The organism is bacterium (assembly GCA_019695305.1).
Lineage (GTDB): Bacteria > UBA10199 > UBA10199 > UBA10199 > JAIBAG01 > JAIBAG01.
This window is the reverse complement of record JAIBAG010000003.1, coordinates 57672-115342: the sequence shown is the minus strand read 5'-3', so window position 1 is coordinate 115342 and position 57671 is coordinate 57672. Positions and strand designations below refer to the sequence as shown.

At 40.2% G+C, this 57671-nt stretch carries 61 protein-coding genes and 2 tRNA genes (2 of these 63 cut by a window edge); 23 read left to right on the top strand and 40 right to left on the bottom strand.

Features of this window, described 5'->3' with window-relative positions:
• The 3 genes from K1X76_02865 to ettA form a co-directional block, all read right to left on the bottom strand.
• Positions 1-608, bottom strand: the beginning of a protein-coding gene (locus K1X76_02865) for a DUF115 domain-containing protein (GenBank protein ID MBX7148002.1). The gene continues 1240 nt to the left of window position 1, outside the view; 608 of the gene's 1848 nt are visible here — the first part of the coding sequence; the start codon lies at positions 606-608; its stop codon lies beyond the left edge, outside the window.
• 11 nt (positions 609-619) lie between these two features.
• Positions 620-1939: a 4-hydroxybutyrate CoA-transferase gene (locus tag K1X76_02860; protein MBX7148001.1), complete on the bottom strand. Its 1320-nt coding sequence runs from the start codon at positions 1937-1939 to the stop codon at positions 620-622.
• An 85-nt stretch (positions 1940-2024) separates the two neighbouring features.
• Positions 2025-3713 (bottom strand): energy-dependent translational throttle protein EttA, encoded by a 1689-nt coding sequence (ettA, locus tag K1X76_02855; GenBank protein MBX7148000.1) that lies wholly within the window; start codon positions 3711-3713, stop codon positions 2025-2027.
• Positions 3714-3808: 95 nt separating this feature from the next.
• On the opposite strand from ettA, the gene K1X76_02850 reads away from it, so the two are divergent.
• Complete coding sequence (locus tag K1X76_02850) at positions 3809-4660, top strand: 1-acyl-sn-glycerol-3-phosphate acyltransferase (GenBank protein MBX7147999.1); 852 nt, start codon at positions 3809-3811, stop codon at positions 4658-4660.
• A gap of 182 nt (positions 4661-4842) precedes the next feature.
• On the opposite strand, the gene K1X76_02845 is transcribed toward K1X76_02850, so the two are convergent.
• Positions 4843-4916: transfer RNA gene (locus K1X76_02845), tRNA-Pro, on the bottom strand.
• Between the two features lie 134 nt (positions 4917-5050).
• Here K1X76_02845 and K1X76_02840 point away from each other — a divergent pair.
• Both K1X76_02840 and K1X76_02835 read left to right on the top strand, forming a co-directional pair.
• Positions 5051-5335, top strand: coding sequence for a hypothetical protein (locus K1X76_02840; protein MBX7147998.1), 285 nt, complete (start codon positions 5051-5053; stop codon positions 5333-5335).
• Position 5336: 1 nt separating this feature from the next.
• Positions 5337-6713: a patatin-like phospholipase family protein gene (locus K1X76_02835; protein MBX7147997.1), complete on the top strand. Its 1377-nt coding sequence runs from the start codon at positions 5337-5339 to the stop codon at positions 6711-6713.
• Here the strand turns inward: K1X76_02835 and K1X76_02830 are convergent, their stop codons facing one another.
• The 5 genes from K1X76_02830 to K1X76_02810 form a co-directional block, all read right to left on the bottom strand.
• Positions 6714-7151, bottom strand: coding sequence for a type II toxin-antitoxin system VapC family toxin (locus K1X76_02830; GenBank protein ID MBX7147996.1), 438 nt, complete (start codon positions 7149-7151; stop codon positions 6714-6716). It lies immediately after the preceding gene.
• Positions 7148-7405, bottom strand: coding sequence for a hypothetical protein (locus K1X76_02825; GenBank protein MBX7147995.1), 258 nt, complete (start codon positions 7403-7405; stop codon positions 7148-7150). Before K1X76_02825 ends, K1X76_02830 begins: the two co-directional genes overlap by 4 nt.
• A gap of 134 nt (positions 7406-7539) precedes the next feature.
• A complete protein-coding gene (locus K1X76_02820) occupies positions 7540-7881 on the bottom strand; it encodes a helix-hairpin-helix domain-containing protein (protein ID MBX7147994.1) in 342 nt (113 codons plus the stop codon).
• On the bottom strand, positions 7878-8084 hold the full coding sequence (locus K1X76_02815; protein ID MBX7147993.1) for a hypothetical protein: 207 nt from the start codon (positions 8082-8084) through the stop codon (positions 7878-7880). Before K1X76_02815 ends, K1X76_02820 begins: the two co-directional genes overlap by 4 nt.
• Positions 8085-8290: 206 nt before the next feature.
• Positions 8291-9265 carry a polyprenyl synthetase family protein gene (locus tag K1X76_02810; GenBank protein MBX7147992.1) on the bottom strand — a complete coding sequence of 325 codons (975 nt, stop codon included), beginning with the start codon at positions 9263-9265 and terminating at the stop codon, positions 8291-8293.
• A gap of 95 nt (positions 9266-9360) precedes the next feature.
• On the opposite strand from K1X76_02810, the gene K1X76_02805 reads away from it, so the two are divergent.
• Entirely contained in the window at positions 9361-10128 is a 768-nt protein-coding gene (locus K1X76_02805) for an alpha/beta fold hydrolase (GenBank protein MBX7147991.1), read from the top strand.
• Between the two features lie 36 nt (positions 10129-10164).
• Positions 10165-11643 carry a glycerol kinase GlpK gene (gene glpK, locus K1X76_02800; protein ID MBX7147990.1) on the top strand — a complete coding sequence of 493 codons (1479 nt, stop codon included), beginning with the start codon at positions 10165-10167 and terminating at the stop codon, positions 11641-11643.
• Positions 11644-11778: 135 nt separating this feature from the next.
• Here glpK and K1X76_02795 read toward each other — a convergent pair whose 3' ends face one another.
• From K1X76_02795 to K1X76_02780, 4 genes are all read right to left on the bottom strand, one after another.
• A complete protein-coding gene (locus tag K1X76_02795; GenBank protein ID MBX7147989.1) occupies positions 11779-12189 on the bottom strand; it encodes a PIN domain-containing protein in 411 nt (136 codons plus the stop codon).
• Positions 12173-12397 carry a ribbon-helix-helix domain-containing protein gene (locus tag K1X76_02790; protein MBX7147988.1) on the bottom strand — a complete coding sequence of 75 codons (225 nt, stop codon included), beginning with the start codon at positions 12395-12397 and terminating at the stop codon, positions 12173-12175. Before K1X76_02790 ends, K1X76_02795 begins: the two co-directional genes overlap by 17 nt.
• An 18-nt stretch (positions 12398-12415) precedes the next feature.
• Positions 12416-13018 (bottom strand): thiamine phosphate synthase, encoded by a 603-nt coding sequence (gene thiE / locus K1X76_02785; GenBank protein ID MBX7147987.1) that lies wholly within the window; start codon positions 13016-13018, stop codon positions 12416-12418.
• A 125-nt stretch (positions 13019-13143) separates the two neighbouring features.
• Positions 13144-13216 (bottom strand) — tRNA-Ala (locus K1X76_02780).
• A 92-nt stretch (positions 13217-13308) separates the two neighbouring features.
• Between K1X76_02780 and K1X76_02775 the strand changes: the two genes are divergently transcribed.
• The 4 genes from K1X76_02775 (at position 13309) to K1X76_02760 (ending at position 16202) form a co-directional block, all read left to right on the top strand.
• The gene (locus K1X76_02775) at positions 13309-14001 is read left to right on the top strand and encodes a ubiquinone/menaquinone biosynthesis methyltransferase (GenBank protein ID MBX7147986.1); all 693 of its coding nucleotides are present in this window, start codon (positions 13309-13311) and stop codon (positions 13999-14001) included.
• Entirely contained in the window at positions 13998-14546 is a 549-nt protein-coding gene (locus tag K1X76_02770; protein MBX7147985.1) for a UbiX family flavin prenyltransferase, read from the top strand. Before K1X76_02775 ends, K1X76_02770 begins: the two co-directional genes overlap by 4 nt.
• Complete coding sequence (gene ubiA / locus K1X76_02765; protein MBX7147984.1) at positions 14534-15403, top strand: putative 4-hydroxybenzoate polyprenyltransferase; 870 nt, start codon at positions 14534-14536, stop codon at positions 15401-15403. The genes K1X76_02770 and ubiA overlap by 13 nt, the downstream gene beginning before the upstream one ends.
• A 79-nt stretch (positions 15404-15482) precedes the next feature.
• Positions 15483-16202 (top strand): hypothetical protein, encoded by a 720-nt coding sequence (locus K1X76_02760; protein MBX7147983.1) that lies wholly within the window; start codon positions 15483-15485, stop codon positions 16200-16202.
• On the opposite strand, the gene K1X76_02755 is transcribed toward K1X76_02760, so the two are convergent.
• From K1X76_02755 to K1X76_02730, 6 genes are all read right to left on the bottom strand, one after another.
• The gene (locus K1X76_02755; GenBank protein MBX7147982.1) at positions 16203-17468 is read right to left on the bottom strand and encodes a GAF domain-containing protein; all 1266 of its coding nucleotides are present in this window, start codon (positions 17466-17468) and stop codon (positions 16203-16205) included.
• Between the two features lie 76 nt (positions 17469-17544).
• Positions 17545-18906 carry a class I SAM-dependent methyltransferase gene (locus K1X76_02750; GenBank protein MBX7147981.1) on the bottom strand — a complete coding sequence of 454 codons (1362 nt, stop codon included), beginning with the start codon at positions 18904-18906 and terminating at the stop codon, positions 17545-17547.
• A 2-nt stretch (positions 18907-18908) separates the two neighbouring features.
• Entirely contained in the window at positions 18909-20465 is a 1557-nt protein-coding gene (locus K1X76_02745; protein MBX7147980.1) for a sulfatase-like hydrolase/transferase, read from the bottom strand.
• Complete coding sequence (locus tag K1X76_02740; protein MBX7147979.1) at positions 20462-20662, bottom strand: hypothetical protein; 201 nt, start codon at positions 20660-20662, stop codon at positions 20462-20464. The genes K1X76_02745 and K1X76_02740 overlap by 4 nt, the downstream gene beginning before the upstream one ends.
• A 51-nt stretch (positions 20663-20713) precedes the next feature.
• The gene (galE, locus tag K1X76_02735; GenBank protein MBX7147978.1) at positions 20714-21688 is read right to left on the bottom strand and encodes a UDP-glucose 4-epimerase GalE; all 975 of its coding nucleotides are present in this window, start codon (positions 21686-21688) and stop codon (positions 20714-20716) included.
• Between the two features lies 1 nt (position 21689).
• Positions 21690-22814 (bottom strand): glycosyltransferase family 4 protein, encoded by a 1125-nt coding sequence (locus K1X76_02730; protein MBX7147977.1) that lies wholly within the window; start codon positions 22812-22814, stop codon positions 21690-21692.
• 111 nt (positions 22815-22925) lie between these two features.
• Between K1X76_02730 and K1X76_02725 the strand changes: the two genes are divergently transcribed.
• Entirely contained in the window at positions 22926-23603 is a 678-nt protein-coding gene (locus tag K1X76_02725; protein ID MBX7147976.1) for a phosphatase PAP2 family protein, read from the top strand.
• On the opposite strand, the gene K1X76_02720 is transcribed toward K1X76_02725, so the two are convergent.
• Together K1X76_02720 and K1X76_02715 are read right to left on the bottom strand one after the other, a co-directional pair.
• Complete coding sequence (locus K1X76_02720) at positions 23528-24559, bottom strand: Gfo/Idh/MocA family oxidoreductase (protein MBX7147975.1); 1032 nt, start codon at positions 24557-24559, stop codon at positions 23528-23530. The genes K1X76_02725 and K1X76_02720 overlap by 76 nt on opposite strands.
• Positions 24556-26004: a GMC family oxidoreductase gene (locus tag K1X76_02715; GenBank protein MBX7147974.1), complete on the bottom strand. Its 1449-nt coding sequence runs from the start codon at positions 26002-26004 to the stop codon at positions 24556-24558. The genes K1X76_02720 and K1X76_02715 overlap by 4 nt, the downstream gene beginning before the upstream one ends.
• A gap of 83 nt (positions 26005-26087) precedes the next feature.
• On the opposite strand from K1X76_02715, the gene K1X76_02710 reads away from it, so the two are divergent.
• Entirely contained in the window at positions 26088-26780 is a 693-nt protein-coding gene (locus K1X76_02710; protein MBX7147973.1) for a PIG-L family deacetylase, read from the top strand.
• Here the strand turns inward: K1X76_02710 and K1X76_02705 are convergent.
• Genes K1X76_02705 through K1X76_02695 form a run of 3 tightly spaced genes read right to left on the bottom strand, consistent with a single transcriptional unit; the run spans position 26777 to position 29398 of the window.
• Positions 26777-27772, bottom strand: a complete 996-nt coding sequence (locus K1X76_02705) for an OmpA family protein (GenBank protein ID MBX7147972.1) — start codon at positions 27770-27772, stop codon at positions 26777-26779. The two genes, K1X76_02710 and K1X76_02705, sit on opposite strands and share 4 nt — an antisense overlap.
• A 3-nt stretch (positions 27773-27775) precedes the next feature.
• Positions 27776-28615 carry an OmpA family protein gene (locus K1X76_02700; protein MBX7147971.1) on the bottom strand — a complete coding sequence of 280 codons (840 nt, stop codon included), beginning with the start codon at positions 28613-28615 and terminating at the stop codon, positions 27776-27778.
• A 9-nt stretch (positions 28616-28624) separates the two neighbouring features.
• Positions 28625-29398 (bottom strand): flagellar motor protein, encoded by a 774-nt coding sequence (locus tag K1X76_02695; protein MBX7147970.1) that lies wholly within the window; start codon positions 29396-29398, stop codon positions 28625-28627.
• Positions 29399-29592: 194 nt separating this feature from the next.
• Between K1X76_02695 and K1X76_02690 the strand changes: the two genes are divergently transcribed.
• Positions 29593-30882, top strand: a complete 1290-nt coding sequence (locus tag K1X76_02690) for a hypothetical protein (protein ID MBX7147969.1) — start codon at positions 29593-29595, stop codon at positions 30880-30882.
• 3 nt (positions 30883-30885) lie between these two features.
• Here the strand turns inward: K1X76_02690 and flgL are convergent, their stop codons facing one another.
• The 10 genes from flgL to K1X76_02640 all read right to left on the bottom strand — a co-directional run bounded on the left by flgL (position 30886) and on the right by K1X76_02640 (position 39600).
• Positions 30886-32163 carry a flagellar hook-associated protein FlgL gene (gene flgL / locus K1X76_02685; protein ID MBX7147968.1) on the bottom strand — a complete coding sequence of 426 codons (1278 nt, stop codon included), beginning with the start codon at positions 32161-32163 and terminating at the stop codon, positions 30886-30888.
• 15 nt (positions 32164-32178) lie between these two features.
• Entirely contained in the window at positions 32179-33963 is a 1785-nt protein-coding gene (gene flgK / locus K1X76_02680; protein ID MBX7147967.1) for a flagellar hook-associated protein FlgK, read from the bottom strand.
• A 9-nt stretch (positions 33964-33972) separates the two neighbouring features.
• Positions 33973-34482 carry a flagellar protein FlgN gene (locus K1X76_02675; protein MBX7147966.1) on the bottom strand — a complete coding sequence of 170 codons (510 nt, stop codon included), beginning with the start codon at positions 34480-34482 and terminating at the stop codon, positions 33973-33975.
• A gap of 12 nt (positions 34483-34494) precedes the next feature.
• Positions 34495-34800 (bottom strand): flagellar biosynthesis anti-sigma factor FlgM, encoded by a 306-nt coding sequence (gene flgM / locus K1X76_02670; GenBank protein ID MBX7147965.1) that lies wholly within the window; start codon positions 34798-34800, stop codon positions 34495-34497.
• A gap of 71 nt (positions 34801-34871) precedes the next feature.
• Positions 34872-35240, bottom strand: a complete 369-nt coding sequence (locus K1X76_02665) for a rod-binding protein (GenBank protein ID MBX7147964.1) — start codon at positions 35238-35240, stop codon at positions 34872-34874.
• Entirely contained in the window at positions 35237-36340 is a 1104-nt protein-coding gene (locus K1X76_02660; protein MBX7147963.1) for a flagellar basal body P-ring protein FlgI, read from the bottom strand. The genes K1X76_02665 and K1X76_02660 overlap by 4 nt, the downstream gene beginning before the upstream one ends.
• A 37-nt stretch (positions 36341-36377) precedes the next feature.
• Positions 36378-37115 (bottom strand): flagellar basal body L-ring protein FlgH, encoded by a 738-nt coding sequence (locus K1X76_02655; protein ID MBX7147962.1) that lies wholly within the window; start codon positions 37113-37115, stop codon positions 36378-36380.
• Between the two features lie 2 nt (positions 37116-37117).
• The gene (locus K1X76_02650; GenBank protein ID MBX7147961.1) at positions 37118-38068 is read right to left on the bottom strand and encodes a flagella basal body P-ring formation protein FlgA; all 951 of its coding nucleotides are present in this window, start codon (positions 38066-38068) and stop codon (positions 37118-37120) included.
• A gap of 7 nt (positions 38069-38075) precedes the next feature.
• Positions 38076-38864, bottom strand: a complete 789-nt coding sequence (gene flgG / locus K1X76_02645; protein ID MBX7147960.1) for a flagellar basal-body rod protein FlgG — start codon at positions 38862-38864, stop codon at positions 38076-38078.
• Between the two features lie 16 nt (positions 38865-38880).
• The gene (locus K1X76_02640) at positions 38881-39600 is read right to left on the bottom strand and encodes a flagellar hook basal-body protein (GenBank protein ID MBX7147959.1); all 720 of its coding nucleotides are present in this window, start codon (positions 39598-39600) and stop codon (positions 38881-38883) included.
• 223 nt (positions 39601-39823) lie between these two features.
• Here K1X76_02640 and K1X76_02635 point away from each other — a divergent pair, with 223 nt between their 5' ends.
• Positions 39824-40153, top strand: a complete 330-nt coding sequence (locus K1X76_02635; GenBank protein MBX7147958.1) for an iron-sulfur cluster assembly accessory protein — start codon at positions 39824-39826, stop codon at positions 40151-40153.
• On the opposite strand, the gene K1X76_02630 is transcribed toward K1X76_02635, so the two are convergent.
• Together K1X76_02630 and K1X76_02625 are read right to left on the bottom strand one after the other, a co-directional pair.
• Positions 40154-40525 (bottom strand): flagellar protein FlaG, encoded by a 372-nt coding sequence (locus tag K1X76_02630; GenBank protein ID MBX7147957.1) that lies wholly within the window; start codon positions 40523-40525, stop codon positions 40154-40156. It lies immediately after the preceding gene.
• 83 nt (positions 40526-40608) lie between these two features.
• On the bottom strand, positions 40609-42105 hold the full coding sequence (locus tag K1X76_02625) for a hypothetical protein (protein MBX7147956.1): 1497 nt from the start codon (positions 42103-42105) through the stop codon (positions 40609-40611).
• A 297-nt stretch (positions 42106-42402) separates the two neighbouring features.
• Between K1X76_02625 and fliD the strand changes: the two genes are divergently transcribed.
• The 4 genes from fliD to K1X76_02605 are packed head-to-tail and all read left to right on the top strand — an operon-like array spanning position 42403 to position 45140.
• Positions 42403-43812, top strand: a complete 1410-nt coding sequence (gene fliD, locus K1X76_02620; GenBank protein ID MBX7147955.1) for a flagellar filament capping protein FliD — start codon at positions 42403-42405, stop codon at positions 43810-43812.
• 9 nt (positions 43813-43821) lie between these two features.
• Complete coding sequence (locus tag K1X76_02615; GenBank protein ID MBX7147954.1) at positions 43822-44217, top strand: flagellar protein FliS; 396 nt, start codon at positions 43822-43824, stop codon at positions 44215-44217.
• Positions 44201-44581, top strand: a complete 381-nt coding sequence (locus K1X76_02610; protein ID MBX7147953.1) for a hypothetical protein — start codon at positions 44201-44203, stop codon at positions 44579-44581. Before K1X76_02615 ends, K1X76_02610 begins: the two co-directional genes overlap by 17 nt.
• 7 nt (positions 44582-44588) lie before the next feature.
• The gene (locus tag K1X76_02605) at positions 44589-45140 is read left to right on the top strand and encodes a hypothetical protein (GenBank protein ID MBX7147952.1); all 552 of its coding nucleotides are present in this window, start codon (positions 44589-44591) and stop codon (positions 45138-45140) included.
• Here the strand turns inward: K1X76_02605 and K1X76_02600 are convergent.
• From K1X76_02600 to hflX, 4 genes are all read right to left on the bottom strand, one after another.
• On the bottom strand, positions 45135-46532 hold the full coding sequence (locus tag K1X76_02600) for a sigma-54 dependent transcriptional regulator (protein ID MBX7147951.1): 1398 nt from the start codon (positions 46530-46532) through the stop codon (positions 45135-45137). The two genes, K1X76_02605 and K1X76_02600, sit on opposite strands and share 6 nt — an antisense overlap.
• 43 nt (positions 46533-46575) lie before the next feature.
• Positions 46576-48858, bottom strand: a complete 2283-nt coding sequence (locus K1X76_02595) for a hypothetical protein (protein ID MBX7147950.1) — start codon at positions 48856-48858, stop codon at positions 46576-46578.
• Positions 48859-48861: 3 nt separating this feature from the next.
• Positions 48862-49599 carry a lytic transglycosylase domain-containing protein gene (locus K1X76_02590; protein ID MBX7147949.1) on the bottom strand — a complete coding sequence of 246 codons (738 nt, stop codon included), beginning with the start codon at positions 49597-49599 and terminating at the stop codon, positions 48862-48864.
• 147 nt (positions 49600-49746) lie between these two features.
• On the bottom strand, positions 49747-50985 hold the full coding sequence (hflX, locus tag K1X76_02585; GenBank protein ID MBX7147948.1) for a GTPase HflX: 1239 nt from the start codon (positions 50983-50985) through the stop codon (positions 49747-49749).
• A 272-nt stretch (positions 50986-51257) separates the two neighbouring features.
• On the opposite strand from hflX, the gene K1X76_02580 reads away from it, so the two are divergent.
• The 6 genes from K1X76_02580 to cheB all read left to right on the top strand — a co-directional run.
• Positions 51258-51959 carry a LuxR C-terminal-related transcriptional regulator gene (locus K1X76_02580; protein MBX7147947.1) on the top strand — a complete coding sequence of 234 codons (702 nt, stop codon included), beginning with the start codon at positions 51258-51260 and terminating at the stop codon, positions 51957-51959.
• Between the two features lie 79 nt (positions 51960-52038).
• Complete coding sequence (locus K1X76_02575) at positions 52039-54618, top strand: hybrid sensor histidine kinase/response regulator (protein ID MBX7147946.1); 2580 nt, start codon at positions 52039-52041, stop codon at positions 54616-54618.
• 95 nt (positions 54619-54713) lie between these two features.
• The gene (locus K1X76_02570) at positions 54714-55184 is read left to right on the top strand and encodes a chemotaxis protein CheW (protein MBX7147945.1); all 471 of its coding nucleotides are present in this window, start codon (positions 54714-54716) and stop codon (positions 55182-55184) included.
• Between the two features lie 38 nt (positions 55185-55222).
• Entirely contained in the window at positions 55223-56821 is a 1599-nt protein-coding gene (locus K1X76_02565; protein MBX7147944.1) for a PAS domain S-box protein, read from the top strand.
• 36 nt (positions 56822-56857) lie between these two features.
• A complete protein-coding gene (locus K1X76_02560; protein ID MBX7147943.1) occupies positions 56858-57211 on the top strand; it encodes a hypothetical protein in 354 nt (117 codons plus the stop codon).
• Between the two features lie 2 nt (positions 57212-57213).
• On the top strand, positions 57214-57671 hold the 5' portion of the coding sequence (cheB, locus tag K1X76_02555) for a chemotaxis-specific protein-glutamate methyltransferase CheB (GenBank protein ID MBX7147942.1). 568 nt of this gene lie beyond the right edge of the window; the window shows 458 of its 1026 coding nt (coding positions 1-458); it begins with the start codon at positions 57214-57216; its stop codon lies off the right edge, out of view.

Genomic DNA, 57671 nt, shown 5'->3' with positions numbered 1-57671 from the left:
TTTAAATTAGCAATGCTATTAAGAAAACCATAGTAAGTATCTTCGGGGGGCACATTAAGATAATAACTGCTACGTTTAACCTCCAAATAAAAAGACTGAGCTACTCTTTCGTAATATTCTTCGTCTTCAGTAGTTAAAACCGGATCAAGTACCACGGCCATCGATTTTAAATAAACACTTTCAGACGAGCGTACTAATGGAATAAAAAAATCAACAAAATCAAGATTCTCGTTGGCCCCCACTAAAAAACGGATGCGCTTATCCTTAAAAATTTTTTCATAATTTATTAGCGCTAAAGAAGCGCAAAAACGAGAGAGTGATTTTTCGATTACTAAAATATGGCGCGTTTCACCTTCTATTTTTTTTAATAATTCTGTTAAACAAACGCCAAGGCCGCTCCCATACAAAAGAATAATTTTAGGTCTTTTGATATTCGCTTCTTTTATAGACTGTTGGGCACAAGCTTTAAGGTTGGGCTGATATAATTCTTTATAATCAGATAAGAGAGAAAAAAGATCATCACGATTAATCTCTTCTATTATTCTTTTAAAAAGTTGAGGGTAATAGCGCGCTAAAAGCTTTTTATTTTTTTCGAATAGTTTGGTCATAATGGGAAAAACTAGTTTTTATAATACTGAATTTTTATTTTTTCCCATTTTGCCCTTAAGCTTTCTTTAAACCCTGGGTGAGCAATTGCAATCAATTTTTCAGCCCGTTTTTCATCCGATACCCCATACAAATTAGCAACCCCATATTCGGTGACAATATATTGGGTGTAATGCCGGGGAGTAGATATGAGGCTTCCTTGTGGCAACGTGGGATAAATATTGGAAATGAGTTTTCCATCCAGATTAGCCGTAGATTTAAGACAAATAATACTTTTGCCATGGCGCGCCTGATTAGCCCCTTGAACAAACGAGAGCTGTCCACCTACGCCGCTGTATTGTTTTAGCCCAATCGCCTCACTGCACACCTGCCCTGCAAAATCAATCATGAGGCCCGAATTAATGCTCACCATATGCTGGTTTTGGGCCATGAGATAGGGTTCATTCACAACCGATACCGGCAAACAAACAGATGAGCGTTTATTGTGGCCGTTCCGCTCATCTAAAAAATCGTAAAGTTCTTGTGAACCAAAAGCAAAAGCAAAAACACTACGATTAGGAAAAATACCTTTTGAATGATTTGTAATTTTACCGGCCTTACATAATTTTAAAAAACCATCCGATACAAGTTCGGAATGAATACCAAAATTACCTTTTGACGACTGCGCTAACTTTTCGGCAATTAAATTGGGGATAGCACCAATACCAAATTGGAGAGTATCACCCTCCTCAACAAGTTTAACAACATGCTCGGCAATAGCCTCATCTTCGGGCGATACACTAAAAGTGCTCATTTGCGGCTGCGGATAATTTACTTCGTAAGAATATTTAAGTTTGGATATATGAACTTTATTGTCACCATGAAGAGAATCACCGTAAACAACAGGCATGGTGGCATTGATTTCGGCAATGGCTATGCGCTTGGGATCGTCCAGAGCTTCTATAAAAGGACGATACACCGCCGCCCCATGCGTTCCAAACGTGCAAAAGCCTTCCGAATCGGGCTGCGATAAAACCGCCGCTACAACACGCGGCTTTGTTTTAATGGCATAGTCCTCAATGCCCGTAAATGACAGAGGGATATATTCCATATGCATCCCCTGCGCATTCATCAAACGTTCAATAGGGCCGTAAAACCCGCTTTTAATAAATACTTTGGGATTTAAAAGGATGGGATGAGGATTGAGTAAAAGTCCGCAAAAAATTTCAAGATGCTCCCAGTCACTTCTCTCGGCAAGCGCTTCTAAAAGAGCTAACGGCTGACCACTAGCCAGCGGCACCGCCAGGGTGTCGGTTGGTTTAAAGAGAGAAAGGATTTCTTTGAGAGAAAACATAGTGGATAGTGGATGGTTAATGGTGGATGGAAAGACAAAAAGATCTTCTACTATTCACCATCCACTATCCACCATTCACTTTTTCTTATTCCTTCTTAAACTTCTTATACTTAATACGCGTGAGCTTATCGGCATCGTCACCCAAACGCCGACGCTTATCAGCTTCGTAGTCCGAAAAATTGCCGTCAAACCACACCACCTGACTATCGCCTTCAAAAGCCAACATGTGCGTGGCAATGCGATCCAAAAACCAGCGATCATGCGAAATAACAACGGCGCAACCGGCAAAATTTTCGAGGGCGGTTTCCAAAGCCTGGAGTGTGTTCACGTCCAAATCGTTGGTCGGTTCATCCAAAAGCAAAACGTTACCACCTTCTTTTAGAGTAATAGCCAAATGCACACGGTTACGTTCACCACCGGAGAGAACGTTAATAGGTTTTTGTTGATCAGTACCCGAAAAATTAAAACGCGACACGTAAGCACGTGAATTAAGCTCGCGTGAGCCTAACTTTATATTTTCATGCCCACCACTGATGACGTCATACACCGTGCGTTTATCCGAAAGATCAAAACGGTTCTGATCGGCATAAGCCAGTTTTACCGTATCACCCACGGTAAATGTACCCTTATCCGGTTTTTCCAAACCCATAATCATCTTAAAGAGGGTTGTTTTACCGGCACCGTTAGGGCCAATAATACCCACAATACCGCCCTGAGGGAGTGCAAAATTTAGATTTTCAAATAGGAGTTTATCGCCATAGGCTTTACTAACGCCTTTGGCTTCGATCACTTGCTGACCCAAGCGAGGTCCTGGTGGGATATAAATTTCCAATTCATCATCCCGCTTTTGACTATCTTCTTTGAGCATCTGCTCATAATTGGCAATACGCGCCTTGCTTTTAGAACGACGGGCCTCAGGGCTTTTATTAATCCACTCCAGTTCGCGAGCCAAAGTTTTTTGGCGCTTACTTTCCATCTTTTCTTCTTGTTTAAGACGGGTTTCTTTTTGCTCTAACCAGGAGGAGTAATTACCTTTCCAGGGTATTCCATGCCCGCGATCGAGTTCTAAAATCCAGCCCGCCACATTATCTAAAAAGTAGCGATCGTGGGTTACGGCAATAACAGTACCCTTATATTGTTGGAGATGACGTTCGAGGAAAAAAACAGATTCGGCATCCAAATGGTTGGTTGGTTCATCCAGCAAAAGAACATCCGGTTCTTGTAACAAAAGCCGACACAGCGCCACGCGGCGCTTTTCACCACCCGATAAATTTTTAATAAGTGCATCATCCGGGGGGCAACGGAGGGCATCCATGGCCAAATTAAGCTTGGTGTCCAGTTCCCAACCCCCAGAAGCTTCCAGTTTTTCCTGCACAGCGGCTTGGCGCTCGAGAAGTTTAGTCATCGCATCGTCATCCATGGGCTCAGCAAATTTAGCATTAATGGCTTCAAATTCTTTGAGAAGGCCCACTACTTCGCCGCAACCTTCTTCTACAATTTGACGAACCGTTTTGGTGGGATCGAGCTGGGGTTCTTGTTCGAGTAAACCGATGGAGAATCCTTTGGAAAAAGTCACTTCGCCGGTAATATCTTTATCGAGCCCGGCAATCACTTTGAGGAGGCTCGATTTACCAGAACCGTTTAAACCTAATACGCCAATTTTGGCGCCGTAAAAAAATGACAAATAAATATCTTTTAAAACCTGCTTTTTGGGTGGATAGGTTTTAGATACCCCCACCATGGAAAATATAATTTTTTGATTTTCTTCAGCCATAGAGTCTCCACATGTTTATTGCTTTATATAGAATACTTGTATTAAAAGACACAGGCATGAAAGTAAATGGGTTTTTCAAAAAAATAGGGAATAATATGCGCGGCACCATAGCCTCCCTCGTACTCTTTCCCACCTTGATGCTGGCCAATATTTTTCAAATGGCAAGTATTGTAGTAAAACCTTTTTCGCAACCGGTGTTTAGAAAAATTAACCGTTTTATTGCCAACACCTGGTGGGGCATGTGTGTACTGTGGGCCGAAAAAATTAACGGCACACAAGTGATAATTAGCGGCGATAATGTGCCTGTTAAAGAAAATGCCATTGTCATCATCAACCATCAAAACATGACCGATATTTTGGTGCTCCTTAAATACGCACTCACCAAACAGCGTTTAGGCGATTTAAAATGGTTTGTTAAAAAAAGTTTGCAGAAAGTTCCCGGCGTGGGTTGGGGCCTTAATTTTTTAGATGCACTTTTTATTAGGCGTAACTGGATGGACGATCAACAATTAATTGAAGAAACTTTTGCAACCCTCATTCAATATAAAGTTCCCATGTGGATCATTTCGTTTGTAGAAGGAACACGGTCACGTCCGCATAAAATTGCTAAAAGCCGGGAGTACGCTATCAAAAACGGTTTAAAACCTCTCAATTATGTACTTACTCCTCGTACCAAGGGTTTTGTAGGTACCGTTAAAGGATTAAAAAACCACGCCACGGTTGTTTACGACCTCACCATCGGCTACGAAGAAAATCCTCCACCCGATTTATGGCAATGGATGACTGGGCAAGTACGCCGCGCACATTTATACGTACGCCGTTATGAGCTCTCCAAATTACCTCAAGATGAAAAAGGTTTATCGGACTGGCTGCTAAAAGTATTTGAAGAGAAAGATGAACTATTAGCTTATTTCTATACAAATAAATCTTTTCCTATCCCACTGTAGAAGAGTAACCTACCTCTGTCTCCTCCCTCCTCGAAGCGGCCCCTGTGGGGTAATTTAAGGGAGGAGGACTAGATATTATCAGAAACACATGTCCCTCCCCCTTAGATTAAGGGGGAAGTCAGGAGAGGGTTACTCTTCACCAATAAAAAAACCCCTTAGTTTTCACTAAGAGGCTTCTTATGTCGGGACGACTGGATTTGAACCAGCGACCACTCCCACCCCAAGGGAGTGCGCTACCGGGCTGCGCTACGTCCCGTCCGGTACTACAAGAAGGGGTGCGGTCCTTTAATATAGACCTCAAAATTAGTCAATCAAATGCGCAACATAGTTCATTGAACCTTACATCCAACCATTGACATTTAAACCCAAGTCTTTTACTTAAAAAAGATCATGACATGGAAACAGTTCATACCCGGTTTTTTAACCCGGCAGTGGGACATCTGGTTTAAAAAGATGGAAAATGCCCTTGTTTATTTCACCCCCACCTATGTCACCAAAAACGATAGTCTTTTTTCACCGCTTGTAGCTGTTGTGGCTCTTATTTTAGCCGTTTTTTTAGTTGGTGTTGCCATCGGGTCATTTTTTACCTTATTTGCAAGCCTATTGGTGCTCTACTTCATTTTAAGCAAAATATTTGGCATCCGTTTGGATGCCGGCGATATTTTTGTAGTGTGATATGGGTTTAACAATTATTAACAAATTTCAACCGTCCCAAAAAAAAGAAGCCTCTAAAATTGCTTTAGTGTTGGCCGGTGGTGCCATTTCGGGAGGCGCTTTTAAAGTAGGTGGTCTTAAAGCCTTAAACGATTACCTGGTTAATAAAAAAGTTACTAATTTTGATATTTATGTAGGCTTATCGGCCGGTGCTTTTCTCATTGCCCCCTTGGCCGGCGGCATTCCGCCGGAGGAAATGCTGGCAAGTTTAGATGGCCAATCCAAACAATTTTCGCAACTCTCCCCTTTTCATTTATACCGCCCCAATGTTTTAGAGTTTTTGGAACGCCCTCTTAAATTTGTTTACGGGCATCTCACTTTTTTTCCGGGCATTATTTACGATTTAATCAAAGCTTTTCCATCCCTCAAACTGGACTTGGTTAAAAATTTAAAGGAACTGCTGCTGCACCCCTCGTACTCTACCTACGAACAGTTTATGACGCCTCTTTTGCGCGTGATGTATGCCACCCGAACCATCCCCACCATTGGCGAGCTCATGCCCTCGGGTTTATTTGATAACAGTTCTATTGAAAACTTCATCCGCGATAATATGAAAAGCAACCGGATGACCAATAATTTTAAGGTTTTAAAACGCATGTCGGGCCGCTCACTCTATATTTCGGCCATGGATTTAGATACATCAGAGCGAGTGGTATTTGGCCCTGACGAAAAAAATGATGTTACCATTTCTGAAGCTATCCAAGCCTCTACCGCCATCCCTGGTTTTTATAAACCAGCCTGTCTTAAAGGCGTTGATTACATAGATGGTGGTGTGCGCAATACGGCCAATATTGATATTGCTGTGGCTAAAGGCGCCGACTTGGTTATTTGCTACAACCCTTTCCGTCCTTTTAATAATAAATTGGTGATTGAATATTTACGTGAAGAAAATCATTACGTCACCAAATCGAAACGTATTTCTAACTGGGGCATCGGCATGATTTTTAACCAGGTGTTTCGTACTCTTTTTCATTCACGCCTTATGGCGGTCATCCAAAATTACCGTGAAGATCCCTCGTTTAAAAAAGATGTCATTTTGCTGCAACCCGCCGAAGACGACAGCGATTTTTTTGCTCTCAATCCTCTTTTCTTTTGGAACCGTGCTAAAGCAGCTTCTCAGGGTTTTCACTCGGTTACCGAATCTATTAATCAAAATTTTGATAAAATTGCCCCCATCATGCAAAAACATGGCCTCCAATTTACGCGCGAACGCGTTGATATGGATGCTATGCGCATGGCTAAATCCAACTTTGACGATCAAATCGTTATGGAAGTTTTAGAAGATACCTCTATTAAACCTAAAAAAGGTTTTCGCGTAGTTTCTGGTGGAAGAAGATAACTACAAAGCCGGGTTAATTACCTTTAAAAAATCAAATTTCTTAAAATCAGTATCGCAGCTCACTACCGTGTTAATGCCGTTTTCTTTAAGCAAAGTAGCATAATGAAGATCATGAATAAACACTCCTTTGCTGGATGGCAGCTCTTGAATCAAACTTTCAAAAACAGAAGTATGCTCGGTGGTTTCTTTGAGAAGATGACAAGAAGGATGAGTTAAATAAAAATTAAAAGCACTCAGCGCTTCTTGAATTGACATAGGCTTAATATACGAACCTGGATAAGTCATCACCTGACAATATTCGTAAAATATCTGCCAGCTAATATAAAAAATATTTCCAGAATTAAGAAGAGCTTCTAAATAAGAATTTACTTTTTTATGTTGAGAATAAAAACTGACCTGCGCATAAATAAAAATATTAGTATCAATGGCTATACTCATAGTTTTCTTTCAAGAAAATCCCATGTACTCTTGTCTGAAACGTCAAAACCAGGAAGAGGTTTCATGTTATGAAAAACGGGGATTTTAACTTTTATTTTTTTAGAATTATTTTCTCGCGATATATTGAGGCCCAATCTTAACAAGTCATTAATCACTTCTTTAATGCTTAAACCTTTTTTACGACTGAGTGACTTCACTTGTTCGTAAATCCCGTTCTCCAAAAGTAATGTGGCTCGTTTCATGAGATCAATCATAATAAATACACACCTTTGATGTCAATATTTAGCATCTTATATGCTATAAAAGTTAAATATATAATAAATACATATAGTTACAATAAAAAATGACCGCACCCCCGCCGGAAGTTTACGAAGGTGCGGTCTTTTTTCTACTGCTTTTTAACAGCGGCTTGCGTGTTATCATTAGCGGCCACTTCTTTTAAAGTGGTTTGTCCTTCAAACACAATATAGGGCTGCCAAGCGGCCAAGGTTTTTTCACCAATTCCTTTTACATTTAAAAGGTCTTCGTTTTTGGAAAAAGGTTTAGCCGTGCGGGCTTCAATGATTACCTTAGCTTTGGCTTCGCCAATGCCGGGTAAAATCATGAGTTCCTGAGCAGTAGCGGTGTTGACGTTAATCACGCCGCTATAGTTTTTTTGAGAAGCGGCAAAGCTTGCACCTGCCGCAAATAAGGTTACTACTAACATCATCATGCTGATGAATTGTTTCATTTGTGTTCTCCTTTAATTGGGGCTTTATTGACAGAGACTTTACGATTGCGAATATGCAGTTTTCCCGAGAGTGGAATCATATCCAAAATAACATTGAGCGATTGATCGCGGTTAACAATGGCGGTTCCCACCCTCGTCCACTGCGCTTTTTCGTCGTTATTTTTTTCGGTAATCACATACACATCTTTTAATTCGCTACTCATATTCTCTCCTTTCAAAAACCCCATGGGTTTTGGCTGGAGAGAAAGCAAGCAGAATGCCAAAATTAAAAATAGTGAGATGAAAAAATAAAATGCAGAAAAAACAAAATGTTATTCGCTAAAAATTTTATTGGATAAAAATTTAGGCATAGCGCAAGAGTCCGATTTTGAAACAAACACAGTCCCAATATGAAACAGTATTGAGACTCTTAATGGCGGCGTTCGGTAATATAATCGGCAATATTGATGAGCGCTTCTTTTTCTAGTGAGGGACGCAAATAGTCTAAACTTTCTTTTGCTTTAGACACATAACTTTTGGCTAAAATAATGGTTTCCTGGATGCCGTCGTATTTTTTGATAAGGTCTAAAACACGGGAAAAATCTTCTGGCTTCATAGAAGTAGATAAAAGAATATTTTTAATAAAATGACGTTCTTCGTTATTTGACTTCTTCATGGCTGCAATGAGTGGCAAAGTTAATTTACCTTCTTTTAAATCACCACCGTTTACCTTGCCAAATTCTTTTTCATCGGCCGTATAATCTAAAATGTCATCCATCAATTGAAAAGCAAGCCCTACATAATGGCCAAATTTATAAAGTGATAATTGTAATTCTTCTGAAGCCCCTCCTAAAATACCACCAGCCTGGCACGAAGCCGCAATAAGAGCTGCCGTTTTGCCATCAATAATTTTCATGTAATCGGCTTCGGTAAGTTCTACATCGTTTGTTTTGGTAATTTCAAAAATTTCACCTTCGGTAGTGGTGGTTACCGCATCGGTAATAACACGCAATACTTTAAGACTTCCCTGATTCACCAAAATATCCATGGCACGACAGTAAAAAAAATCGCCCACCAACACACTCACCTGATTACCCCAATTGTTATTGGCCGACTTTTTACCACGGCGAATCTGGGCATTATCAATTACATCATCATGCAGTAAAGAGGCTGTGTGCAAAAATTCGATAGCGGCTCCAACGCGAACACCGCTGTCATCACGAGCCCCACATACTTTGGAAGAAAGAATTGTAAGAATAGGACGCAGGCGTTTACCACCATTTTGAATCACATATTCCACCACACCCTGAACAAAAGGAACCTTGGAAACAAGACTTGCGCTCATAAACTCGTCCAAATGTTTGATATCGGCGGCAATGGGAATACAAATTTCTTTTATGTCCATGCTTAGCGTCTATTATGGCAAAGTTTAAGAGTCAAAGAAAAAAGAGCACCAGAAACTCATTGGAAATTAACAGAATATCCAGTATAGAACCCACTATGTTTTATAACCCTCAGATTGATTCAATTGTAAAAACCGGCAACAACGGGGCTGGAGTTTTAGTACTTCATGGGTTTACCGGCACTCCCGATTCAATGCGCCCCGTAGTTAATGAACTCCATGCTCAAGGATTTAGCGTAAACGCACCTCTTTTGGATGGCCACGGCACAACCCCTGAAAAATGTGCTCAAACCACATGGCACCATTGGTATCAAAGCACCCAAAAGGCCTACATGGAACTTAACGAGCAATGTTCTAAAGTATTTGTGTGTGGCTTATCTATGGGTGCCCTTTTGTCGCTTAAATTGTGTATCGATTATCCTCAATCCATTTCGGGTGCAGCGTGCCTGGCAACGCCACTCTATTTGAAGGGCTGGGTGCGCGGATTATTACCTATTGTATTTGGCACCCCCATTAAAAAAGTATGGAAGTTTCAAAAAAAGTTTGAAGTTGATATTAAAGACCCCATGGCCAAAAAGAATTTTTGGAATTACGATAAAATGCCCATATCGTGTGTTGCTAGCATTATGGAATTGCAAAATTTGGTGCATGAATCTCTGGAAAAAATTACAACCCCTCTACTACTTGTTCACTCACGACACGACTCTACAGCTCCTTACGATTCCATGATGAAAGTAGCACAAAAAGTATCTTCTAATATTACCGAAACAGTCACACTAGAAAACTCGTATCATGTCATTACAATTGACTACGAAAAAGATTTAGTGGCGGGAAAAGTTTCAGAATTTTTTAACCGATTTTTATAACTCTTAGCTTAGCTAAAACACTTGAGGGAGTTTATTATGCAAGACCTAATTTTATCCATCGACCAAGGCACCACCGGTACCACCGTTTTAATTTTAGATAAAGCCCTCAACATTTTAGCCAAAAAAAATAACGAGTTTACTCAGCATTATCCTGAGCCAGGTTGGGTAGAACACGATGCTAATGAGATTTGGCAATCTACGGTTAAAACAATTGGCGAGGCACTTTTACTTGCCGGTATGGATCCTGCACGTATTGCCGCCATTGGCATTACCAACCAGCGTGAAACTACTGTTGTTTGGAATCGAGAAACATCTGCACCTATTCATAAAGCCATTGTATGGCAAGACAGGCGCACAGCATCGCTGTGTGAAAAATTAAAAAAATCGGGTAAAGAAAAAAACGTACGTGCCAAAACAGGACTTTTACTCGACCCTTATTTTTCGGGTACCAAAATTAAATGGATATTAGACAATGTAAAAGGTGCCCGTGAGCAGGCTAAAAATGGACAATTGGCCTTTGGTACTATTGATACTTTTTTAACCTGGAAACTTACAAATGGAAAAAGTCATGTAACCGATGTATCCAATGCCTCACGTACCCTACTGATGAATTTAAAAACGCTGGCTTGGGATAAGGAGCTGTTAAAACTTCTTACCGTTCCCGAATCTCTTTTACCCAGCATCTGCCCTTCTTCTCACGTTTATGGCGTTACTAAAAACGTGCCAGGCATACCCGATGGCATTCCCATTGCCGGCATTGCTGGCGATCAACAAGCAGCACTTTTTGGCCAAGCTTGTTTTGGTATGGGCGAAGCCAAATGCACTTACGGCACAGGCTCTTTTTTACTGATGAACATTGGCCCCAAACCTATCCTTTCTAAAAAAGGACTTGTTACTACGGTTGCTTGGCAAGTGGGTGGCAAGGTGTCGTATGCGCTGGAAGGTTCCAGCTTTATTGCTGGCGCTGCTGTTCAGTGGTTACGCGATGGTTTAAAAATGATTCATTCCTCTTCCGAAATTGAAGCATTAGCATCAGAAGTTCCTGATAGTGGCGGCGTTACTTTTGTTCCAGCCTTAGCTGGCCTGGGAGCTCCGCATTGGAACCCGCATGCGCGAGGGGTAATTGGCGGTATTACGCGCGGCACCACAAAAGCACACATTGCTCGCGCCACGCTTGAAGGCATTGCGTTTCAGCAAATGGAAATTTTAACGGCCATGGAAAAAGATTCGGGACGAAAATTAAAACAGCTTAAAGTAGATGGTGGCGCCTCGGTTAATAATTTGATGATGCAATTTCAGAGCGATATTTTGGGTACTCCTCTTGTTCGTCCCAAAATGGTGGAAACCACAGGCTTGGGTGCTGCATTCTTGGCAGGACTTGCTGTAGGGCTTTGGAAAAACCAAGATGAGATTAAAGCTTCCTGGAAAGAAGATGCTGCGTTTACGCCGATGATTAATAAAAAGAAACGGGATGAACTGTTAAAAGGCTGGGTAGCAGCTGTTAAAAAAGCTTAGCAGTCTGTTGACAAAGTCGATTTATAAGCAATGTCATCCTGAGCGCAGCGAAGGATCTGGAGTAATTTTAACGGGATTCTTCGCTGCGCTCAGAATGACAGGTGGTTAAAACATACTTTGTCAACAGACTGTTAGTTATTGATAAATGACTAAAGGCACTCCTGTTAGATTTAAATGTCTATCTGTAGACCAGCAGGATTTTATTTTAAATTTTTTCATCAACCATAAACCGCTCGCATCAGCTAAAGTAAGTTTTTGATCAGAATAATCTCTTAATACACGTGTAGCCCCAGCAATATCTGTTTTTTCCATTCCTTGAATTTCCAGATTTTTTAAATCTTCTATAAAGCTCATAAATTGCAAAGCTTTGTAGGAGTCGTAACGTTTTAAAAACCACGCCTGAGCCTCTGCAATAACTAATGATGAGGTTAATAATTTGGGAGGATCACTGAAAAGTCTTAAAAAAAGAGGATGAAACGTATCGGCCTGATCTAAAAACGCGATAAAAGCACCCGTATCAACATAAACACTAATCTTTTTGGCCATAAATAATATCGTCTATTTCTTGACTGGAATTGGGATTTTGTGAATCAACCATGCCTGCATACTTCATCCATGGTTTTTCTTTGGATACTGGAATAATACTTCTTAAAGAACGTCTTAATAATTCAGCTAAAGATAAACCCCGCTTCTCCGCTTCTCTTTTTGCAGACTTATATTCATCCTGAGAAAGGCTAATTTGGGTGCGAATCATCATGATAACAAAATTATATTATTTGTTATCATTAGTCAATGCCTTACTTGTCTCAAATGCAGCCCCTAAAGCACAAAAACCAGCCACTCCAACACTTGTAACGTCATTGATATTACTGCTATTTATCCCACCTATAGCAAACACGGGAATTTGAAGCGCCGCACAGGTTTTTTTTAAAACATCAAGGCCTAACGCCGGATAATCTTCTAGTTTTGATTTAGTTTTATAGATGGCTCCGAGGGTAACATAGTTTGCTCCCTCTTTTTCTTTCTGAATCGCTTCTTCTCTAGAATGCACAGACACACCGATAATTTTATCAGGCCCTAATATTTTTCTGGCCTCGGCAACGCTCATTGATTGGTAAGTGAGATGCGCCCCATCCGCTCCTAACTCACGGGCTAAATCTACGTGATGATTGATAATGAAGGTAAAAGGATTATGAATTTTGAGATAATAAATTTCTTGAGCGACTGGCAAAAAATCTTCTATTTTATAATTCTTAAGACGCAGCTGGAGAGTTTGATATCCTTTCGATAAAAAATATTCAGCTAATTGATACGGACTTTGTTCTTTTAAGAGAGATTCGTCGATAATGGGATAGAAACCTTTGGATAAATGCATAAAAAAACCGGCTTTTTTATTGCCGGTTCAAATAAAATATGGTGGCCCTTAACCTTCGGTTAAGGACACACTTTTTCTAGGTTTCTCTCAGGGCCTTACAGGCCCCGAGATAAACCAAGTAAAAGTGGAGACGAACGGGATCGAACCGTCGACCTCCGCAATGCCATTGCGGCGCTCTCCCAGCTGAGCTACGTCCCCAAATTTGAGAGCGAACCTTTTAACAGTATTATAATACTTCCGTCAATAATAACTTGTAAGCCGTATATTGATGGGATATCAGGCTGTTATCTATGAACACCGACGTTAAAGGCCTTTTTTCTGATATTGCTCCTACGTACGACTTACTCAATCATTTGTTAAGTTTTAGTATCGATAAACGCTGGAGAAAAAAAACCATCAATCTTATTCATCCCGATAAACAAAGCCCTCTTCATGCACTCGATTTATGTGCCGGAACACTCGATTTAACTATAGAGTTCTTAAATCAATTTAGTGCTTCCACTGTTACCTCGCTCGATTTTGCAGCCCCCATGCTTGAAAAGGGGAAACCCAAATTAAATGAAGAGCAATTGTCGCGCACTCAAATTTTATGTGCCGATGCCCTTAACACAGGACTTCCCGATTCTTCTTACGATGTTATTTTCTGTGGCTTTGGATTTAGAAATTTACCCAATCGCACCCAAGCCATTAAAGAAATGTACCGCCTGTTAAAACCAGAGGGTGTGGTCCTTATTTTAGAATTTTTTAAACCCACCCGCTTGACTACCCGCCTCTTTCATAAAACATACGGCAATGTGCTACTCCCTACCGTGGGCAAATTAGTTTCGGGCAATAGCGAAGCCTATCGTTATTTACATAACTCTATTGATAGCTTTATTACTACTAGCGAAGCTATTGGCCTTTTTAAAGCAGGTGGCTTTCAAAATCTTGAAGCTAAAAAATTAACCCTTGGTATTGCCGATATTATCCGAGGCGTAAAATGAAACTCGTCATTGCCATTACAGGAGCCAGTGGAGCCATTTATGCCCATCAGCTCTTAAGCTTTCTTAAAAACGAAGGCGGACACGAAGTAGCCCTCATGGCAAGCCCCAATGGCCAACGCATTTTAAAAGAAGAAATTAATACCACAATTAAAGATTACGGTTTCAACACTTTTGCTCATACCGATTTTAACTGCCCTTTCGCCTCGGGATCAGCCATGGCCGATGCTATGGTAGTGGTGCCTTGTAGTATGGGAAGCATGGCGCGGATTGCTACAGGTTTGGCGAGTGATCTTATCAGCCGTTCGGCCGATGTGTTCCTGAAAGAAAAAAGAAAACTCATTTTAGTGCCGCGCGAAACCCCTCTTTCGCTCATCCATATTAAAAACATGGAAACCTTGAGCCTGGCGGGCGCCACACTCATTCCGGCCAATCCCTCATATTATAGTGAGCCAAAGACAATTGAGGATGTAGCCGCTACGGTGACATCTCGTATTCTGGATCATCTGGGTATCCCCAATAATTTGATGAAAAGATGGAAGCTTTAGCCACCAAAATTAAACATACACTTGAGATGATTAAATTTTCACACTCGGTGTTTGCCCTGCCCTGGGCTTTAAGCAGCATGCTATACGCGGCACACGGTTTTCCTTCCTTTAAGCTTTTTATCTTAATTGTGCTGGCCATGGTTACCGCTCGAAACGCCGCCATGGGCTTTAATAGGGTGGTAGATGCTAAAATGGATGCCGAAAATCCCCGGACTCAAATTAGACATCTTCCAAAAGGACTTTTAAAAACCAATTTTGTCATTGGATTTGTAGTTGTTAATGCTGTATTTTTTATAATAATATCTAAATATATCAATAATTTATGCTTTATATTATCACCTTTTACTTTAATAATACTTTTTTTCTATTCGCTCACTAAACGCTTCACCCATTACACGCAAATTTTTTTGGGTCTTGCTCTGGGACTTTCCCCTTTGGGAGCCTGGATTGCGGTGAAAGCGCAGTTTGATCTTTTTCCCGCCCTCCTCGGCTTATCCGTTTTATTTTGGGTGGCCGGCTTTGACCTCATCTACGCAGCACAAGATTATGTGTTTGATGTGGATAAGGGCGTTTATTCCCTCGTGGTTAAATGGGGAATAGAAAAATCCCTCTTCATCGCCCGTCTCTTTCACGCGTTAGAAATTGCCACTCTCGTTTTTATAGGCTGGAATTTCCATTTAAGCTTCATCTACTTTATTACTATAGCCATCATGGCTATTTTCTTAGCGTACGAACATAGCCTTATTAGCCCCAAAGATTTATCTAAGCTAGATATGGCATTTTTTACAGTAAATGGATGGATTGGTTTTATCTTTTTAGCCGGAACGGTGGCCGAAGTTCTTTTAAGTAAAAGTTAGTATTTTTATCAATAATATTAGTATCTTATATCGCAAAATAGCCTAAACCAAACCCTCTCGTATAAACGATGTATGAAGGATGAAAAACATCCCCTTCTTTAACGGAGCTCCTAATTGCAATCTCAACTGCATGATCATGGCTCTCATGCATCTTAAACCTTGGGCCTCACCTAATGCAGATGGAAAAACCTGGAGTGATCCTTTTAATAATTCTGATTGGCTTGATTATTTTTTAAAACAAGTGGGGCTTACCCGCCGAGGAACAGGCGGAACGGGTTTATCCTCCTGGGTTGTGGCTCAATGCCTAGAATCGCACGATTTATCTACCTGCTTAATCAATGGTGCGCATCTGGGAATAAAAAAAAATAAATTAATTTTAGATAGCGCAAATAATTATGATGAAGCACCTTTTGTGTTAATTGCCTGCGTTCAATATAACTACCTAGAACCGGACCGACACAGCCCTCACGCCGTAGTCATCACCGATATTTCTCCTACCACTGTCACCTATCACGATCCCGGCTTGCATGCTGGCAGTCATATACAAAAAAGCCGCCAACAGTTTGAACAAGCTCAACGTATGTGCGGATTTAGCTCACAAAATTCCATGGGCTACAGTAATTTAATGGTAATTTGGGATCAAGACCACATTCCCGATTTATTTAAAGAACTGGAGCATATGAAACAAAATAAATCTAAAAAAAGAACGCTTAATATAGCCGATGAATATGGCCGCTCAAGCTTTGCTATTTATCGTAATCCCGTATCGGTTATTAATAAAATATTGTTTAAAAGATAGTTAGTTTAATTCCTGCACATGCACCTTGCCAGGACGGATGGGAAGCGTAAAGCAAAACTCGGCACCCTTTCCTAAAATAGAATCTACCCAAATACGGCCGCCGTGGAGTTCGATGATTTTTTTAGCAATGGTAAGCCCCAAACCTGTGCCGCCGTACGAACGCGTGATACTGCCGTTAGCCTGACGAAATTCTTCAAAAATTTTGTGTTGGTCTTCTTCCGAAATACCAATGCCGGTATCGCGAACCACAACTCGTACCATTTCGCCACTACGCTGGGCGGTTACTTCAATGCGGCCGTTTTTAGTAAACTTGGCGGCATTCCCCACTAAATTCATCAGCACTGTTCTAATTTGATCTTCATCACCAAATACCGTGGTATTACCAGCAACCGAGGTTAAAAATTCATTTTGATTGGCAGCATTAATTCCTTCAAACAAGGCCGCCACTTCTTCTACCATGCGCGATAAATCTAAACGGCGGATCTCAATTTCACCGCGGCTGGCTTCCACTTTAATAAGCGAGAGTATATTATTAACAATATCCAGCAGAGAATTACCGGCCTCTTTTATCATTCCCAAATGACGTTTTTGATCTTCGGTAATAGGACCATCGCTACCCTCGTAAATAAGATCGGTTAAACCCAAAATGCCATTTAATGGTGTTCGTAACTCGTGCGTTACATTGGCCATCAGCTGGTTTTTAAGCTCGGTAATTTCGGCCAGTTTTTTATTTTGTGCCTTAATTTGGCTAAAGAGTGTGAGATTAGAAATATGATGCCCAAACCAATACCCTATTAATAAAAGAATACTGCGATCTTCTTCGTCAAAAGCTTTTTCTTTAAGTGGCTTGCCAATATTTAAAATACCAATCCAGCGGTTCTTTAACATGAGTGGAATAACACCCTGGCAGGCAATTTGGGTAAAATAATGAATGCCGGATGAACGTATATCGACATAGCGATTTTCCTGGATAATTTCGTCTTTAAAAAGAACGTTTTGAATTTGGCGCACGTAAAGTAAAAATTCGTAATCGTGCTCAATGGATACATGAAGAGGTTTTTCGCCTACCCACTTATTTAAAACAAACTGACGTGTTTCATCGTGATATAAAAATAGTGAACCACTATCGGCATGAACAATTCCCAAAATAGAGCGAATCATTTCTTCTACATGCTCGCTACTTGAATCTAAGGTTTCAAGCTGACTCATGAGTTTACGAAACACCAACTCATAATTATATTTTGCTTTTTTGGAAAAAAGGCTCATTGAGCCTAAAACTTTAATGAATTAGAGCTAAAATAGCAAGATATCAGTGGATTGTACGAAAGGATTAAAAGAGTATTTATATTTTTTTAAAGAAATAAAGAGTACGGTGACTACTGCCTACTTTTTGTTTTTTAATAAGAGAAAAATAGGATCCAAACGCTTCTTCAAATCCAGATTCGTTATAATGCGGAAAAATATCTTCACGAGTAGCCAGTAAACGCTTAACCTGTGAATCTTCTTTAGGCACAAACTCAATAATAAGATTTTGGGAAATAGATCCAAAAAAGGACGCTACTTTATGAAGAGGCACATTGTTAGATAGTGCCAAATGATGAATAAGGGCTAGCGCCATAACTAAAGGCGCAGGCCCTCTTCCCATCATGGAATCACGCTCGGAATGTGCCCAACCCAAACCCGGACTTGGATTTGTTAAATCGGAAAAGAGCGGTAAAATATTATCGCGATTTTCTTTTTTACACTGACGGTAGTTTTTTTCTATACAGGCCGGATCAATATCAAACGAGATAACAGGAATTCCTTTTTCGGCCAAAACACGGCTAAATAACCCAGTGTTAGCACCCAAATCCCAGGCTTGTGTATAAGCAGTACTCCCCACACAATCTAAAATAATCTTCTTTTTCTCCTCATGATCGCCGGAAGTATAATTGGTATCGCTGTAATAGTCGGCCCACTCGGTACCCTGGGGTGTCCATTCAAGGCTTTTAATAAAATCCTGAAGATGTGACAGCATGGCTACTAAAGAATTTTTGGGCAATTTACGCACCACCTTGGTTTGCGCATCCGAATACTTTGCCTGTGTTTTAGCATGCCAATGAATATGCGTTAGGTAAGCAAACGAAAATTTAGTGGAAAACGGCAAGAGCTGTGAGGCCAAATCGAGCGGAATGCCATCAATATAATTTTTAAGCAGTGACACCAAACGAATATCCACACGGGCCATTAATGCTAGAGGCGCTAAAAAATGTTGGCAAAACTGTTTGTAGGCTACCCAGGGAGTTCCTTCTTCATATTTTTCAAACGATAATAAATCGATAAGAATGGGCTTACCTTTGTAAAACTGAATATTATAGGCTGTGGCATCTTTTAAAATCATTCCTTTTTGAATGGAAGCCAATGCAATTTTTAGTGTTAACAATGCCGCATCCTTAAGCTGGGAAAAACTCCATTCGTAGGGATAGGAAATAAAGGGAATTTTTTCGGCTTTTAAAATTTTATAGGCCCCTTCCTTGCTTAAATCTGGGCTTTCAATAAAGGGAATAAGACAATTTTTTGAAATAAGATCTTGAGCGAGACCAGAAGACAACAAATGATCGTAATGAATTTTATAAACAGGATTTACCTGCCTAAATATTTGGCCGTTTTGTTCAAATACAAAACCGGAAGGATCACGAAATGAACTCTCTAAAGTAATAGTCATAATTAAAAAGAAACCATAGGTACGGCAATAAGTTCTTGCTTCCCCTTTTTTTGTTTTAAATAAACAGGACTCGGTTTATCAGAAGACACTTCATCATACAATTGCGTTTTTAAGATAGAAATCAAATCATTTTGCCTAACATCTACTCCTCCCTGCATCTGATGAGGTTTTTTAATAGCGAGTAAAGCAGAAAAGGAACTTGTTAAGTCTTCAGGGGTTAAATGAGAATTATAATCGTAATATGGATTATAAGCACGATTAATTCTTGAGCCATGGTCGCCATGCACAACAATAGTGGCCTTATCGTATAAGCCCGCAGCCCGCAAATTTTCTAAAAAAAGACCTAGCTGTTTATGCGTACATTCCATTTGATGATAATAGTTATTGTATCGCTCTTCATAACCCTTTTCGGAATTTAAATGTCCTTCATTATTAAACTCACTTCTGTCTAGCCAAGCCGATGGGACTAAAGCCGTGCAATCTTGATTATAAACATACGGTGAATGAGGCGCTAAAATATGTGCAAAAATCAGATGCTTTCCTGTTTTATATATTTCAACATCTGCACTTAAATGCGAAAAGAGAGACGGCATTGCTTCTAAGGGGCCGGTACGAATAGGAAAAAAATCAGCATACAAAAAGCGCTTATTAAACTCATAAAAAATTGTATTGGTATACAAATACAGTGAACCCAACACACTTAAATTTTGAGGCAATGAATAATTTTGAGATAAAATAGTAGTAGGCGAATTACGCTTGTATCTAAAACAAAAGTCCACATTTTTATCGGTACAAAAATCAAGATAATTGGGCTGATAAACACTAATCTGATAATCTTTTTTAGAAAAATATTTAAACAGATAATTTTCCTTAAGAGAACGATCATCTATATCTCTTTTTTCGCTGGCTAAATAAAAACCATCCATTGTGGGATATGATATATTTAAAATGGCGGGTATAGCATTTTCGGTATAAAAATATGGGCTATACGCTTTGGTAAATACCGTAAATTGCCTCTGGGTAAAAAAATTACTCACGCTCTCACTACGTTTAAACGATGAAGACAAAGCCTTGGGAAAACCGTCTACTCCTAAGTGTTCATCTAAAATGATATACACAACCAAATCATTGTCACCCAATGTTGCTTGCAACTCATTTTTTAATTGAATATTTTCTTTATTGGTCAAATTTAAAATTAAAGACGAAAGCAATAAACCAACAGCAAAGAAGAATAAAATCTTATGAAGCTTATTAAATATAAGAAGTGCAAAAAAACAGCCTAGCAATAAAACTCCTGAATAAATAAAAATAGAAAGGGGAACAATACGATGAGGAGAAATGGTAATCCAAAATAAAAAAACAGGATAATAAAAAACCAGATAAAACCTGGGATGCTTCTTAAAACACGAAAATACAAGCAAAACTAAAAAAATGCTTAGCCCTACCATTACAAAAAGCTCTAAGCGAAAAAGAGGATACTGATGGTGCGAAAGAAATGAAAAGAATGGATAAATAATGAAAAAAACTAGTAGGCCGGCATGAGTAAAAACATGCTTCATTCTTGAATATCTTTAGAGCGTTTAAAAAACTTTTTAATTTTGTGCCAGTAAGCCTTTACAGTGTATAAAGCCGCCAAAAAGCCACCAACAACAACCTGAACAATCATGCTGCCAGTACCGGGATCCAGATAGGCATGAGCATTCTGAATAGGAGCTAGTAAAATAACCAAAAGAATAATAATAAAAGTTCCGTTCATCCGGTTTTCCTATAATAAAACCTATTACCTGACAAGATAATGTTTAAGTGCCTAAAGCAGCTTTCTCTCCCACTCATAAGCAGTACGGCAGATGGTTTCGAGCTGGTTATACTGAGGCTTCCAAGCCATTTGAGAAGTTATTTTAGAATTATTGGCCGTTAAACTGGGCGGATCACCAGCGCGGCGATCGCCTTCTATTACTTTAAAATCAACACCACTAATTTTTTTGATTGTATTAATGATATCGTGTACCGAATAACCCGTGCCATAACCACAGTTAAAAATGTCGGAGGGGTGGTTATCTAAATAAGCAAGAGATTGAATATGGGCACTGGCTAAATCATCTACATGGATATAATCGCGCACACCGGTACCATCGGGCGTAGGATAGTCGGTACCCAAAATAGTAACCGACTTTCTCTTACCACATGCCGCCTCGCAACATACTTTGATGAGATGCGTGGCCCGAGGAGTAGCCTGACCTATGGAGCCATCTACCGCAGCACCAGCTACGTTAAAATAGCGCAAAATAATATACTTAGTTTGAGAATAAGCAGCTAAATCTTGTAACATTTGCTCGGTCATTAATTTAGAATGGCCATAAGGATTTATAGGTAAAAGTGGCGTTTTCTCGTCAACCTGATTTACCTTGGGCATTCCATACACCGCAGCAGTAGATGAAAAAATTATTTTAGGAATCTTATGATCAATAGACGCTTTTATAACATTTAAAGAATTAAGCGTATTGTTGGTATAATATTTAAAAGGATTTTCTACCGATTCCCCTACTTCAATATGCGCCGCCATATGGATAAGCGCATGGATAGAATTTTTTTCAAAAATATCATCCAATATTTTTCTGTTACCCGTATTACCCTCTACAATTACGGCCTGAGAATCTACATATTGCCGATGACCCGAATAAAAATTATCAAGCACCACCACCTGATATTGTTGTGAAATTAATTTTTTTACAATATGTGAGCCAATGTATCCCGCTCCACCTGTCACCAAAATTGTTTTCATACTAGACTCCTAAAGCTTTTTCGTACGCGTCAATAATGTGAGACATGCTGAACAAATCTCTTTTTAATAAGGAGGCCTTTTTCATGGACATCAGTTTACCGTTTTGAACATCCAAAAGCTCGTCTAATTTTTGTGCAAACAAAGAAAGATTGCCCAAGGGACAAGCGACTCCATTTACTCCATCTTCAAGCACATCTGTTAATCCGTCAATATTGCTCCCAAAAATACATAAGCCATAACCTAAAGACTCTACCCCTACCATGGGCAGTCCCTCCGAGAGAGAAGGAATGAGCAACACATCAGAAGAGGCCATCATTTTTTTAATATCCTGAGGATTTTGCCAACCATGGAGTGTAATTTTATTTTTAAGGGAAAATTTCTCAATCAAACCTTTTACCTGGGTAAAATCAGGGCCCTCCCCAACAAAATGAGCCTCCCAATTTGTAGAACGAATATCCTTTAAAATATGAACTAAAAAAGGCAAGTTTTTTTGAGGATTAAAACGTCCAACAAACAAAAGACGAACAGGTGACGCTACAGGAGCTGACTGAGCCGGTAGCCCGCTAAAATTGAGGCCATTATGTATAATGTGTACCGGAACCTGATAGGCCTTTTTAGCAAGGGTGGCCACAAAACCACTTACAGCTGTCACGCCCTTGGCCCGCTTCCAAATAAGACGAATGACAAAATTTAACTTTTTAAATAATCCATCCGTTTGTTCAGGCACTCCTCCTGGCACATCTCCCAAATGAGCCGTGAGCACATAGGGAATGCCCGTGCACAGCGAAACAATCCAAGCTAATACACCAGTAGGAACCGCAAAATGAGCATGAATAACTTGTGGCTTAAAACGACGCACCAGTAGTAATACCGGAATAACGCTACATATTATATACAAAGCCATTTCCCATACACGACAACGATCTGCATAACGCCTAAAGGTAAAACTGCGATGAATGGTATAGCCTGAATCAGTTTCAGTTTTTAAAAGACCTTTAAACCATGTGGTATGAAGATGGATATTATGCCCGCGTGCCGCCAATCCAGAACAAATCTCCTGGCACACACGCCCTCCACCGCCACCCACCGGAGGAAATTCATAGTTAAGTACTAAAATTTTAGCCATAAAGAAAAGGTCAAGAGTGTATGCAAACTCCCCTCTTAAAACAATAAATTTTCTTTCTATATAACACTCTTTCCCGTGGCCCATTCTTCTCTTTTTCTGCTATAGTGTGCCATGTCTTTTAAATCGCGCTTTTTATGTGCATTGGGCTTTGGTATTTTTTCACTCTTGTTTTATAAAATCTGTCAATATTTGGCGCCACACATAACTCAACCCGTTACCCTTGGCTTGCCATTTGAAGAAAAAATTCCTTTTATTCCTCTATTTACCATCTTTTACATTGGCTGTTATATTTTACCCCCGTGGCTCATGCTCAATATCCACGAAAAAGGCCGTATGATTAAAGTACTATCAGCCTTTATGGTTACTTCGCTTATTCATTTTACTATTTTTACTTTTTATCCTGTTCAATACATATACCGTCCATTAATTGCATCCGAAAATGCACACGGAGTTTTGTTTACATTAAAATGGATTTATTTTTTGGACGAACCTATCAATAATTTTCCGTCTATGCATGTGTCATTTTCTTTTTTATCGTATTATTTTGTACGGCGTTATTTACCCGAGCACAAATGGGTAGTGGGAACACTTGTATTACTCATTTCTCTTTCCACTCTTTTTGTAAAACAACACTATATTGTAGATGTATTAGCGGCCGCTTTACTAGCATGGCTGGTAAGTTTAATGTTTATTGAAAAAACGGTTAAAATTCCTCATCCCGACGAACTTTTTCCCAAAAAGGAAGGAACATCAAGCGAAACCGGCAAAGCCGAAGCTATGGAACGATAACAGGCATCCATATAACAAAAATCGTAAAAAATCTGCTCTAACTTTAAAAGAGGTTTTTCACCTTTATCAATGCTTGCCACAAAGTTTTTCCACATAGCTCCATAACCCGATCCATCTTTTATATGCGGTTTTAATATGCGAGTTTGAGTACCATTTGAAAAACCCCATAAATTATCGGCATGAAAAACAAAGTTACCTTTTTCCATCACCACGCGGCACACATTTGAAAAAAGACGTCTCTTTAAACCCCAACTATGAAAAAGTCGCCCCACTAAACCAGAACGATGGTGAGAAACTGCATAGACTGTATCTTCAAAAGGGGTAATCGAGAGTGGTTTTTGGGGTTTAAAGGCGTGCACTGATGAAACAGATTGAAATGGATTTTCTTCAAACACTGCGGTTAAATCGAGCAAGCGATGAATCCAGTGCACGCCGCCTTCGTGCAAAGCACCTAAAGGCATTTGACCACTATCCTGCCGCCACCCCAAACGTTTTTGTACGCCAAAGCGTGTCACTTCAATAGCAATGGGCCTTCCCCAACGCTTATCTAAAAGTTTCCTTTTAATTTTTTGTTGAAAGGCATTGTAATGCTGATTTTCGGCCACCGCTATAAAGTTGTTATATTGCAGCATGGCCTCGCCTAATTCTTTAAGCTCGGTAAAACTTTGAAAGACGGGTTTTTCAACTATGAGATGTTTTTTAAATGCCATTCCCTTTTTAATAAGTTCGGCATGAAAAGCCGGTGGTGTTGCTATCACCAGCACATCCGATTTTGGGGAGTTTATGGCTTCATCGTACGACGCATAAAAAGAATCCAAACTAAATTTATCGCGAAAATTTTTAGCTTTTTGATAATCACGGCTGGCAATAGACAAAGTAACAGGAAGCCCCAGGTTTTTGATAATACGAATATGTTTTTCGGTCATAGCCCCGGCGCCTATAAAAGTAATATTCATAAAACTTCCCCTATCTTATCAGCAATACGCAAAGCTTGCGCCGCAATAGTAAGACTTGGATTTACCCCGCTAGATGTAGGAAAAATAGAAGCGTCACACACATAAACATTGTGAGCGCCCCACAAAAGCCCATTTTTATTAACTACCGAATTAGTTGGATTGGTCCCCATTTTACATGTTCCACAGGCATGAAAAAACGACTCCCCTTTAAGCCCAAAAGAAAATATGGAACCCGCCGCTTTCATTATTTCTTTGGCACGCTTCATTAAAAAAGAACGACGTTCTTCATCCTTTTTAGAAAATACCTGAGTGATCTTAACACGATTACCATCTTTCTCAATCCTGTTTTCAAACGAGGGTTCATCTTCGGCTACCACCAACAATTGGCAAGTATTATAATAAAAACGATCTAATGTAGAATGAAGCCAAGTAGGAATTTTTTTATAGATGGTTTTACGTGTTGTCAGGTGATCTTGCTCAATTAAACCACAAACATCACCGTTAGGCTCAAAATAATAATCGCTCACCGAAAACCATTTATGAAAATCATCTTCTTTGCTAATCTTAAAAGGAAATACTCCCACTACCAAACCCAAACAATGCGTCATAAACGATCGGCCTAAATGAGGACTTGCATAGGGTAAGTTAGATCCCGATAAAAAAAGAGGTGAAAAAACAGCCCCGCCCGCAACTATAAAATTTCTTGCACGGTATTCTACATCCTCGTCACCCCTTTTGGCTTTTAACAAAATGGCTTTTTCTTTTTCAAAAACAAGAGATAACGCATCAGTTTGCGCATGACACATTAAACTTTCATTTTCATAGTCTTTAATAAAATCATCCGGATTCCATTTGGCCCCGTAAGCACAAGGAACCTGATTACAATAATTACATCGCACGCAGTTTTTTGAAAAGTTAATCGCAAATGGATGCATGAAAGGCTTAAGCCCCATTTTTTGAGCGCCCCCCATAAGCTTTTGAGAAAGCTCACTCATGGGTGGTAATTTTAAAGGATAAGGTCCACTTCGCGGGGGTTCGGTAGGATCATGACCCGTTAATCCTGATACCTGCAATAACCTTTCAGCTTCCATGTAATAAGGTTCGGTATCAGCGTACGATACAGGCCATTTGTCAAATTCCCTCTCACGCATACGAAGAGAAACACCGGCATAAAACCGTGCCAACCCACCAAATACTTCAGGATACTCTTTTTTGGTTATTTTTGACTTTTTATAAATATCAATTTTAATTTTAGAAACATCCGATGCCCCGGACATAAAACTCTGAGAGTCAAATATATCTCTTACCTGCTGAGGACCGAGGCGAATACCTCTATCTACAAGAATCACCCTTTCACCTTTTTGGTGTCTTTTGTAAGCAGCCATCACTCCGCCCACACCGGCACCTATAACCACAGTATCGGCCTCATATTGTTTAAAAGTCATAATTGAGAAGTATCAAGGAATAGCCTTATCGCAAAGTAAAAAGAAACCCTTTGGGCGCTCTATTTTTTGTGTTAAAAATGGATATGCCTCAAAAAAATAAAAAAGAAAAAGTATTGGTGGTAGCCGCTCACCCCGACGATGAAATCTTGGGATGTGGAGGTGCTATAGCCCTGCATAAAAAAAATGGTGACGACATCCTGGTACTTATCATGGCCGAAGGTATTACCTCACGACTTGAACCAGGAAAAAAAGCAGATAAAGAATTAAAGAAATTGCATGCTCAAGCCTTTAAGGCTAATGCAGCTGTAGGTGCCAAAAATGTCAAACTATGTGCCTTTCCAGATAACCGGATGGACTCGGTAGATATGCTAGATGTTGTTAAGGTCATTGAAAAGGAATCTAAGAACTTTAAACCGACAATTGTATACACACACTTTCCATCCGACTTAAATGTAGATCATCAAATAACATCTCAGGCCGTACAAACAGCCTTTAGACCTATACCGGGTTCATCGGTTAAAAAAATAATCTTTTTTGAAATACCTTCCTCTACCGACTGGCAACTCTCAGAATCATTTAAACCCAATTATTTTGTAGATATAAGCCGTACGCTTAAACAAAAAATAAAAGCACTCCATGCCTATGCCTCCGAAATGAGACCATGGCCACATGCGCGTTCTTATAAGGCAGTTGAAAATTTAGCGCGCCAGCATGGAGCTGTGGTTGGACGCAAAGCCTGTGAAGCTTTTGTTTGCGCACGTGTTATTGAAGGTTAAAACTTAACAGGAGGAACGTAGTTGTAATTATTTCTTTCCCTGTCTTTGTTAATATTATCATCCTCTACTTCTTGTTTAAAATTAACCAAGGGATGTTTTTCCAGGTTAGTTGGCACATTAACAGGTTGGTTCTGTTTCACATCTTTGGCCACATTTCTAGTTACAGGAGCCTCTATAGCTTCGGCATCCTTAGACAAAACAATAATCTCAATCTGGTTTTTATGTGCTTCCTCTGCAGACACAAAACTACTCGCAATAAAACGTCCTCCGTTAATAGAATAGTGTGTTGATAGCCATTGAATAACAAACAAAGCTCGTTCCATTGATAAATCGAGAGGAGAAGAAATTTTTCCCGCCTCATCTATATAGCCTTCTACTTTCACCTGGTTAGGAATATCTTTTAAAAGTTTTCCTAAACTCTCCAAAAAATCACGTGATGCCGATGTTAACTGGATAGTTCCCGGTTCAAAAATAATCGAATCATCTACGGTAATCACAAGTCCCCTATCATCAATAGTGGCTGCAATAACTTGATTCCATTTGCGCGCATCTATAAGTTCCAAAAGCTCTTTGTGCTTGTCACTTACAATATCATCGGGTGGGGTTAAAAAACCCGTGTTTTGATTAAGTGCCGGATCACCTTTTGGAATAATTTTTTCGCTGGTTTCCTTAGGATTTACCTGTGCAGGAGCAATGCGGGAACTTTCATTATCACTTACCACCAATACTTCACGGTTTCTTTGCGCATTACCACCAGCACCACCTTTATCGGAAGGTTCAAATGAGTCTCCCGAAGGCTCTTTAAAAATTGAAAATGAATCGAAGGCAGCTTCAATGGCCAAACCCGATTTGTTGGTTTTACTGTGCTCTACAGCCGACGATGAAAATAACACCACAAAAAACGCAAACAAAAGAGTAATAAAGTCGGCATACGAAACTAACCAACGTTCGTGGTTCACGTGCTCTTCGGCATGTGCTTTTTTCTTCGACATATATTACCTATATTTTTCGTTTTCACGTGACATCAACACAATATCTACACGATCGTCATTTTCTGCCTCAAGATGCCTGCTTCTTTGATTCCCGTAAGCAATAGATACAAATCGTTTGGCATCTAGTTTACCAGTAGTAGAAAGCCACTCAATAACCCTTCCGCTTCTTTTAGCCGAAATTGACCAAGCCTCTTGAATATTAGAAGCGCCAGAATATCCCTCCACACGCACAAAATTGGGAACACCCGACAAAATATAGCTAATTCCCGTTAAAAAAGGGAGCATATCGGGGCTAATCTCAGTTGAATTTGCCTGAAATAACGCGGCTTCTTTAAGACTTATCACCACACCACGAGCTTCTCTTTTAACTTCCATTTTTTTCTCATCATTTTTGCCCAGTATATCCATAATTTGCATTTGAACCTGGCTTAGCTTTTCGAGCTCAGCCATTTTTTTACTTTGATCGTCACTTAAAGACTTTTCATCTTGTGAATCATCCAAACCTTTGGGCATTACATCCACATCACTCACTATGGAAGGAACCATGATAGGAACGCCTTCTTCGTTGCGCATCAGATAATCACGATATTTTTTAGTATTGCCCGCTGCACTCCCTGAATTGGATTGACCTATTTCATCGCCGGAGACGTATTTAAAAATTGAAAAACGTTCAAAGGCTCGCTCCATTGCTACCGACATAGCCTGAGATTTAGATGAATCAACCTGTGCAGATGAAAAAAGAACAACAAAGAAAGCAAACAAAAGAGTGATGAAATCGGCGTAGGATACCAGCCAACGTTCGTGGTTAACATGTTCTTCGGCATGCGCTTTTTTCTTAGACACCTAGGCCCCCTATTTCTTTTCTTCTTCAGCCTTTAAAACATTATCCACAAAAAACGCAGCCAATTTATCGCGCATTACCATGGGGTTTACACCTTCTATTACTAGAAGCACGCCGGCAATAACCATTTCGTAAACCACCATATTGCTTTTATGTAGAGCCGCCAGTTTTCCGGCAGCAGGTAACATAATAATGTTAGCACAAAGCAAACCGTAGATTGTGGCCACAAACGCTACGGCAATACCATGACCCACTTCTTCAATATTATCTAAGTGACCCATAACCTGAATAAGACCCATCACGGCACCGATAATACCTACTGTGGGAGCATACGCACCAGCCGCTTCCCAAACTTTGGGGGCTTTTGCTCCGTGCTCTGCCATATAACCTAATTGCATTTCTAAACTTTCGTGCAGCTCTTTAGGATCAGCACCATCTATGGCCATCATCAGTGCCTTTTTAAGAAAGGGATCTTGGATTTCTTTAACATCAGCTTCCAAAGAGATAATGCCATCCTTTCTGGCTTTCACTGAATATTTAACTAAGTCTTCAATAATCGTGCCGGGGTCCAGCATTTTGGGCTTAAACAAGTTAGAAATACCTTTCATCGCTGTAATAAAGGTTTTGAGTGGAAAGGTAATCATGGTGGCACCAATGGTGCCCCCAAGCACAATCATGGCAGCTGTTGGGGCGGTAATTTGCATAATATTACCCCCTTCCACAATAAGTCCGCCGATAATCCCGCCTAAAGCTACCACCAGCCCAATGATTGTTGCCAAATCCATGATTGAACCTCTTTATTATTGGATACACTACCTTTACGGCACACCCTTCCCATATCTTAAATAAAAAGATAAAAAAAATTACATAATAATTTCATATACTTATTATACTAATAATGGGGCTAGGCAAAGATTGGTCAAAAAAAGAGCTAAAGATTAGGCAGAAATTGCCGTCTGTATTAGTGGAGACTTTTAAGATGAATGAATTTTTAAGCTATAATAAGTTGGGATCGGTTACACGCGATACAGCGCCTGTTTATACAGGGGAAATGAAAAAAACGGAGCTTAAAAGCCCATCTCCTACCCGTGTACCGGAAGTCAATTCACAAAGCACCCAAATTTCGCTTAAAAAAGAAGAAACTCCCCTCAAACACCAAACCGACTTTGAAGTACGGGTATCGGAGGTGATGGAAAAAACTGAAAAAGTGGAAGAAAAGCTGAATAAATCGGAGGACGTTATTGAACGTTTTAAAAAAGCAGCAGCCGAAAAGGCTCCCGAAAAAAAAGAAGTCCAAAAGCAGGAATTTATTCAAAAATTTGATACCTATAAAAAAGAAGCCGAAAAAATTCACATTGAAACGTCTGGCAAACCAAAGGAGTATCACCATGAAGCCGACGACCTTTTTGACTCATCCAAATACACTAAAGTATCCTTTGAGGATTCTGAAAAATCAAAAGAGCATCACCATAAAGCCGACGATCTTTTTGCTGCATCTGAATACGCAAAAGAAAACTTTAAAAAAGAAAAGCTCTCTCGTAAAAAAACAGAATTTGCCGAAAAAGATACTCATTCTCATCCAAAAACGGAAAAAGATGAAAGTCACGATGTAGCAGCCAAGCAAAATGAAATTAGCGCCGAAGACACCCGTGCAGCAAATATTAAAGAGAAAGAAGATGCGAAAAATGCCGCTGCTATAGAAGAAAACACCGAATTAAAGAAAAACGATGAAGCGCCTCCCACAACCGACGAAAATCCATCTAAAGTTACAAAAAAAAGTAACCATGAAAAAAACGTATCATTAGGCGATTTAGTTGAAAGCTTACGTCTTAACTTACAAAACCAGGAAGATAGTACCCCAACAACTCCTCTTCCAGCATTAACCCGTGTGGAATTTGACCTCGAAAAAGTGGACGATCTCTCACACAAAGTCAATCAACAGTCACACGAACTGGCAAATGTAATAGCTCAAACACCGGCATCATCTCTTGAGTCGGAGGTAAGTGGGAAACTACTCAATTATTTCGACAAAACACTACAAGACATTCAAGAGACACGCAGCTCGTTAAAAGAAATGAAAGCTTACTACGAACATTCACTTAAAAATAACACCAAAGCTTCAACCCCTCAAATACAAGTTAAAAAAGTGGAACGTTTTGAGGAAGTAAAAAAGATTTTAGAAGAAATAACCGATGGTATTCCAGCCCAAAACTTTAGAAAAGCACAACAACGCATCACACCTGAAGCTGTTTCGCAGCTCATCTTTTAGTATTTAGGTATTCAACTGAATTCCGCTTACCGTCGACAAAATACGCGACGCACTCGAAAATACTAGCCTTAAAGCCGTTTCACGCGTTACCAGATCACTAAGAGATTTATCCAAATCAGCATCCTCAATATCCGACAATGACGCTATCAAACGAACCGACGCATCATTTACTGTAGCTTCAATAATATCCAAGCGCTGCTGACGCAAACCAACCGCTGCCCGACCGTTTAATACCTGGTTAATACCTGTATCCAAATCGTCTAAATACACACCTACCTGGGTCGAATCACGATTCGTCAAGCCTTCAATAAGCTTGTCGATGGTTTCAAAAATATCAATACCACTCCCGCTTTTTAGCGTATCCGAATTGGCCGATGCTGATGGTGCAATGGGCGATGAATAAGTAAAAGCTGTATTAAAATCGGTATTCCCGGAAACACTTAATTCTAAACCCGTAATAGCTGTAGCTCCTGCGGTAACCCTTAAGGCACCACCGGCAGTTACGGTTACTACTTCAGTGCCATCTCCAGCAGCTCGTAACGCGGTTTGAAGAGAAGTTGCCACATCCGTAAGCGTACTGTTGGCTGTTACAGTGTAAGTTGTATTCACAGTTCCTGCACCAATTGTAGCCGCAAAACTAATGCTATCTCCAGCTTCAAGCTTAAAACTGTTTCCAGAACTGTCTTTTAAAGTTGTGAGTAAAGATGAGCCCGTTGCCGTTGCAACCGAGCCTGTAAAAATTTCATTACCGTCTAGCGACAAATCAGTTGTTTGAGTTTCATTAACATACAATGCTAATGAATTGCTATTGCCGTTAAAAATACCAGGACTTCCTGTAAAAGGTTGAGTCGCGGTAGCTGTACCAGAAAAAATGTATTTGCCATCAACTTGTGAATTGGCCTCACCTACCAAATCGTCTTTGAGGGCTTGAAGCTGATCGGAAATAAGACTAAGAGCACCACTAGAAATGGTAGCATTATTACCATCTAGTACCAGGTCACGTATTTTTTGCAAAATATCACCCGCTGTACCTAAAGCCGAATCTGTTTCGTTAAAACGTAAACGAGCACTGGTGATATTTTTTTGAAACTGTTCATTACTTGCCACATTACGACGCGTTAATAAAAGACGGGAAGAAACCGAAGGATCGTCTGAAAGTGAATTGATGCGCTTGCCCGTGGTAGCCGGGACACTAGCCTCTTCATATTGCCGCTGTACACGTGATAAGTTATCTCGAATAACAAGTTGCTGCGAACTAAATGTAACACGATTAACTGACATAAAAAATCCTTTCTGCTATCCCAAATTAGACAATATTTCCAAAAGTTTACTGGCAACATTAATAAGCTGGGAAGCCGCTTGGAAAGCAGCCTGGAATTTCACCAGATTAATCTGTTCTTCTTCAAGAGACACACCCGAAGTACGTTCACGATCAAGTTGCGCCTGTTGCAACACACCATCTGTAAATTCAAGCGAATGTTTAGCCGATGAGGTTTCGCTACCAATTTGCGCCAAAAGGTTTCCATAAAATGATGTGAAATTGGTACTCCCTGTCGATAAATCAATATTACTGCTTTGCAAAGCCACCAAATCTAATGCATTAGAATTACCCCCAGGCAATTCAGAAGATGAGCCTGCTGCCGCAAGTTTGGCAGGTGCGCCTTCAACATCGGAGCTAACACCAATGCTTTCAGCAACACCAGTGGCCGTTACCAATCCTCCAGAATCACCTGTACCTGCAATAGCAATGGGTGTTGGATAAGTAAAAACTGAATTAAAGGCTGAATTACCACTAATTGAGAATGTGAGCCCCGTTATTGCACTTGCACCAGCAGTTACCAAAATAGAACCGTCGCTTTGTATTACCGCAGTTTCTGTTCCATCACCGGCTGCACGAAGACGGGTTTGAACATAAGAAGCTAAATCGCCTAGAGTTGTAAATTTATCAACATTGAGCGTTCCACTTATGGCAGTAACCCCAACAGTACCCCCAATAGAGATGGTATCTCCAATTCCAATATCCAAACGATCGCCACTACTATTTCTAAGTTGAGTTAACTTTTCATTGGTATCAGCATAGTTGGTTAGAACATCATCAAAGAAATCAAGGTTTGTCGTACCATCGAGTGCATAGCCACCTTGATGTATCAAATTAACCTGCCGTGATAATTCAAATGCCAACTCATCAATTTGACGCTGATAAGATAAAATACTGTCATCACGTACAGAAATAAGCCCCGACAAATATCCATTACTAATCTTGTTAGTAAGATCAACCGGGGTTGAATTATTACCAATGGCTATTGTAACATCGAGCTGGTTTTCATTATCGATGTTCACTGCAGTGGCTACTGTGGCATAAGTAGAACCGTTAACCATTTGAATACCATTAGCCGTATATACCTGAAAAGTACCATCACTGGTTTCAATAGAAGAAATATCTAAATAATGCGCCAATTCCTGTAGTTTTTGACCTCTTTGATCTTTAAGTACAAGTCCCGCTTCATCATTGGTACTATTAATACTCACACTCAAATCAGAAATTTGCCTAAGTAAATCGTTAATGGCCGCAACTGAATCATTGATACTGGTATCAATAAACTCTTTGGCATTGTCTAATCCTTCCGACAGTGTATGAAAATGCTGACTGAGTACATCCGCCTTCCCCAATACACCTAAACGGCTTGCAATACTTTCTGGATCGGATGAAACTTCGTGAAATGCATTAAAAAAATCACTCATGAACTGTGACAAACCAGCTGTATTAATTTCATTAAAAATAGCTTCAAGCGCCTGTAAGTTTTCGGATACCGATTTTTGATATCCATTATCACTATTTGCTTCCTGCAACCTTAATTCAGCAAACGAATCGACACTACGTAAAATGCTTCCTATTTGCACACCCAAACCTAACTCAATAGTACCAATAGTTTGCGGTTGACGTGTTTCAAACGAAACAGTCTGACGAGAATAACCCGGGGTATTAATATTAGAAATATTTTGTGACGTAACGCTTAGCGCTTGCGAATTAGCCGTAAGAGCTGTTACCGCTGATTGAAAGACTGTAAAATTACTTCCCATGGTGTCCCCTTATGCCGTTCTACTGGTGGTACTCATTACCAAACTGGTATCAGTCATATTGCCTGTTTTGTTATAACCAGCAAAACTGGCTCTTCCCTGCATAGCTTCAATAAATTTAAGTGAATTTTGGATATGCGCCAACGTGTGAGCTACAAATTGTTTTTGAGTATCGTTAAATTCCTGAGCGGCTTGAGCAAGAGATTTTAAGCAAGAAAGCTTATCGCTTAATATTTCGGCTTTTTGCCTATCGGTAAGTTTTTCAAATATAACACTTAATGTTGGAACAGTTTTAAATCCTAGTTCTGCGGCCAAGGTGCGGGTTGTTTCGGTGCGCTCCCTTTCCAAAACAGGAATACGATTTAAAATATCATTCTTCTTCTTATAAATTTCCTGAATTTGTGAAAGATTAAAATCGATGATAGCTTCACGTTCTTCACGTAAGGCCTCAACAAGGTTATGAAGCAGGTTGGTTAGTTCCGTCAGGACATGCCCTAGACGGTCCAAAATATTTTCAGACATGAAGGTTCCCCATCAGCCGAACAGACGTACAGTGTCTATAAGCGCTTGGGCAACCTGATCTGCAGGAGGGTTGTATTGACCCGATTCTACTTCCGCCTTAAGACTCTGGACACGTTCAGTCCGGATGTCAGGGACCTGTTTTAACTGGGCCCCCAACGATTTGAGTTGGCTTCCGGTGGAGGAGATGTCTACACTATCCCCTTCTCCCGCCGAAGCTTTCTCTCCCGATTGAGAATTGGCGGTTTTAGAACCTTGAGCTTTTGAAGTCTTACGAGCTTGTACGCCCGCAGGACTTATTTCTTGTGGTATGATCTTCATACTCTACAAAGTTCCCTTCCTACCAATTCTGTACGGAAGATTACAGAAAAACTTAAATACTTTTTTAACATTTATAATTCCTTAGTCTTTTCAGTTACTTGAGTCTCTTTTGGGGCTATATCAGCCTCTGTCATCCCATAGCGACCCGATACTTGTTTGAGCATAGCATCGGCCAAACCAAAACCTCTTGGTGAATTAGCCCCTGCCTTGGTCATTTCTTCAATAAACAGCGATTGATACAACTCGTTGGCCGACCCGCCTTCAAATAAGTCGGACTTTTCAATCGACTGGTACGCACTTTGAAAAATAGAACCTACAAAATAAGCTTCAAAATCCTTGGCTGACTGCTTCATCTCATTCCACTGCTCTTCGCGCGTTTTGGTATCCCCTGCCTTGTCGGCATGTAAATAACCCGATGCTGGCATAAGCGTAGAAATCATATGAGTACCAACTCTCCCTGCAAAGCTCCGGCAGCCTTAATAGCTTGTAACACCGATATTAAATCACGCGGCGTCACACCAATCGCATTCAGTGCACGGATAATTTCGCCAATATTCACCCCTTCTGGAACCAACACCAATTTCTTTTCTTTAGAATCATCCACATAAAAGTCGGTTTCGGGAGTAACTACAGTTTCACCTTTTGCCAAAGCATTGGGCTGCGATACATTGTAACTTTGGTCAATTTGAATACTTAAACTACCATGCGACACAGCCACTGTAGATACTCGTACGTTTTCACCCATTACTACTGTACCTGTACGCTCATTCAGCACCACACGAGCAGCAACATCGGGTTCAATTTCAAGAGATTCTAGTGAGGCAATAAGTGTTACAATTTTATCTTTAAAGGCAGGCGGAACTTTAATTTTAATACCACCCGAATCTTCGGCAGTGGCGGATTTACTTTCTAATTTTTCGTTAATTACGGTGGCAATACGCACCGCAGTAGTAAAATCGGGCTCGTTAATAGCAAGAGTTAATTCGGTAGCACCTTCTAAACCATAATCTACTTCTCGTTCAACAGTAGCGCCATTGGTGAGCTTGGCTACAGTTTGGTGATTGGTTTTAACCTGAGATCCACCAGCAGGGGCTTCGGCCTGATAGCCGCCAATAGAAACAGGCCCTTGAGCCACAGCATAAACTTCTTGATTGGCAGCCTTAAGAGGCGTCATCAATAAGGTACCACCCTGTAAACTTTTGGCATCGCCAATGGAGGACACTAAAACATCTACAGTAGAACCCATTTTAGCAAAAGCTGGCAGTGTGGACGTTACCATCACCGATGCTACGTTTTTAATCTGAAACTTTTCAGCATCTACACCCACACCCATTTTGGCTAACGCTTCTGCGAGCGTCTTTTTCATCACGTCCGAACTCGATGAATCGCCGGTACCATCAAGACCTACCACTAAACCGTAACCAATCAATTGGTTGGAACGCACGCCTTTAAAATTGGCTATATCTTTAAGACGAGTGGCATAACACAATTGTGGAATCAAAAGTGTGATGAGTAACAAAATGTGCAAAGTCTTCTTCATAATTATTTAATCCCGCCTTGCGGAATAATTTTCTTATTTAAAAGGGCCAAATCATATCTAAAGCCCTAACCAGCCAACCTGGGCTCTGCTTCTCGGCCACCACTCCAAATCCATTATAGCTAATGCGCGCATCAGCTATTGAGCTCGATAAAACTGTGTTATCGGGTTTAATATCGTAGGGACGAATGATCCCTTCTACAATCAGCACTTGTTCTTCTTTATTTACTTTAATGTGCTGTTCTCCTCTAATCACCATATTTCCGTTATGCAATACATCCACTACTTCTGCAGAAATTTTTGCCGACAAACTTCCAGCGCGCTGCGTAGAACCATCACCCTGAAATTTACTTTCACTTTTTGCCCCAATAAGCTGAGTGGGATCTACTAGCTTTACAATTTGAGACAGTTTAGCCATTAAACCGCCTAACTGGCTGATACTGTTATCTTGCTCGGTCTTCTTGTTGGCTTTGGTTGTACCGTTGTTTTTAGCCTGAGCCTGTTCTTCAATAATAATCATAACGGTATCGCCAATTTTTGCAGCACGATACATATTGTCGTACAAGCGTGACGAATAGGCATCCATCCATAACGAGCCACTTTTGTTCTCTTTTACTTTCTGTTTCATACTTGCCAAATCGGAATCGTAATAGCTTTCGCGATTAGGAGACGTTTCCTCTATGCGTTTAGCGTCTTTTTCAACATGTTTAGACTTGGACTTGGCCACGCCTTCATGAGGAAACAGTAAAAGTAAAATTGGAAAAATAAACTTTTTCATAATTAGTAAATCACTTGTACCTCAGTAGAATTTAACGGTTTGCCAATCAGTTCTTTTTTAGACTCCAGATTTTCAACCACAACCGATGAACCATTATCTAAAATATCTTTTACACGTCCTAAAGTTCTTACCTGAAACCTCTTATCACCGGTAAGCACGGTTACCATATCTCCCTTGTTCATTTTGGTTGAAACGCTTAAATCACCTTCTATTAAAACCTGACCTGCCTGAATGGGATTTAAAACCTGAAATTGTGTGTTTTCCTGAATATTCATCACTGCACTTGCCGGTTTTACAGAAACAATTTTTTCTTCAAAATCACCGGCAGCAGCGTTAGATCCAGGTAATAAATTTCTTTTGGAAACTAGCACCTTAAATTCTGTCTCAAAACTTATACGCACCATAGAACTATAAACCAGTTGTCCTGTCTTATTTAAAAAACGAACCAGAGCTTGCGACTGACTTTGAGAAGGGTCAAATTGCGCCACATCTAAATCGATTGACTGGTATAAAGTTGGCGCCGGAAGATTTTCAATATCATGCACTACCATTTTTTTATCTCCCGCAAACTTAACCCCTTTTGAAGATAGCGCTTGTAACAACTTATAACGTACTTCATCCATAATGCCCGCATTGGATGTTTTTAAAACTTTGATAGGTTCTGTGGACAATAGGTTGATATCTTCTAAATTAGCACCGTAACGAACAAGAGAAGTTAAAATATCAGAGGGATGGATATAATCGCTAGCATCGTCTAAACTAAAAACATACGACCCAAACTGTTTAATAAAACGAGGGTCTGTGGATGCTACGTCCACAATATCTTCAAAACGGATATTATGAACATCCACATCGGCTTTTGCCTTAAGCTTTACATTCATGGGAGCATCCGCCCACACATGGAATGAAACTGTTAAAATAAAGAAGCAAATTGTAATTTTTTTAAAGTTCATAAAAAAATTATATAACGTTATTTGAGTTTCTTAGCATTTCACTGGTTGACGACAACACCTTAGAATTAGCTTCATAACTTCTTTGAGCAATAATCATGCTCACCAATTCTTCGGCAATATTCACATTGGAATTTTCAACAAATCCCTGAGCAATACTTCCGGCACCCGCTGTGCCCGGAGTAGCTTCTGTAGGCGTTCCGGATGCTTCTGTTTCGGCATACAAATTTTGGCCCATAGCCTTTAAACCTGCAGGGTTTCTAAAGAGTTGCAGTTGTATATTACCGATAGTGGTAGCGGTAGCTTCACCTGTGAGACTCGCTGATACAGTACCGTCTTTGCCAATAGTGACCGATTCGGCTTCAAGCGGAATAGTTAAATCACCATCAATTTTATAGCCGCGACTGTTTACCAAAATACCTTCGGAATTTACGCGGAATGATCCATCGCGTGTATAAGCGCTGCTACCATCATCCAAGGTTACTTTTATAAAACCGTTACCTTCAATAGCCACATCCAACTCACGATTTGTTTGGGTTAATTCGCCAGCGGTAAACTGCTTATATACACCTACCAAGCGCGTACCATGCCCAATTTGGATACCAATGGGAGACACTGTGTTGGTGGCTGTTTTTTGTCCGGGCGTTTGTACCTGTTCATACACCATATCTTCAAAAGTTTCGCGTGAGGCTTTATAACCCACGGTATTAAGGTTTGAGAGATTGTTTGCTATGTTATTAATACGCGTTTCTTGCGCTTCCATTCCGGTTGCTGCCGAATACAATGCTTTAAGTGACATAAAACCTCCCTAAAAATTACGTTAATCGTCCTAATGAATTTGCCGATTCTTCATCCATCTTCGATTGCTGACTTAAAATCTTCTGGTATGTTTCATACTGACGAGTTACTTCAACCAGTTTCACCAAATTTCCAACCGTACTCGTGTTCGATTGTTCTACTTTTCCTTGTAATAGCTCACTGTGCTTGGCTACTTGAGGGCTAGCTTGGTCACTGGCTTTAAAGCGCGAACTCCCTACCGATTTAACCTGTCCCAAATCACCAAACTCAACCATTTTAATTTTTCCTTTTTCTTCCCCATCCACCATCACCACACCACTGGGGCTAATTTCTATTCTGCCATTACCTGGAACAATACTGCCGCTTTCCCCCATTACCTTTCCACCTTTGGTATCTACCAACTCACCGCTTGCATTAATTCCAAAAACACCGTCACGCGTATAAAAATTGCCCGTTTCGGTTTGAACTTCAAAAAAACCAGGACCCTGAAGCGCCACATTCATTTCATCGCCTGTTGTGACAATGGGACCTTGTGCAAAATTAATAGACTTAAAAGCCACAGCTGTATTTTCCTTTTGCCCATCACCACCTTCAGCATTAGTAAGCACCGATTCAAAATTGACGTTCTCTTCCTTAAAGCCATCCGTATTCACGTTGGCTAGGTTGTGTGCCAAATTATCAAGCTCTTCTAACTTGAGCTTCATGGCTTGCATTGTTAAATAAACACCTGATGGCATAACTTCTCCTCATGGCCTTAAACAGCAATCAGGATGCCATTTGAGGCCTGCGGCCCATTTATATTATAAGATATTGAAAAATATGGGTTTATTATAAAATGTAAGATAATGAGCTTTTTCCTCAAGTAGGAATTTTTTTCAGCGTACACTTTTAAAAAAACACCTATAAAGAAGGTTGACAGATAGTAAAAATAAGCGTAAATCTTTGAAAAGAAAGAGATTTATGTCAACACAACCTACTTTGTACCTCACCCAGCCCGCCATTGAGCGTGTAAAAGGCTTTTTAAACAAGACTCCAGGCAAGTTTTTTAGAATTTCCGTAGAAGCGGGTGGCTGTAGCGGCTATCAATATGATTTTGGCTTTGATGCTAAACAAGAAGATGACTTAACCATTTTAGCAGATGGCATAGAAGTATTAGTAGCACCTCAAGCCATGAGCTATTTAAATGGATCAACAGTTGATTTTGTGGATGATTTTAAAGGGACTGGCTTTACTGTGAGTAACCCTAATGCTACAGGCACTTGCGGTTGTGGTGTTTCGTTTACCGTTTAATCAAGCGGCCACGTGATCCACAATCATCCCGTGCGAGGCTTCTCCAAAAGCCTGGCTAGCTACGGCTTCGGCCATTTGTTTTACCTTTTCGCTAGGAATTTCGGTAATCACTTTCCCTTCCCCGTCCAAAATCTGAATCACGATATTATTTCCCGATGTTTTACTAATGTCGCGCACATGAAAACGGACTTTGTGCGAAGGTTCAATTTGCCTGTTTAATTCTTGGGCCACTTTAGAGGCCATGGCAAACGTAACTTCCTTTTCTTTTTTTGGAGCTTCGTCATGTGAAGCCCCTTCCATTTTTGTCCCGATGGCTACACTGCCTTGAACAGGAGCCAGGGGACTTACCTGTTTAATGCCTTCGGTCATCATAAAAACCTCACTTCAGGGGATTTGGGCCGGGGCTTCTTTAAGGCCCCGGCCCTTTTATCCCTTACTTCTTTACTACTCCATCATTAAGACTGGAGTAATGTCAAAGCGATTTGCGGGAGAGCGTTTGCTCTCTGGAGCACCGACGCACCAGCTTGTTGCAAGATCTGGGACGAGGTGAGTTCTGCTGTTTCTTTTGCGATATCGGCATCACGGATGATGGATTCCGCAGAAGAGAAAGCTTCAGAACGTATGTCCAATTCGTTCACGGCAATTTCCATACGGATGGACTTAGAACCCACATCCGAACGGCGATTTTGCAGCTGACGAATCACGTTATCTAAGATAAACAGACCTTCAGTAGCACCAGCAGCATCGCTCACATCTACGTCGTTAAGCGAAGTGGAGCTATTTAAGGAACCGGTTGCGGCATCGCTGGAAGCGATTTCGGGTCCGGCGTTATCTACAGTGAAGTTTTCATCCGAGAACAGTTTGAAGGTACCACGGTATATTTCGTCAATCGAATCAGCACCAACCGATACAGCATGAGTGCCGCCGATAGTGTTGAAAAGATAACCCGTAGCCGTTAAAGCGGCAGCCATATCCCAGCTAATCTGGATGTTACGACCGTCGTTCGCTTCAAACGTAATGGTGTTGTTGGTTGTATCGATGGCGGCGGTAACACCGGTTTGGTTGGTCTTGTTGTTAATAGCAGCAACAAGAGCCGTCATATCGGTATCATCGTTCATGGTATAAGCAGCTTGAGCTACACTTACACCATTCACCATAAACTCATCGGCGGCCAAAATGTCGCCCGAAGTAGCATAAGTTACAACGTAAGAGTTTGTATTTACCTGAGCCAACACGCCGGTAGAACCCGAAATGTTGTTGATGGCATTCACAAAGGCCAAAGCCGATTTGTCGCCATCTACAGAAGAAACACCGTCATCACTGAAATCAGCCGCATCCAAAGCGATGTTGTTGATTTCCATGGTGGTGTCAAGTGCGGCCAAAGCCGAAGCGCTGCCTACTGTGATGTCGAGTGTGGTTGTAGAAGTAAGAGTATACACCTGACCAATAGCCGAAGCACGGGCATCGTCGATGGATATACTTACGTAGTTGTTAGCACGAGGACCAATTTGGAAGTCCTTACCAACGTAGTTACCGGTGAGTAAGTTGTTGCCGTCAAATTCGGTAGCGGTAGCAATACGGTTGAATTCGTTCGTCAAATCCGACACTGAGGTCGTGATGTTAGAACGGTCAGCAGCCGAGATGTTTTCATCGGCAGCAGTCAACACGTATTCACGAATACGTTGCGCGATTTCTGTTAACTGTGAAAGACCACCTTCAGCAGACTGAAGGGCAGATAAAGCGTTGGAAGCGTTGGTTTTAGCAACGGCAATACCACGAATCTGTGATCTTAAGTTTTCTGATTTCAAAAGACCTACCACGTCATCGGACGCGTGATTGATGCGCGAACCGCTGGACAGTCTTTCGAGAGCGATGTTCAAGCGTTTGCTAGAACGATCTAAACCGTGTTGGGCCTGTAATGAGGCCACGTTTGTGTTAATTCTTAATCCCATTTTATTCCTCCTTTAAAGTTAATTACCCTAACGCAAAATGCGTTTGAGAGATTTAGTCCCTCAGGTCACTTAGACGGAAGCTCATTTGAAAACTTGAAAAATAAATTCAAAAAACAGTGTTTTTTTATACCCTTATTTTTAATATATTTTAAAATATCATTATATTTCATATATTTAAATACTTATCATTTAACACATTTTAGTTTTAATTTTTACCTATTAAAGATAAAATAAAAAATAAGGGTAATAAATTAGGCTAAAGAGCCGTTATGGAAGAAAGATCGAGGAGGATTTTGAGTGGGAACAACCAGCACAGGAACCATTAATTTTGGAGGTTTAGCTTCAGGACTTGATACACAGAGCATCTTAGAGTCTCTAGTGAATATCAAAAATCTTCAAATAGTTACACCTATTCAGGAAAAAATTGAATTACTGAAGGCGCGCCAAAACGCTATGGCGCCACTGATAAGCTCCATTCAATCTTTTAGTCAAACCGCGAAAGAATTTAACAATCCTCTTAATTCTATTTGGGAAACAAAATCGGCCTCTTCTTCGGATGCAAGTTATATAACCGTTACCACACTAAACTCTCAAACATCAACAGTGGGAAATACCGTTATTAGTGATGTATCTCAATTAGCACAACCTGATAGAGTTATTTTTGAAGGGAAAGCTGATTCCAGCAGCAGTAATTGGGGCGCCGGCACTATTTCTATTACTTATGATGGAAGCACACGTGATATAGATATTGCGTCTGATGATTCTACCCTTATCGACATAGCAGCCGCCATTAACAATGAGGACATGGGAGTAAGAGCCAGCATTATTAATGACGGCGGAGCCACTCCTTACCGTCTTGTGCTCACTTCCTCAACTACCGGCGAAGATACCGACATTAGCGTAAACGTAACCGGAGTTAGCCTTACTGTTGATAACGTACTGACAAACCTTGCCGTTAATCAGGCCCAAAACGCCATGTTTAAAGTGAATGGTATTGACGTAGAAAGCGCCAGCAACTCGGTAACCAATGCTATCCAGGGCGTCTCATTTAATTTACTGCAAACCAATAGCACTAGCGACGTGGTTATTAAAGTATCTCAAAATACAGCCAGCATCGTAACCAAAATCACTAATTTTGTATCGGCTTACGAAAGTTTGCGCACTTCTATTAATACGGCCATCAACAAAGATCCCGAAACCGATCAATATGGCCCCTTAGCTTTTGACATTACCTTTAGTAGCGCCGCTCTTAATTTAAGCAATATCATGGCTACCAAGTTTAGAAGCTTGGCCGGTTACGAGTACTCGTCACTTGCCGAAATAGGGATTTCGCGTGATATAAAAGGCAAAATTCAAATAGATACCCCCACACTTACCCGCGCCATTGAACAAAACGTAGAAGATGTTAAAAAACTTTTTGATGGATCTACCAACGAAGACGGGATTACCGAAAAAATGTTCACATTTGCTGATGGCCTTGTGAACGCCAGCGGAACTTTAACAAGCAAAAATAGAGAATTAACCCACAGTAAAGATTATTACGAAAAGCTCATTAAAGAAAGAAAAGCCATGGTGGTGCAATATCAAGACCGCATGGCCAAAAAATTTGCCGCGCTGGAAGTGACAATGAATAAATTAAAAGCAAACGAAAGCAAAATCACATCATTTTTTGATGTTTACTCTCAAAATTCGAACAAACTCTTATAAGGGGCATTTATGAATAATTACATGGCATACCAAAAGGCAATGACCGACCGTATTGGAAGCTCATCCACCGAAACACTCATGGTGATGCTATTTGAAAATGCGATCACCAAACTAAAGCAAGCCGACGAACGCTTTAAAATGCAGCAACGCATCCCTGCTTTGGAAGCCGTAAATAAAACTATTAAAATAGTGGATGCCCTAATGGAACATGTAAATACTTCCGAGGGCGGCGATGTAGCTGTGAAACTTGTTCAATTGTATCATTACACCATACACGAATTGTCACTTGCTGTTCTTCCCAAAGAAGACCCGGTTCTACATCTTAAAAACGCGCTTGCCGTATTGGAATCGTTACTTCAAGCGTGGAAAGGTTTGGAAAAAAAGCAAAATGAAGAACGTTCCTAATATTACAACATGGGAAGATCATCTTACCGCATGGAAAACACTGCAATCGTTGGCTATTAGTATTTTGGCCGATGTCACCCTACCCCAAAATGAAAACTATTCTGAAAAAAACATAGCAACCTTCATGGATCTTTTTGAAAAGGTAGATCAGAACATTCAAAATCTACAACACCCCTGCCCTAATCAAATCATGCAAAAAAATGTTATTGGCCACATGAAGGAAGTGGAATTACTCATACCACGTCTGCTTCAGGTATTAGAAAATGAAAAGAAGAACTGCCTTGAAACCATGATCAATTTAAATAAAATTAACATCAACATACCAGAAGAAAAAGAACCACAGAGCCTTAACACCTCTTTTTAATCTTATTATGAACACAACAGATAACCATTCTAATAGTTCATACCATGAAGAAACGGGAGACGTTTATCTGGCTTTTCTGAAAAAAAATCAAACAACACAGACCGATGATTATCCACCAACTTTAAATCTTATTTCTTTGGAAATTAAAAACTTTAAGGATTCTCTTTTATATAATGAACGGGAAGACACAGAAGATTTAACACGATTGACCGTTTTAGTAAACTCACTTTACGACAGCATACAAAGACCGGTAGAACAAAAAAAAATAGAACTACGCAAAACAACAGTGACATTAAGTGGTGAAAAAATGGTTTTAAACCATAACACTTCACTCATTCACGAAGACATACTGACTATACTCATCGGTTTTCCGGGTTATCCTTTTAAAACTGTAGAATGCGAGGTTACAGTACTATCGTGCCTACAAGAAGGAAATTTTTATAAAGTGGAATTAGGTTTTACAAACATTGACGAATCACACCGTGACATCATCATTAAATACGTGAATCATCTGCAGCGTCACAACATTAAAAAAACAAAACATAACGAAAACTCATGAGGCCAAAACAGCCTCTTCTTCATCGGCATCGCCGGCATCTGCAATAAGGGGAGCTCCCGTTTTATTTTCTTCTCTATATTGCCGTAACTTATTACGCAATGTTCGCACACTAATACCCAATTGCTTTGCAGCACGCACGCGGTTGCCGTCATGCATGCCAAGCGCATTTTGAATCATCATGCGCTCCATTTCATCAAGAGTACATGTAGACAAGGGTATTGATGCCAAATCGCGAGCCTGGTTTTCATCAAAATAAATGCGGTTCATAAGCGAACCTTTTGTTAAAAAAGCTGATCTTAGAAGAATATTTTCAAGTTCACGCACGTTACCAGGCCAAGTATGCTCTTTAAGCTGCTTTAAGGCATCGTCAGTAAGTTTTAAATTGCGTCCAGGATTATCCCGATTAAAACGGGCAATAAAATGTTCGGCCAAAACAGGCACATCGTCTACTCGTTCACGCAAGGGAGGAATATGAATAGATATAACATTTAAACGATAAAACAAATCTTCCCTAAAATTTCCGGCTTCAACCCATGTTTTTAAGTCGCGGTTAGTCATGGCCACAAGCCTTACATCAAGGTTTATTTTTTCGTTGCCACCAATGCGATATATTTCTTTTTCTTGAATCACACGCAACAATTTGGATTGTAAAGTTAAATCCATTTCACTAATTTCATCCAGCAAAATACTTCCATTTTGCGCCGCTTCAAATTTTCCCAAACGACGTTGCGACGACCCGGTATAAGCCCCCTTTTCACTACCAAACAACTCAGCTTCTAGCAAATTAGAGGGAACCGACGCACAATTGATAGCAATTAGCGGTTTATCGGCCCTGAGTGATTGCGAATGAAGGGTACGCGCAAAAACTTCTTTTCCCACACCAGATTCGCCACTAATTAAAACGGTAATATCACTGGCAGCCACGCTTTTAATAAGAGAAACGGCTTTTTTCATGCCAGGATGCGATTTAATACTGGGGAGAGTTTCTAAATCGAGATAAACTGATTCATGAACTTCCGGAATACTTGGATCTAACTTTGGCATTTTTTCACAAGCGTTATTTAAAGCACTTTCAATTTCTTTATCGGTAAAAGGCTTATAAATTACTTCAACAGGGCCAGAAAAAATTCCCAAATGTGAGTTGGCAATATCATGAACCGATAAAATAATAACCGAAGAAGGATTAAATTCCTGATAAATGCGAATACTAGACAAGGTACGCGAATCAAGAATAGCTGTATCTATATAAAGTACATCCGATCGTTCCTGTAAAAGAGTTTCCAATCCATGCCCATCTTCGGCACGAGTAACATCAAAACCTTTTTTCTCAAAAACTGACACCGCTAATCGGCGAATGGCCCGTTCTTTTTCAGCAATAATCGCTTTCATCATAACCTCCTTAGAGTCTGTTAATCTACCAAGGGCAAAATCACATCTATTCACCCGGCAACAGTTCCACCCGGCTCAACATCTCCAACAATTCGGCATATTGCTCGCTAAACTTTTTTGGAATTGTAGGAGAATCTTCGGTGTATGTTTTCCATATCGAAGCCGCCATATCAGGTTGATGCTCCTTGCGATAAGCATCAACTATTAAAAATATAGTCTCCACCGGTGGGTCAAACTGGTTAAAAGCACTTTTCATGGTTTCAAACAATTTTAATGCTTTATCTGTATCTCCCTTTTCAACATAAATATTTATTTTTTCAAACAAACCTTCTTCGTACCAACGCATAATTTCTGGTGGTAAATTTTGTGGAATCGTATCATCTTTAGCACCCAAAAGACTAATAAATTTTAAAGCCTGGTCATACATTTTGCCCTTACGCGCACACTGCGCACCCTGCAAACTATAATTAAACAACTCACTACCAGTTACACCTTGCTGCAACAAAGAATCAAACTGCTGTACACAATCGGTGTAACGTTCTTTAGCTAAATCGTAAATAGCCCAAGTTAAATAATACAAAATTTTTTCTTGAGGATCGGAAGGAACAGCCTTTACCATATCGAGAGCCTGCCCCATAAAGTCGGTATCGCCCATAATACCATAGGCACGTGCCAATTCCAGAGCCAACCGTCCTTTTTTAGATTCATCCATTTCAAACAAAAGACGTTCAAATAAACGAGCGCCAGAAGGCACCATACCACTTTCTACATAAGCACGCCCAACCCACATCAAAATATCTTCTTTAAGACTTGATACTTGAATGGACGTACTCAACCTATCGCACTGCACCAAAAAACCTACATAATCTTTTTTATCCCAATAATGTGGAGCCTGGTTTAATAAAAGTTGTACAGCAATATCGCTGGCCGATTTTGTAAGTTCATCGGCTGTTTCGTGAAAGAAGTAACGTGGGATTACACGAACAATTGTTTGAAAGGCTTGAGCTGGATCGTTAAGTCGCCATTCTAAGAGAGATTTTACATAATGAATTTCTTTACGAATACTTCCAGATTTTTCTTTAGCTAGTAGCCCATCCATATAGACGTGCGCATTCATATGTAAACGAGAATTATCAAGCTTGGCTACAAGGCGTGCCCACTGGATTTGGGCCATATTTTTAATAACGGGATGATCATCACGTAAAAAGAAACGGTAAAAATCCTCCATGGAAGTATCCAAATCCTTTTTTTCCATCAACACACACTGATACAAACGATAAATGATAACGCTTTTTTGATAATCCCCTTCAAACGAGCTTTGGAAGGCTAAAAATTCATTTTTGGCATCTACAAAGCGTCCAATTTGATACAGCGATTCAGCATAATACAAACGCGAAGCCCGAGCCGAATCGTTAGCATCATTTAAAAACGTACGAACACTATCGTTTTTGTACCATTCCACAACATCGGTATATTTTTTTTGCCAAAAAAGAGCATCGGCATACCGGCGCGCATAATGAGATTTAAGTTCATCTTTGTTAATTTTTGAAGCTAACTCCCAAATATAATCTTCTAAACGCAAATAACGCCCACGCTGATAATACGACTCAAGTACCAGCGAACGAAACATACTGGCCCAGTAATCATCGGAAGACCATAAGGTTTCCTGACGCCGAGAAAGCGCAATCAGATCGGTGTACTGGTGTAAATTAAGTAGAATAAGACCTATATGATAACTAGCGGCCAAGCCATAGGATGAACGTGGATAATCAGCCAATGCTGCTTGATATGCCTTGTAGGAATCATTCAAATCCTTTTTGCGATCCTTTAACCCAGTCACTAAAAGTAAATCGGCTAAAAGATACTCTTTTTCCATTCTTAAAAGCGTATCTTTGTTTGCTAAATCCTTTTTAAGCAAAGCAATCACATCGTGATATTCGTGAATTTTTATTTCTTTAGCATTAAAATCCCAATCCTTAATTTGGGGATAGCCCATTTCTTCCCAAGGATAGATCGCTTTATGAATCACCAAAATTTCGGGTACTTTAGGCAAATATACCTCTAGATATGGCTCATGCGAGGGAGAAACCAAATCAATCAAATCGGCCATGTCTCTTAACGCATTTTTTTTAGCAATAGGGTCGGATGGTGGCACTACAGGCGGAGGTGATGGAGTAGCTTCCTTTGCTGGCTCTAGTTTTTTTGGAGATTCGGCAGCAGGTTTTTCGGGTGAAGCTGCGGGCACTACCGCGTCGGTTGCCCAAGCAGAATACACCAGGGTAAACCCCAACACCACCGCCATCAATATTTGTTTAAAAAATTGCGCCATGAATTATACTTTTTTGTAATTATCCATTATTTTTGAAACATATGCCATTGTCTCTTTATAGGGTGGAATTCCCTGATATTTTTGAACCGCTCCAGGTCCGGCATTGTAAGCAGCTAAAGCTTTTTTAACATCACCAAACTTATCCATCATACTTTTTAAATACCGCACGCCTCCATCGATATTATCACGGATATTATATGCATTTTTAACACCTAGATCACGAGCGGTTCCAGGCATCAGTTGCATTAACCCCTGAGCTCCAACAGCTGAGCGTGCCTTAGGATTAAAATTAGATTCTTGTTTAATAACAGCGGCTATTAATTTTTTGGAAACATCGTACTTATCAGCAGCCTCTTCAATGGCCTGTTTAATTTCGGGCGAAATGTTATCAAGTTTTGGCATAGGATGACGATTGGCATGCTCGGCAGGTGTACGAATAGCGTTGGTTTGCGCCTCAACCTTAGGTGCAACAGACTCTGCCTGTTTTGTCTCGGCATGCGCTTCGCGTTCAACAAGACCCGCATCCGCTAAATAATCACGAATTGTATGAGCAAAGCCCGAACCTAAAGTTGTTATGTGTGGTAAACCCGAAACAGGAGAAGCACTATTACTGGCCGTATCCATGTATTTGTTGATTAAATTATAATAGGGATTTTGTTTGGAAACGTTTTGAGACCCCGGCGATAAACTGGGATTAACTTCTTTTTTATCAACTACCTGCGGTTTAATTGACGATATCATATAGCCTCCAGCCCTCTATAGATAGCAAGCCCAGTGCCAGCATCCCCTTGGAGAGTAAATATTATCCCTTTGATATTATTACATTTTTTAAGAAGAAAATAGGGAAAAATGAAGGCTTTATAGGAAAGAGGGAAAATATTGCCGCTTCTAGATCACATAGGCTTGGTACTTCTTGACCCATTTTTCGGGTATTGCCACCATCAATTCTACCCCATTTTCCTGGTTTTTGGTCCATTCTACCTTACCGTGATTGTACAAATCACGCAGCACAGCCCCGTATGGATAGGGCAAAAACATATGAACCAGAGGATAACGACTTGAAAGCGCACTATCAATTGCTGTGAGCAAAAGATGAAGACCATCTTTTTTGGAAGCCGAAATATAAACATTGTCGTCTTCCTGACGAGGTTCCAAATCTTTGAGATCAATTTTGTTGTACACATTCAGCATGGGGATGGAGCTAAGTTCTAATTCGGCCAACACGTCTTCCACTACTTTTTTGTGTTCTTTATAATCGTCACGAGAGTAATCAATGACATGCAAAAGTAAATTGGACGCCCGAGCTTCTTCAAAAGTGGATTTAAATGATTCAACTAACTGGTGAGGTAAATTGCGTATAAAACCCACCGTGTCGGTAAAAAGAACTTCGCGATTAGAGGGCAATCTTATTTTTTTTGTTTTGGGATCGAGTGTGGCAAATAGTTTATCTTCGGCCAGCACATCGGCCTTACAAAGCGCGTTAAATAAAGTTGATTTACCTGCATTGGTGTAACCCACAAATGTAACGGTAGGAATAGGGATAGTTTCACGTTTTTCGCGATGTAAACTTCGACTTTGTGATACTTTTTCAAGATTCTTTTTAACATGTACCATCCGCTCGCGAGCACGTCTGCGATCAACTTCAAGCTGTGTTTCACCCGGACCTCTTAACCCCACTCCACCGCCACGTTGCTTGGATAAGTGAGTCCACATGCCGGTTAAACGTGGATACAAATATTCGTATTGAGCGAGTTCCACCTGCAATTTCCCCTCGCGGGATGTTGCATGCTGAGCAAAAATATCTAAAATAAGACTAGTGCGATCAATCACGCGCACTTTTAAACCTTCTTCCAAATTTCTATTTTGCGCTGGCGATAAATTGGTATCTACAATTACCACCGATGCGCACTTTTCTGCCACTAGCATTGCAAGCTCTTCCATTTTTCCAGAACCAATAAAAGTAGCTGGCGTAATTTTGCGCAAAACAGCAAGGGTTTCTCCTATAACATGCACTCCCGAGGTATCAGAAAGCGAACGCAATTCCACCAAAGAGTCTTCTCCTATGGATATTTTTTCTCCAGGCTTAACAATTCCAACCAAAAAGGCCTTGTCATTTTTAAACTCCATACAAAAACTCCGTCAGAAAAAAATTATCCACATCAACATTGATAGTTACCCATTAACTATCCATATCTACATGAAATATATAGATTATTTTGTTAACAAAAACATAAAAATAAACTAAATTGTTTTAAAAAAATATTTAAACATTCTCTACTAAACAAATGAATCTGTCACTAAGTGAAAATTCCATCAGTAATTTATTAATCTCGCTCGTTAACAAACTGACATCCGAATGTTTTTGGATTGCTACCGAAAATTTTAGCAGCATCTATTACATGAGCAATGGATTTAATACGCTGTGGAACCTTGACTCAGACGACTCTACTTTAGGAATAAATTATTGGTTTCATTCTATTCATCCTCTAGACAAAATACTCATACCACCACAAGAAACAAATTTTGATATCCAGTACAGAATTTTACAAGCAAACGGAGAAATACGCTGGGTACGAAACCGGGGAATTAAATTGATCGATCAAAAAATAGCTATTGGTCATATTAGAGACATAAATTCGGAGGCATTGCTAGAGGAACAAAATTTATCACTTAAATTGCAAGTGGAGAAAAAAACAACAACAATCAAAGAAATTATTGAAACGTTTGTGAGTGAAAAAACAGAGATCAAAGAAAATTTAAAAAATAAAATATGCTTGCTTGTATTGCCCGTGATAAACCAAATTAAAATCAATAAGCTATTTAAGCCACAACTAATGTTAAGACTAGAAAAGAATATATTAGGATTAGTTGATAATAGCTCCTCTATACTTGCACTAAACAACGATAACCCACTTTCGCAAAAAGAAGAAGAAGTAGCAAACCTCATTAAAATTGGCCATTCCACCAAAGAAATAGCGAACCTCCTTCATATTTCTACCCATACTGTAACTACATATAGAAATCGCATGAGAAAAAAAATGGGCCTAAAAAATCATAAAGTTAATCTCACACGGCACCTTACTACCCAAAACACTCAATAGCTTGTCACTAATCATGTCAATACTTGTCCTCATTTTCTCATCATTTCCATAATTTAAAATAAATGTATTCTTGGGCAAAATGGATGAGATTCTTAATGAATTTTTAGTTGAATGCTCTGAAAACATAGAACGCCTTGAAAACGGACTTGTTGAATTAGAAAAAAAGCCGGACAACTTGGATGTTCTAAAAATTATTTTTAGGGCCATGCACACCATCAAAGGAACATGTGGTATGTTTGGCCTTGGCCGCATGGAAAAAATATCTCATGTGGCCGAAGATGTTTTGGCTAAACTACGTGATGGAGCCATCCCCGTTACAGCTCAAGCTATAAGCGCCATACTAGTTGCTATTGATATCGTCAAACATATTGCCGAGTGCCTTGAAAGAACAGGCGAAGAACCCACTGGCGATGATTCGGTCGCTATTCAAAACTTAAAATCCGTACTCGATACTGACAATATTATATCGAGAGAAGAAAATACAACAGCCATAACAGATACAACTAGTCAGAATACCCCTCAACAAGAATCAAAACCTGTTGCTTCAATCGCACAGTCTGAAACTACGCCAAAAATGGAAACTAAAGCTCCTGCAAGTGATCAATCACTAAGAGTCAACATTGGTATATTAGATCAACTCATGAACTTAGTGGGTGAACTTGTATTAAATCGCAATCAATTATTGCAATTAGTAAGAGGTGAAGATGAATCGCCCTATCTAAACCCTATTCAGCAATTAAACCGTGTTACCTCGGGCTTACAAGAAGCTGTTATGAAAACGCGCATGCAACCCATTGGCAATGCCTGGTCTAAACTCCCCCGTATTGTGCGCGATTTAGAACAGGCAACGGGAAAAAAACTGGAACTGGTGATGATTGGACAGGAAACCGAAATTGATCGCCAGATTTTGCAAGCCATACAAGATCCTCTCACACATTGTGTGCGTAATTCAGCCGATCACGGCATTGAAAAGCCCGACAAACGTGCCACCTCTGGAAAATCGCCCGTTGGTAAAATTACATTAAAGGCTTTTCATGAGGGCGGTCACATCATTATTGCAATTGAAGATGATGGCGGCGGCATTAATCCGGATATCATTAAAGCGAAAGCTATTGAAAAAGGACTTGTATCAAAAGAAATTGCCAATAATTTATCGGACACACAAATATTACGTTATATTTTTGAACCAGGTTTTTCTACAGCGGCCAAAGTTACCGAAGTCTCAGGACGCGGCGTAGGCATGGACGTGGTACGCAGTAACATTGAAAGCATTGGGGGCTCGGTTGATATTTCGAGTACCGTTGGAGTGGGTACATGCATCAAAATTAAAATACCTCTCACGCTGGCCATTATCTCGGCACTCATTGTTCGCGCTGGCGATGGAAAAGGAAATATTTTTGCCATCCCGCAAGTGGGTGTTTTAGAACTCGTTCACATATCAGAAACCAATCGTCATTTTGTAGACACCATTCAGGGTGCAAAAGTTCTGCGTTTACGAGGTAAATTGTTGCCCCTTATCACTCTTTCGGAAGTACTAGGCTTAAAGAAAGAAAATGAGATTAATGTAGAACATGATTTGTTATCTATAGTAGTTGTTCAAGTAGCTGACATGCAGTTTGGATTAATTGTAGACGAGATTTACGATACCCAGGAAATTGTTGTAAAACCAGTCGGGCGCCTTTTAAGAGAAGTTAATTTATTTTCAGGAAGCACCATCTTGGGCGATGGTCGTGTTGTTATTATTTTAGATATTGCCCGTATTTCAGCTCAGGCTCTCCCGCAAGTTATAAGTGATGCGGCTCAAGCAGGATTAGATACAGCCAAGGAAATGGGCACAAGCGATAAAACATCGTTACTTGTGTTTAAGAGCGATTCCCAATCTCATTTTGCCGTGCCTCTTGCTCTTGTTGCGCGTCTTGAAGAATTTGAAACATCCAAAATTGAAAAAGTGGGCAACCAACTTGTAGTACAATATCGTAATTCCTTGCTCCCTTTAATTAAAGCTTCCGACAAATTGAATATCGAAAAATTTACCGACCTCCCTATTACCGCCATTATTTTTACCGACGGAGAACGCGGCATGGGCCTCCTTGTGGAAGAAATTGTCGATATTGTAGATGAACATTTAAAACTGGATACATCCGGAATTCGACCCGGCTTTTTAGGTGGATCTATCATTGCGGGCCGCGCTACCGAGCTTATTGACGTCTACCACTTTTTAAGAATTGCCTACCCCGATTGGTTTAAACTGAAAAGTGAAACCAAAAACGAGAAATCGCGCATTCTGTTTGTAGACGACTCGGCCTTCTTTCGTAATTTACTGCGCCCCATTCTTGAAAGCCGCGGTTTTGATGTGACCACAGCCGAAGATGGTGCCGAAGCTTTAAAAATACTTAAAAAAGATAGCGGGTTCGATTTATTACTAAGCGATATTGAAATGCCCAACATGGATGGCTTTGGCCTTATTTCCAATATACGCTCTAACGACAATCTGAAGAACTTGCCGGCATTGGCACTGACAACTTTAGCGGCACCTCCTAGTCGTGAAAAAGGGATGCAGCTTGGTTTTACCGATTATCTTATCAAATTCGATCAAGACATGGTTCTGGAAGCCATTAGCAAAACACTCAAACAAAATAATGCAGGAGGCCAAGCGTGAGCTTAAGTGAGAACAAACAGGATAGCTCCGTCGATCGTTCTGGCACCGAAAGACGCCAGCAGGATTTAGGCCCTCCCAATGGAGTAGAGCGACGTGTGAGTGATGCCGACAGACGCAAAGAAAATAATATCGAATACGTATCGTTTTATTTAGACAACCAACTTTTAGGTTTATCGGTATTAGAAGTTCAAGAAGTGTTACCCATGCAAACCATCACCCCTATTCCCAAATCAACAAAAGCACTGGCCGGGCTCCTTAATTTAAGAGGTCAAATTGTAACAGCCGTTGATTTACGCGAAAGATTAGGCCTTGATGCAGCCCCTTCTATTCAGGAAAGCATGTGCATTATTGTTGCCGACGGTGAAGAACTGTTTAGTTTATTGGTTGATTCTGTTGGCGATGTAATTCCTGTAGCTAAAAATAAATTTGAAAGCCCCCCAGCAACACTGGCTCCACACTGGCGCCATACCTGCAAAGGGGTTTATCAACTGCAAAAAGGTTTACTGGTGGTGATGGATGTAAAAGCGTTACTCGATATTAACAACAACATTAAAAACAATGGCTAAGCCATTGTTTATTATTTTTTTATAAAAAGGGAGACTTTATGTCGGCAAAAACAGCACAAAAAAAATCATCGGCTCAAGGGGTATCGGTCAATTCAAACAATGCCGCCATCATGCGCGCCGTTAACGAAACGCAGGCGACTATCGATTTTGAAACCGACGGCACTATTATTACCGCCAACCCCAACTTTTTAGGTGCCATGGGTTATACCCTGGAAGAAGTTAAGGGCAAACACCATTCCATCTTTGTAGAAGAAAATTATAAAAAAAGCGCCGAGTATGCCGACTTTTGGCCTGCTTTAAAACGCGGCGAATTTAAACAGGCCGAATTTAAACGTATTGCCAAAGGTGGGCGGGTTATATACATCCAGGCCACTTACACCCCTATTAAAGATGAAAAAGGAAATGTTTATAAAGTAACTAAATTTGCGAGCGACATTACCGCGCAGATGATTGATAAACTAAAAAGCGAAGAAGAAGTTTCTAAGCTTGTAAACATGATGAATTCGCTGCCTATTAATGTGATGTTGGCTGATAGAGACTTAACTTTAACCTACATGAACCCGGCCTCAACAAAAACCTTAAAGAGCATCGAAAAATTATTGCCTATTCCTGTTGAAAAAATGATTGGGCAAAAAATTGATATCTTTCATAAAAACCCGGAAATGCAACGCAAGATGCTATCCGATCCTAAAAATTTACCCCACCAGGCCAGCATTAAATTAGGAACGGATACATTAGACCTTTTGGTGACGCCTATTTTTAGTAAAGATAATGCCTATATTGGCGCTATGGCCAGCTGGTCGGTAATTACCGATAAAGTTAAAATTGCGGCCGATGTTGATAACGTTGAAAAATCTCTTGGCAAGGCCTCTGGTGAATTAGAAGTAGCCAGCCAAAGCATGGCTGCCGGAGCCGAAGAAACCGCCAAGCAATCTCAAGCTGTAGCAGCGGCCTCCGAGCAAGCGTCTACCAGCGTACAAGCTGTTTCGGCTGCAACCGAAGAAATGACAAAATCTATCCGTGAAATTTCGGATCGAACAGAGCAAAGCGCTCAGGTGGCACAAAAAGCATCTAAGGATGCGGTGACTGCTACAAACATTATGAATGTCTTAGCCAAATCGAGCGATGAAATTGGCCAGGTTGTGAAAGTGATTGCTTCTATTGCCCAACAAACAAACCTGCTCGCTCTTAATGCCACCATCGAAGCAGCCCGTGCGGGCGAAGCTGGCAAAGGTTTTGCCGTTGTTGCTAACGAAGTAAAAGAATTGGCTCGTCAAACCGCAAAAGCTACCGAGGAAATTAATCAGAAAATTTCAAGCGTGCAAAAAGACACTCAAGGAGCCGTTGTATCCATTCAAACCATATCCGAAGTTATTAACCAGCTCAATGAAACATCCATGGCTATTGCTGCGGCAGTTAAAGAACAAAGTGCAGCTACAGCCGAAATCTCTCGTTCGGTTACAGAAGCCTCTAAGGGTACTACCGAAGTTAACAAGAGTATTTTACACGTATCACAGGCGGCCCAGGAAGCTGCTAAAAGTGCCAGTCAGGTACAACGATGCTCGCAAACTCTTAACCAGGTTACAGGACAAACCGCTACCATACGCGATTTCTTGAAATCTTTAGGATGGTTATAAATGCATCCCTTCATGTGGATAGCAACCCTATCCTACTTGTTGCTTGTTTTAGGGTTGATCCTGCGTAAAAACAGGCCGCTGCATGCCCGCCTGATGATAGCGGCTATTGTGAGCGACCTAATAACCGTACTTATACTGGAAATACAAAGAGACGCTATAAAAACAGCCCTCTCTTTTACTCTTAGCGTATTACAGCAAACACATATCTTATTTTCATCTCTTGCTACCCTGCTCTATTTTCCGGCGCTTATTCTAGGCTTGATACTTTACTTTAGCAATAAACCTGCGCTTATACAAAAATGGCGCCCCATACATATTAAAATTGGTTATACGGCTTTTATTTTTAGAAGCTTGGGTTTTGGCATGATGTTTACATTACTTTGGAAATAAGTATGACAGACAAATCTGAAAAAATCAGGATACTTATTGTTGATGACTCAACAATGATCTGCTCGTTTTGGAAAATGCAATTGTCCAAGGAAAATGATTTTTTTGTTGCTGGCGTGACCCATAATGGCAACCAAGCACTGGAATTTTTAAAAGATACTCCTGTTGATATTATTTTGTTAGATATCGAAATGCCAGAAATGGATGGACTTACCCTTCTTCCTCTTATTACAAAACAATACCCTAAAACGAAGGTACTTATGGTTAGTGCCTACACAGAGCAAGGCTCATCTCAAACCATAAAAGCACTTCTGATGGGAGCCTCTGATTATGTAACAAAGCCGTCAACTACTGATCTTGGCACAGAGCCTGAGCTAATTGTTGCAACTCTCACAACTAAAATTAGAGCTATATCAGAAACAAAAGAGCACATACCTACTACAACTATTTCTCATAAATCTCA

Excerpts from the sequence above, each read along its gene's own strand:
- K1X76_02860 (MBX7148001.1), bottom strand. The coding sequence starts at position 1,939 with ATGTTTTCTCTCAAAGAAATCCTTTCTCTCTTTAAACCAACCGACACC.
- ettA (MBX7148000.1), bottom strand. The coding sequence starts at position 3,713 with ATGGCTGAAGAAAATCAAAAAATTATATTTTCCATGGTGGGGGTATCT.
- K1X76_02850 (MBX7147999.1), top strand. The coding sequence starts at position 3,809 with ATGCGCGGCACCATAGCCTCCCTCGTACTCTTTCCCACCTTGATGCTG.
- K1X76_02840 (MBX7147998.1), top strand. The coding sequence starts at position 5,051 with ATGACATGGAAACAGTTCATACCCGGTTTTTTAACCCGGCAGTGGGAC.
- K1X76_02835 (MBX7147997.1), top strand. The coding sequence starts at position 5,337 with ATGGGTTTAACAATTATTAACAAATTTCAACCGTCCCAAAAAAAAGAA.
- K1X76_02830 (MBX7147996.1), bottom strand. The coding sequence starts at position 7,151 with ATGAGTATAGCCATTGATACTAATATTTTTATTTATGCGCAGGTCAGT.
- K1X76_02825 (MBX7147995.1), bottom strand. The coding sequence starts at position 7,405 with ATGATTGATCTCATGAAACGAGCCACATTACTTTTGGAGAACGGGATT.
- K1X76_02820 (MBX7147994.1), bottom strand. The coding sequence starts at position 7,881 with ATGAAACAATTCATCAGCATGATGATGTTAGTAGTAACCTTATTTGCG.
- K1X76_02815 (MBX7147993.1), bottom strand. The coding sequence starts at position 8,084 with ATGAGTAGCGAATTAAAAGATGTGTATGTGATTACCGAAAAAAATAAC.
- K1X76_02810 (MBX7147992.1), bottom strand. The coding sequence starts at position 9,265 with ATGGACATAAAAGAAATTTGTATTCCCATTGCCGCCGATATCAAACAT.
- K1X76_02805 (MBX7147991.1), top strand. The coding sequence starts at position 9,361 with ATGTTTTATAACCCTCAGATTGATTCAATTGTAAAAACCGGCAACAAC.
- glpK (MBX7147990.1), top strand. The coding sequence starts at position 10,165 with ATGCAAGACCTAATTTTATCCATCGACCAAGGCACCACCGGTACCACC.
- K1X76_02795 (MBX7147989.1), bottom strand. The coding sequence starts at position 12,189 with ATGGCCAAAAAGATTAGTGTTTATGTTGATACGGGTGCTTTTATCGCG.
- K1X76_02790 (MBX7147988.1), bottom strand. The coding sequence starts at position 12,397 with ATGATTCGCACCCAAATTAGCCTTTCTCAGGATGAATATAAGTCTGCA.
- thiE (MBX7147987.1), bottom strand. The coding sequence starts at position 13,018 with ATGCATTTATCCAAAGGTTTCTATCCCATTATCGACGAATCTCTCTTA.
- K1X76_02775 (MBX7147986.1), top strand. The coding sequence starts at position 13,309 with ATGAACACCGACGTTAAAGGCCTTTTTTCTGATATTGCTCCTACGTAC.
- K1X76_02770 (MBX7147985.1), top strand. The coding sequence starts at position 13,998 with ATGAAACTCGTCATTGCCATTACAGGAGCCAGTGGAGCCATTTATGCC.
- ubiA (MBX7147984.1), top strand. The coding sequence starts at position 14,534 with ATGGAAGCTTTAGCCACCAAAATTAAACATACACTTGAGATGATTAAA.
- K1X76_02760 (MBX7147983.1), top strand. The coding sequence starts at position 15,483 with ATGAAAAACATCCCCTTCTTTAACGGAGCTCCTAATTGCAATCTCAAC.
- K1X76_02755 (MBX7147982.1), bottom strand. The coding sequence starts at position 17,468 with ATGAGCCTTTTTTCCAAAAAAGCAAAATATAATTATGAGTTGGTGTTT.
- K1X76_02750 (MBX7147981.1), bottom strand. The coding sequence starts at position 18,906 with ATGACTATTACTTTAGAGAGTTCATTTCGTGATCCTTCCGGTTTTGTA.
- K1X76_02745 (MBX7147980.1), bottom strand. The coding sequence starts at position 20,465 with ATGAAGCATGTTTTTACTCATGCCGGCCTACTAGTTTTTTTCATTATT.
- K1X76_02740 (MBX7147979.1), bottom strand. The coding sequence starts at position 20,662 with ATGAACGGAACTTTTATTATTATTCTTTTGGTTATTTTACTAGCTCCT.
- galE (MBX7147978.1), bottom strand. The coding sequence starts at position 21,688 with ATGAAAACAATTTTGGTGACAGGTGGAGCGGGATACATTGGCTCACAT.
- K1X76_02730 (MBX7147977.1), bottom strand. The coding sequence starts at position 22,814 with ATGGCTAAAATTTTAGTACTTAACTATGAATTTCCTCCGGTGGGTGGC.
- K1X76_02725 (MBX7147976.1), top strand. The coding sequence starts at position 22,926 with ATGTCTTTTAAATCGCGCTTTTTATGTGCATTGGGCTTTGGTATTTTT.
- K1X76_02720 (MBX7147975.1), bottom strand. The coding sequence starts at position 24,559 with ATGAATATTACTTTTATAGGCGCCGGGGCTATGACCGAAAAACATATT.
- K1X76_02715 (MBX7147974.1), bottom strand. The coding sequence starts at position 26,004 with ATGACTTTTAAACAATATGAGGCCGATACTGTGGTTATAGGTGCCGGT.
- K1X76_02710 (MBX7147973.1), top strand. The coding sequence starts at position 26,088 with ATGCCTCAAAAAAATAAAAAAGAAAAAGTATTGGTGGTAGCCGCTCAC.
- K1X76_02705 (MBX7147972.1), bottom strand. The coding sequence starts at position 27,772 with ATGTCGAAGAAAAAAGCACATGCCGAAGAGCACGTGAACCACGAACGT.
- K1X76_02695 (MBX7147970.1), bottom strand. The coding sequence starts at position 29,398 with ATGGATTTGGCAACAATCATTGGGCTGGTGGTAGCTTTAGGCGGGATT.
- K1X76_02690 (MBX7147969.1), top strand. The coding sequence starts at position 29,593 with ATGAATGAATTTTTAAGCTATAATAAGTTGGGATCGGTTACACGCGAT.
- flgL (MBX7147968.1), bottom strand. The coding sequence starts at position 32,163 with ATGTCAGTTAATCGTGTTACATTTAGTTCGCAGCAACTTGTTATTCGA.
- flgK (MBX7147967.1), bottom strand. The coding sequence starts at position 33,963 with ATGGGAAGTAATTTTACAGTCTTTCAATCAGCGGTAACAGCTCTTACG.
- K1X76_02675 (MBX7147966.1), bottom strand. The coding sequence starts at position 34,482 with ATGTCTGAAAATATTTTGGACCGTCTAGGGCATGTCCTGACGGAACTA.
- flgM (MBX7147965.1), bottom strand. The coding sequence starts at position 34,800 with ATGAAGATCATACCACAAGAAATAAGTCCTGCGGGCGTACAAGCTCGT.
- K1X76_02665 (MBX7147964.1), bottom strand. The coding sequence starts at position 35,240 with ATGATTTCTACGCTTATGCCAGCATCGGGTTATTTACATGCCGACAAG.
- K1X76_02660 (MBX7147963.1), bottom strand. The coding sequence starts at position 36,340 with ATGAAGAAGACTTTGCACATTTTGTTACTCATCACACTTTTGATTCCA.
- K1X76_02655 (MBX7147962.1), bottom strand. The coding sequence starts at position 37,115 with ATGAAAAAGTTTATTTTTCCAATTTTACTTTTACTGTTTCCTCATGAA.
- K1X76_02650 (MBX7147961.1), bottom strand. The coding sequence starts at position 38,068 with ATGAACTTTAAAAAAATTACAATTTGCTTCTTTATTTTAACAGTTTCA.
- flgG (MBX7147960.1), bottom strand. The coding sequence starts at position 38,864 with ATGTCACTTAAAGCATTGTATTCGGCAGCAACCGGAATGGAAGCGCAA.
- K1X76_02640 (MBX7147959.1), bottom strand. The coding sequence starts at position 39,600 with ATGCCATCAGGTGTTTATTTAACAATGCAAGCCATGAAGCTCAAGTTA.
- K1X76_02635 (MBX7147958.1), top strand. The coding sequence starts at position 39,824 with ATGTCAACACAACCTACTTTGTACCTCACCCAGCCCGCCATTGAGCGT.
- K1X76_02630 (MBX7147957.1), bottom strand. The coding sequence starts at position 40,525 with ATGATGACCGAAGGCATTAAACAGGTAAGTCCCCTGGCTCCTGTTCAA.
- K1X76_02625 (MBX7147956.1), bottom strand. The coding sequence starts at position 42,105 with ATGGGATTAAGAATTAACACAAACGTGGCCTCATTACAGGCCCAACAC.
- K1X76_02615 (MBX7147954.1), top strand. The coding sequence starts at position 43,822 with ATGAATAATTACATGGCATACCAAAAGGCAATGACCGACCGTATTGGA.
- K1X76_02610 (MBX7147953.1), top strand. The coding sequence starts at position 44,201 with ATGAAGAACGTTCCTAATATTACAACATGGGAAGATCATCTTACCGCA.
- K1X76_02605 (MBX7147952.1), top strand. The coding sequence starts at position 44,589 with ATGAACACAACAGATAACCATTCTAATAGTTCATACCATGAAGAAACG.
- K1X76_02600 (MBX7147951.1), bottom strand. The coding sequence starts at position 46,532 with ATGATGAAAGCGATTATTGCTGAAAAAGAACGGGCCATTCGCCGATTA.
- K1X76_02595 (MBX7147950.1), bottom strand. The coding sequence starts at position 48,858 with ATGGCGCAATTTTTTAAACAAATATTGATGGCGGTGGTGTTGGGGTTT.
- K1X76_02590 (MBX7147949.1), bottom strand. The coding sequence starts at position 49,599 with ATGATATCGTCAATTAAACCGCAGGTAGTTGATAAAAAAGAAGTTAAT.
- hflX (MBX7147948.1), bottom strand. The coding sequence starts at position 50,985 with ATGGAGTTTAAAAATGACAAGGCCTTTTTGGTTGGAATTGTTAAGCCT.
- K1X76_02580 (MBX7147947.1), top strand. The coding sequence starts at position 51,258 with ATGAGCAATGGATTTAATACGCTGTGGAACCTTGACTCAGACGACTCT.
- K1X76_02575 (MBX7147946.1), top strand. The coding sequence starts at position 52,039 with ATGGATGAGATTCTTAATGAATTTTTAGTTGAATGCTCTGAAAACATA.
- K1X76_02565 (MBX7147944.1), top strand. The coding sequence starts at position 55,223 with ATGTCGGCAAAAACAGCACAAAAAAAATCATCGGCTCAAGGGGTATCG.